The organism is Alteromonas sp. S167 (genome assembly GCF_036864375.1).
In the GTDB taxonomy this organism is placed as follows: Bacteria; Pseudomonadota; Gammaproteobacteria; order Enterobacterales; family Alteromonadaceae; genus Alteromonas.
In genome coordinates this window covers 115343-173013 of record NZ_JAZETR010000004.1, presented here as the reverse complement: position 1 = coordinate 173013, position 57671 = coordinate 115343, and the positions used below count along the sequence as shown (strand labels likewise).

The 57671-nt window shown below is 43.9% G+C and carries 40 protein-coding genes (2 of these 40 running past the window's edge); 32 read left to right on the top strand and 8 right to left on the bottom strand.

All coding sequences use genetic code 11. The features are described 5' to 3' along the window. Window positions 1-560, top strand: the 3' portion of a protein-coding gene (locus V7R35_RS08385) for a hypothetical protein (protein WP_334014292.1). It extends 112 nt beyond the left edge of the window; only the last 560 of its 672 coding nucleotides appear in the window; the start codon falls outside the window, past its left edge; it ends in the stop codon at window positions 558-560. A gap of 122 nt (window positions 561-682) precedes the next feature. Here V7R35_RS08385 and cdd read toward each other — a convergent pair whose 3' ends face one another. After that, complete coding sequence (cdd, locus tag V7R35_RS08380; RefSeq protein WP_334014291.1) at window positions 683-1090, bottom strand: cytidine deaminase; 408 nt, start codon at window positions 1088-1090, stop codon at window positions 683-685. Between the two features lie 135 nt (window positions 1091-1225). On the opposite strand from cdd, the gene nlpI reads away from it, so the two are divergent. Next, window positions 1226-2137 (top strand): lipoprotein NlpI, encoded by a 912-nt coding sequence (nlpI, locus tag V7R35_RS08375; protein ID WP_334014290.1) that lies wholly within the window; start codon window positions 1226-1228, stop codon window positions 2135-2137. A gap of 12 nt (window positions 2138-2149) precedes the next feature. Beyond that, entirely contained in the window at window positions 2150-3676 is a 1527-nt protein-coding gene (locus V7R35_RS08370) for a sel1 repeat family protein (protein ID WP_334014289.1), read from the top strand. Window positions 3677-3683: 7 nt separating this feature from the next. Here the strand turns inward: V7R35_RS08370 and cysZ are convergent, their stop codons facing one another. Then, window positions 3684-4430, bottom strand: a complete 747-nt coding sequence (gene cysZ, locus V7R35_RS08365) for a sulfate transporter CysZ (RefSeq protein WP_334014288.1) — start codon at window positions 4428-4430, stop codon at window positions 3684-3686. Window positions 4431-4682: 252 nt separating this feature from the next. On the opposite strand from cysZ, the gene smc reads away from it, so the two are divergent. From smc to ligA, 3 genes are all read left to right on the top strand, one after another. Further along, the gene (smc, locus tag V7R35_RS08360) at window positions 4683-8183 is read left to right on the top strand and encodes a chromosome segregation protein SMC (RefSeq protein ID WP_334014287.1); all 3501 of its coding nucleotides are present in this window, start codon (window positions 4683-4685) and stop codon (window positions 8181-8183) included. A gap of 20 nt (window positions 8184-8203) precedes the next feature. After that, window positions 8204-9739, top strand: a complete 1536-nt coding sequence (zipA, locus tag V7R35_RS08355) for a cell division protein ZipA (RefSeq protein WP_334014286.1) — start codon at window positions 8204-8206, stop codon at window positions 9737-9739. 158 nt (window positions 9740-9897) lie between these two features. Continuing rightward, window positions 9898-11946 carry an NAD-dependent DNA ligase LigA gene (gene ligA / locus V7R35_RS08350; RefSeq protein WP_334014285.1) on the top strand — a complete coding sequence of 683 codons (2049 nt, stop codon included), beginning with the start codon at window positions 9898-9900 and terminating at the stop codon, window positions 11944-11946. Between the two features lie 86 nt (window positions 11947-12032). On the opposite strand, the gene V7R35_RS08345 is transcribed toward ligA, so the two are convergent. Continuing rightward, window positions 12033-12560, bottom strand: a complete 528-nt coding sequence (locus V7R35_RS08345; RefSeq protein WP_334014284.1) for a DUF2062 domain-containing protein — start codon at window positions 12558-12560, stop codon at window positions 12033-12035. A gap of 114 nt (window positions 12561-12674) precedes the next feature. Between V7R35_RS08345 and V7R35_RS08340 the strand changes: the two genes are divergently transcribed. The 6 genes from V7R35_RS08340 to V7R35_RS08315 all read left to right on the top strand — a co-directional run bounded on the left by V7R35_RS08340 (window position 12675) and on the right by V7R35_RS08315 (window position 20170). Continuing rightward, window positions 12675-15392, top strand: a complete 2718-nt coding sequence (locus tag V7R35_RS08340) for a DNA internalization-related competence protein ComEC/Rec2 (RefSeq protein ID WP_334014283.1) — start codon at window positions 12675-12677, stop codon at window positions 15390-15392. Window positions 15393-15692: 300 nt separating this feature from the next. After that, window positions 15693-17441, top strand: coding sequence for a lipid A export permease/ATP-binding protein MsbA (gene msbA, locus V7R35_RS08335; RefSeq protein WP_334014282.1), 1749 nt, complete (start codon window positions 15693-15695; stop codon window positions 17439-17441). Beyond that, window positions 17438-18478 (top strand): tetraacyldisaccharide 4'-kinase, encoded by a 1041-nt coding sequence (gene lpxK, locus V7R35_RS08330; RefSeq protein ID WP_334014281.1) that lies wholly within the window; start codon window positions 17438-17440, stop codon window positions 18476-18478. The genes msbA and lpxK overlap by 4 nt, the downstream gene beginning before the upstream one ends. A 12-nt stretch (window positions 18479-18490) precedes the next feature. Beyond that, window positions 18491-18685, top strand: coding sequence for a Trm112 family protein (locus tag V7R35_RS08325; RefSeq protein WP_334014280.1), 195 nt, complete (start codon window positions 18491-18493; stop codon window positions 18683-18685). A gap of 8 nt (window positions 18686-18693) precedes the next feature. After that, entirely contained in the window at window positions 18694-19446 is a 753-nt protein-coding gene (kdsB, locus tag V7R35_RS08320; RefSeq protein ID WP_334014278.1) for a 3-deoxy-manno-octulosonate cytidylyltransferase, read from the top strand. Between the two features lie 64 nt (window positions 19447-19510). Further along, complete coding sequence (locus V7R35_RS08315; protein WP_334014276.1) at window positions 19511-20170, top strand: SDR family oxidoreductase; 660 nt, start codon at window positions 19511-19513, stop codon at window positions 20168-20170. Between the two features lie 207 nt (window positions 20171-20377). Here V7R35_RS08315 and rimO read toward each other — a convergent pair whose 3' ends face one another. Next, window positions 20378-21826 (bottom strand): 30S ribosomal protein S12 methylthiotransferase RimO, encoded by a 1449-nt coding sequence (rimO, locus tag V7R35_RS08310; protein ID WP_334014275.1) that lies wholly within the window; start codon window positions 21824-21826, stop codon window positions 20378-20380. A gap of 375 nt (window positions 21827-22201) precedes the next feature. Between rimO and V7R35_RS08305 the strand changes: the two genes are divergently transcribed. Beyond that, entirely contained in the window at window positions 22202-22753 is a 552-nt protein-coding gene (locus V7R35_RS08305) for a DUF2919 family protein (protein WP_334014274.1), read from the top strand. A gap of 84 nt (window positions 22754-22837) precedes the next feature. Here the strand turns inward: V7R35_RS08305 and V7R35_RS08300 are convergent, their stop codons facing one another. Further along, window positions 22838-23245, bottom strand: coding sequence for a hypothetical protein (locus V7R35_RS08300; RefSeq protein ID WP_334014272.1), 408 nt, complete (start codon window positions 23243-23245; stop codon window positions 22838-22840). A 141-nt stretch (window positions 23246-23386) separates the two neighbouring features. Next, a complete protein-coding gene (tcdA, locus tag V7R35_RS08295; RefSeq protein WP_334014271.1) occupies window positions 23387-24181 on the bottom strand; it encodes a tRNA cyclic N6-threonylcarbamoyladenosine(37) synthase TcdA in 795 nt (264 codons plus the stop codon). 248 nt (window positions 24182-24429) lie between these two features. Between tcdA and V7R35_RS08290 the strand changes: the two genes are divergently transcribed. The 3 genes from V7R35_RS08290 to V7R35_RS08280 all read left to right on the top strand — a co-directional run bounded on the left by V7R35_RS08290 (window position 24430) and on the right by V7R35_RS08280 (window position 27979). Then, a complete protein-coding gene (locus V7R35_RS08290; RefSeq protein WP_334014269.1) occupies window positions 24430-25410 on the top strand; it encodes a glutathione S-transferase family protein in 981 nt (326 codons plus the stop codon). Window positions 25411-25421: 11 nt separating this feature from the next. Then, window positions 25422-26300 (top strand): pirin family protein, encoded by an 879-nt coding sequence (locus V7R35_RS08285; protein WP_438823456.1) that lies wholly within the window; start codon window positions 25422-25424, stop codon window positions 26298-26300. A gap of 218 nt (window positions 26301-26518) precedes the next feature. Then, window positions 26519-27979 carry a phosphomannomutase CpsG gene (locus V7R35_RS08280; protein ID WP_334014267.1) on the top strand — a complete coding sequence of 487 codons (1461 nt, stop codon included), beginning with the start codon at window positions 26519-26521 and terminating at the stop codon, window positions 27977-27979. 151 nt (window positions 27980-28130) lie between these two features. Here V7R35_RS08280 and V7R35_RS08275 read toward each other — a convergent pair whose 3' ends face one another. Together V7R35_RS08275 and V7R35_RS08270 are read right to left on the bottom strand one after the other, a co-directional pair. After that, entirely contained in the window at window positions 28131-28553 is a 423-nt protein-coding gene (locus V7R35_RS08275) for a DUF3429 domain-containing protein (protein ID WP_334014265.1), read from the bottom strand. A 96-nt stretch (window positions 28554-28649) separates the two neighbouring features. Continuing rightward, window positions 28650-29927, bottom strand: a complete 1278-nt coding sequence (locus V7R35_RS08270; protein WP_334014264.1) for a citrate synthase — start codon at window positions 29925-29927, stop codon at window positions 28650-28652. Window positions 29928-30628: 701 nt separating this feature from the next. Here V7R35_RS08270 and sdhC point away from each other — a divergent pair. The 16 genes from sdhC to V7R35_RS08190 form a co-directional block, all read left to right on the top strand. Continuing rightward, a complete protein-coding gene (sdhC, locus tag V7R35_RS08265) occupies window positions 30629-31003 on the top strand; it encodes a succinate dehydrogenase, cytochrome b556 subunit (protein WP_071814724.1) in 375 nt (124 codons plus the stop codon). Further along, window positions 30997-31344 (top strand): succinate dehydrogenase, hydrophobic membrane anchor protein, encoded by a 348-nt coding sequence (gene sdhD / locus V7R35_RS08260; RefSeq protein ID WP_071814725.1) that lies wholly within the window; start codon window positions 30997-30999, stop codon window positions 31342-31344. Before sdhC ends, sdhD begins: the two co-directional genes overlap by 7 nt. Before the next feature lies 1 nt (window position 31345). Continuing rightward, window positions 31346-33118 (top strand): succinate dehydrogenase flavoprotein subunit, encoded by a 1773-nt coding sequence (gene sdhA / locus V7R35_RS08255; RefSeq protein ID WP_334014263.1) that lies wholly within the window; start codon window positions 31346-31348, stop codon window positions 33116-33118. 14 nt (window positions 33119-33132) lie between these two features. Then, complete coding sequence (locus V7R35_RS08250; protein ID WP_156078342.1) at window positions 33133-33843, top strand: succinate dehydrogenase iron-sulfur subunit; 711 nt, start codon at window positions 33133-33135, stop codon at window positions 33841-33843. 174 nt (window positions 33844-34017) lie between these two features. Continuing rightward, entirely contained in the window at window positions 34018-36837 is a 2820-nt protein-coding gene (gene sucA / locus V7R35_RS08245) for a 2-oxoglutarate dehydrogenase E1 component (protein WP_334014262.1), read from the top strand. Between the two features lie 9 nt (window positions 36838-36846). Continuing rightward, complete coding sequence (gene odhB, locus V7R35_RS08240) at window positions 36847-38352, top strand: 2-oxoglutarate dehydrogenase complex dihydrolipoyllysine-residue succinyltransferase (protein ID WP_334014261.1); 1506 nt, start codon at window positions 36847-36849, stop codon at window positions 38350-38352. A 152-nt stretch (window positions 38353-38504) separates the two neighbouring features. After that, complete coding sequence (gene sucC / locus V7R35_RS08235; protein WP_025255208.1) at window positions 38505-39671, top strand: ADP-forming succinate--CoA ligase subunit beta; 1167 nt, start codon at window positions 38505-38507, stop codon at window positions 39669-39671. Further along, window positions 39671-40543, top strand: coding sequence for a succinate--CoA ligase subunit alpha (gene sucD, locus V7R35_RS08230; protein WP_014998326.1), 873 nt, complete (start codon window positions 39671-39673; stop codon window positions 40541-40543). The genes sucC and sucD overlap by 1 nt, the downstream gene beginning before the upstream one ends. Before the next feature lie 326 nt (window positions 40544-40869). Beyond that, entirely contained in the window at window positions 40870-43737 is a 2868-nt protein-coding gene (locus tag V7R35_RS08225; protein WP_334014260.1) for a TonB-dependent receptor, read from the top strand. A 170-nt stretch (window positions 43738-43907) separates the two neighbouring features. After that, complete coding sequence (locus tag V7R35_RS08220) at window positions 43908-45395, top strand: tryptophan halogenase family protein (protein WP_334014425.1); 1488 nt, start codon at window positions 43908-43910, stop codon at window positions 45393-45395. A gap of 9 nt (window positions 45396-45404) precedes the next feature. Then, window positions 45405-46904, top strand: coding sequence for a tryptophan halogenase family protein (locus V7R35_RS08215; RefSeq protein WP_334014259.1), 1500 nt, complete (start codon window positions 45405-45407; stop codon window positions 46902-46904). A 304-nt stretch (window positions 46905-47208) separates the two neighbouring features. Continuing rightward, on the top strand, window positions 47209-50259 hold the full coding sequence (locus tag V7R35_RS08210; protein ID WP_334014258.1) for a TonB-dependent receptor: 3051 nt from the start codon (window positions 47209-47211) through the stop codon (window positions 50257-50259). Between the two features lie 71 nt (window positions 50260-50330). Beyond that, the gene (locus V7R35_RS08205; protein ID WP_334014257.1) at window positions 50331-54662 is read left to right on the top strand and encodes an alpha-1,6-glucosidase domain-containing protein; all 4332 of its coding nucleotides are present in this window, start codon (window positions 50331-50333) and stop codon (window positions 54660-54662) included. A gap of 604 nt (window positions 54663-55266) precedes the next feature. Continuing rightward, window positions 55267-55782 (top strand): RNA methyltransferase, encoded by a 516-nt coding sequence (locus tag V7R35_RS08200; RefSeq protein ID WP_334014256.1) that lies wholly within the window; start codon window positions 55267-55269, stop codon window positions 55780-55782. A gap of 59 nt (window positions 55783-55841) precedes the next feature. Next, window positions 55842-56804 carry a PEP-CTERM/exosortase system-associated acyltransferase gene (locus V7R35_RS08195; RefSeq protein ID WP_334014255.1) on the top strand — a complete coding sequence of 321 codons (963 nt, stop codon included), beginning with the start codon at window positions 55842-55844 and terminating at the stop codon, window positions 56802-56804. Window positions 56805-57126: 322 nt separating this feature from the next. Beyond that, window positions 57127-57671, top strand: partial view of an alpha-amylase family protein gene (locus V7R35_RS08190; RefSeq protein WP_438823455.1) — the beginning only. Its footprint extends 1228 nt past the window's final position; the window shows 545 of its 1773 coding nt (coding positions 1-545); its start codon is at window positions 57127-57129; the stop codon falls past the right edge of the window.

The window sequence follows — 57671 nt, the reverse complement described above, 5'->3', positions numbered from 1 at the left end:
CACAGCAACAAAGCGGGGTTTCCCAAACTGTGGAACTGCTGGTTACATGGTTTCATTCGTCATCTGTGAGATTTGCTGCATTAGCTGTTGCTATGGTTGCGTTGTTTGGCGTTTATGGCGCGGGTAAATGGCAGATGGCCAACTTTCCATCGTATGATGCTCGCAACAACCCCGATATAACAACGGTAAGTATTGTTAATTACCACGGTTACGATGCTGAAGCTGAGCGTTTCAAAACCGATTATTTCAATACAGAGCGAGATAACGCTGATAAGCGCAGAGCAAAGTTTAACACCTACACGGATAACTATTTTTCTAGCCAAGCGTTAGCGCAAGCGGTAAGCGTGCAAAATGCTACGCTTTATGCTAATAACGGAAGTTGGACACTGCTTAATTGTAACAAAGAAAGCGTGGTGATTTCTGAAAGTATCGTAGCGAAACTGAGTATTGCAAACCGTATTTCAAGCGATATAGCCGTTGGTACCAGTGTGGCACTGGCGTTTGATTCACAAGGTAGAATAACGTCAATTCGCTCGGCGCCAAGGGCACTAATGTGTTAACAGACGAGTGCTTACATAGCTAGAACGCTTTACAAGGTGCGTACCAATAGCACCTTGTTGGTATTTTTTTAGCTCAATTAAGCTTAGCGTCATTAAGCAGTACTTAACTAAATTGAGTGATGTTATTTTTCTAGGTCGTGAGCTCTAAATGCATTGGGTAGTAATTCACCAATTGTCGTGTTGTGGGTTTGGCCTTGCTTACTCACCATGGTAACCGGCGTATCGTCAGTAGCAAATTCAGCAATTTTCTGTCGGCAACCACCGCATGGAAAACAAAATTCTTCGTTTGGGCTTGCTATAACAATGTGTGAAATGCGCTTATGACCTTGAGAAACCATGTTGCCTATGGCAGTAGCTTCGGCGCATTGTCCTAACGGAAACGCTGCACTTTCAACGTTACATCCTGCAAAGGCCTCGCCAGTAGGTGTGATGACAGCGGCACCAACTTTAAAATTGGAATAAGGGGAGTGGGAGTTTTTCTGTGCGTTGAACGCTAAAGCCGAGAGTTGTTCAATGTTATTTTTGTTCATGGCTACCTTTGTTATCCGCCTAATACGCTTTACTTTTCTTACTAAATGCGAGAAGGTTGGCGGCAATATCGCCGCAACAAATGTATACTTTGTATTTAGACGGTTTTTTCTCTTTTTATAGAATGCTTTTTTACCATGTGCAGAAACGTTAGTCTCATCTTTTTTTCTTTAATTGCTGCTATTTTAAGCGGTTGCGCGCAAACAGTGCCTGTGGCAGAAAGGCCACAGATGGGAAACCTTTTATTAGCCGAACCTGCACCCATTAACCCGCGTTCAGAAATGGCAATTGCGCGCTACAACCAGGTGCTTAGCAGTACGGCATTGTCTGATGAAGATAAAGCGGAACTGCACTTTCAGCGCGGTATGCTTTACGACAGCGTTGGTTTAGGTGGTTTAGCGCAATTCGACTACAGCCAAGCAATTAATTTTAAGCCCGATCTTGCTGAAGCATATAACTCGCTTGGCATTCACTACATACAGCAAAGCGATTTTTTACAAGCGTATGAAGCGTTTGATTCAACGTTGGAAATAAACCCAGAGTATGACTTCGCGTTTTTGAACCGCGGAATTGCTTTGTATTATGGTGGCAGAGCAGAACTTGCTACTACCGACCTAGCCGCGTTTTTAGAAAAAGACGAATCTGACCCGTTTAGGGCTTTGTGGTCGTATTTTGCTCACCACGACGTATCGCCGGAAGAAGGGCAAATATATTTAGCCACTATTCGCCCAAGTTTAGATAACAGCCATTGGGCTACTACACTCACCGATCTGTTTCTTGGGGTTGTAGACGAAAACGACGTACTTAATTCTCTTCTTGTAGGCGTGAGCAGCCAGAAAGAGCTTACTGATAGATTGTGTGAAGCTTATTTCTATTTGGGTAAATATCATACGCAAAAAGGAAATAGTGGCATTGCGTCTAACTACTTTAAGCTTGCACTTAGTACCAATGTGTTTGATTACGTTGAACACCGCTACGCGCGAATGGAACTAAATAGGTTGCGAGAGCGCGCAAATACCGAAAAAACCGCAGACAGTGCAACAGAGTAAGCACTAAGTACCATGCGCGGCCTATTCCTAGCAGTTTTTGCACTGCTTATTGTTGCAGGCGATAGCGGCCGCTTTTCGCCTCAACTTGTTCATAATGCATCCGCTGTTCTAAACCAATCAAAAGCTGAGCGACAGCAAGTAAATGGCGCATTAGTGATGCTGTGGAATGCGTCGATGCAGGGAAGTGAACAAGGACAGTCGTTACTGCTTTCTACTTTTCAAAATGCCTACAACACGAACTTTGACAACAACAGCATAAATCAAGAAGATGCCAGTTACTGGCTTGAAAAGCTTGTAAGGCTTGAAAATGCTGACGCGGCTTGGTTGCTGTATCAAATGTTAGGTGAAGAGGGCGCCTCTAAACGATTTATGCGATTGGCGGCCATAGGCAATGTTGCCGAAGCACAGCTGGCTTTTGCTATGTCTTCTGATTCGCCTGAAAAACGCGAAAAATGGTTAGTACGTGCTGCGTCACAAGGCTATGTACCGGCTCAAGCTGCGCTAGCCGACTGGTATTTACTGCATGGGAAACAGCAGTTAGCAAAACCGCTGCTGGCGGCTACCGCAGAATTAGATATGCAAAGCGCGTTTAAATACGGTCGCTTACTTTGGGACGAAGAAAATGTAGATGAAGCCAAAATACATTTTTCCCGTGCAGCGAAGCTTGGTCACCAGCAAGCCAGTCGTGCCTTATCAGTTATAAACCGTTACAAGCAATACTCGCCTTCGAACATGCCAACAATAAGTTGGGCATCTGTCTCTAGAACTGGCAGTGAGTGCCTGCAACGTATTCAGCCTTTTGCTACCAGCTTAGCAACCATTATTCGAGCAGATAGTTTGTATAATGACTTTGTTAAAGATACCCGATTATCATCGCTACCGATTTGTATCGCTCCGCCAATTTGGCTAAAAAATGACGTGCTTTCCTGCAGTGCTAATTTTAAGAAAAGCGGCGTTCTAGGCTGCGATGTTGCGCCGCTGGCAATTGCAGCAAAACAGCGCGAGTTTAGTCATGCAGTAGTGGTTAGCGAGCAGGGCAAGGCTAACGTTCAAAATGGCGTTATGTATTTGGATATTAGTGACGCTTATTCAGTGTTTGTGCATGAACTTGCTCACTTCTCTGGCTTTGCTGATGAATATCCCATCGGCCGAGGTATGGCAAGAAAGCTGTGCGACGAAGATGGTATTGAAGACTTTGTGCCACCCAATGTTATTGTTGATAGTGAGTATTGGTATTCTCCGCACAGCACGGTTGATAAGTGGTTGAGCATAGATCCTGCTACCATCATTGCACCCGCGAAAACGTGTATGGTACTTGGTAAAAACAGCTATAAGCCAAGTAGGCGCATAACCTTTATGGAGCATCATGACAGCGGCGTTATTCCACCGCTTTATCTGGTGTTATGGCGTGAACAGCTGAAAAAGCAAAATATACAACGCCCTATTTCAATGAACTTTTTTCAGGTGTTTCATCAACAGGGCAACCAAAAAGAAGCTGCCCATTGGTTAGAAGAATATGAGGCGTTTGTCGGTGAGTAGTGTGTTGTTAATGCTTAGGTTTGGCTAAGGTATTTTTTAATTCATTCACCCACATAGACGTAGCGCCACAAATGGCGACGGGCATCACAATAAAGTTCACTACGGGAATCAGTGAAAACACATTCACCATCATTCCAAATGTCATTGCCTTTCCTTTGTGTTCACCTAGGTGCATGCGCATTCGCGTAAAGTCGACTTTATGGTTGTCGTAGGGGTAATCGCAATACTGAATGGCCATCATCCACGCATTAAATAAAAACCACAGCACTTGCCCAATAATTGGCAGCAAGAAAAACAGCAATAAAAAGCCGATAGCACGGGGTAAATACCATGCTAATTTAGACACTTCTCTGCCTATTGTTCGTGGTATGTCTTTAATCAGCGCCATAACGCCTTCATCGCCTAAATCTTGCCCAGTGAGATGACGCTCAACTTTTTCAGACAAAACGCCATTGAATGGGGCTGCAATCCAGTTTGCTAACGTCCCAAACACGAGCGCAAAAATCAACAGCACGCTTATCACCGCTAGCGGCCATAGAATGAAAGATATCCCAGTTTTTATCCAGCCTAGCCAGTCTGGCACCAGATTTATGACATAGGTAATTCCTACTTCGATTTGTCCGAACAAGAAATAAAATGCTACAGAAAATAGCAAAAGGTTGATGGTGAGAGGCACAAAAACAAAGCGTTTGAGGCCCTTTGTTTTAATGAGTGAGAAACCTTCGAAAAAGTAATGTACACCACCTGCGCTCATATAAACTCCTTGCGTCAGATATGTTTAAAAATGTAAAACTTGATTGCTTACTGTACCATTTTAATAGGGAAAGGCGTGACACTGAAATGGCAATTGTTACAAGCTGTTAGATTTGATAGAGTCGAGCAATAATAACAAAAGAAAAATTTTTGTGGCGCTAACGTTTTCTCTCCATTGTCATAACAAACAATACCCTCGTAATATTGCGGTAGTCTTCGCTGTTTGCGCAATTATTGATATGGGAGCGACTACGTGAGACTCAAAAAAATAAAGCTTGCGGGCTTTAAGTCTTTTGTTGAGCCAACCTCTATTCCTTTCCCTGGAGAAATGACCGCCATTGTTGGGCCCAACGGTTGCGGAAAATCAAATGTAATAGACGCCGTTCGTTGGGTGCTAGGTGAAAGCTCAGCTAAAAACCTCCGTGGCGATGCGATGACGGATGTAATTTTCAATGGTTCGTCAAGTCGAAAGCCTGTTGGTCAATGTAGTGTAGAGCTGGTATTTGATAATAGTGCCGGTCGTATTGATGGCGAATATGCTAAATACAATGAGCTGTCGGTAAAGCGTCTGGTAACACGCGATGCTCAATCTAACTACTTTTTAAATGGTACTAAATGTAGACGTCGCGATGTAACCGATCTTTTCTTAGGTACAGGCCTTGGGCCAAGATCTTACGCCATTATCGAACAGGGTATGATTTCACGCTTAATCGAATCGAAACCCCAAGAACTGCGTGTATTCATTGAAGAAGCGGCGGGAATATCCAAGTACAAAGAGCGCCGACGCGAAACTGAAAATCGTATAAGGCACACACACGATAATCTTGACCGTTTAAATGACGTAAGGGATGAGCTAGGCAAACAGCTTGAAAAACTACAACGCCAAGCTGCCGCTGCAACGCGCTATAAAACGTTAAGGGCTCAAGTTCGAGAACTGAAAGGGCAACTTGCTGCAATACGCTTCCTTAAAAACAGCGAGCATATTGAAACGCTTCAAAAGCAGCAACAAGCATTGCAGCTAGAGGTAGATGATTTAGCGGCGCGATTACAAGGTGATGAAGCAGGGCTTGAAACCTACAAAACACGTCAGGTTCAAACTAAACACGACATTGACGACCTGCAGCAGCAAATATTCACTACCGGAAATGCGATAACGCGGCTTGAGCAAAATGCATTACATGCAAAGCAGCGCAAAAGCCAAGTTGAACAAGAGCTTCAACGTATTGATGAGCAGCATACGGTACTAAACGCCACCATTGTAGAAGCTGAAGATGCGCTTTCAGTATCAGAAACCGCGCTCATTTCTATTGAGCCTGAACTAGCCTTGAAAGAAGCTGAACTAGAACATGCTAGAGAGCGTTTTGATGATGCTGAACAAGGGCTACGAGAATTTAACGCCAAAGCGCGTGAGCAAGAGCTAGCCTATAATCAGCTTCGTCAAAATGTGCAGCAATGTCATAGCCAAATTCAGTCGACCATGAGTATGCAGTTTCGTACATCACAGCGTATCAGTGAGCTTCAAGAAGAAATTAAACAGCTTGATGACGATGAACTAGCAATACAAATTGAAGTGTTGAGCGAGCAGATAGCAGAGACTGAGCAGCTTGTTCATGTCAAACAAGCGCTTGTTAATAAAGAAAGTGACACGGTTAACAATAAAAAAGAAAAGCTCAAGTCGTTAGAGAATAGAATCAGAGAAGTACACGGTAAATGGCAGACCGTGAACTCGACCAAGGCGGCGTTAGAAGCATTGCAGCAAGATGCTCTGCAAGTCACTTCACAGCATGCCACTGAAGGCTTTGATGGTATTGCACCTTTGTGGCAGCACCTTAAGTCCTCAGACGAGCTTGCTCCTTGTGTGGAATCAGTACTTCGTTACTTACGAGAGCCATGTGTGGCGATAACGCACCGTGTTTCAGATTTGCTTCAAAGTATCTCATCAATACCGGCTGGTAAGCCGTTATATACCAGCAAAACGTTTATTCAAGAAGCTGACGAGGGTACGTTAGCTAACGCGCTATTAGCCTTTAATGATTCGGTTCCCGCATTATTTAACAGCATTAAGTTATTTGAAAACGACGATGACTTACGCGCAGCAACCAGCGCATTAGAAAAAGACATTACAGGCACTGATGTAAGTTTGCTTTCTAAAACCGGGTTGTGGTCTAGCCCTCATTGGGTGCTGAAGCCGGGAGAGGTGAACGATGGTGCACTGCAACGAGCAAACAAAATTGAAGCGCTAAATGCACAAATTAATGACATTGATGAGGCAAAGTCGGCATTAATTGAGGAACGCGAGCAATGTGAGTTGCAATGCGAGGCGCTGAGTGAGCAGTTGCAAGAAAAGGTGCGTGCACTTAACGAGTTGGAAGCATCACTAACGCAGCTTAAAAACAAGCTGTCTTTGCTTTCTATGCAACAAGAGCAGCAGGCATCACGCAGCACTAAACTGAATGACGAACTTGAAAAGCAAACGTTACTGCTCGCCAAAGAAGAAGAGCAATTAGCGCAGCTTTCCGAGAAGTTAGAGCTTGAAGAGGCGCAAATACTTGAACACGAAGTGCATATCGAGGAGGTAAACACAAAGCGCGAGTCGTTAGAGCGCAGTGTATCGGAGCTTCGAGCATTAAGTGATTCACTTACATCACAAAATCATGAGCTAGCGCTTAAGAAACAGCAGCTAGATAACCATCAGCAAATGTATTCTAAGCAACTTGAACGCAATAAAGCGCAGCGAGAAGAGTACATTCAAAATAAAGAACGCCTTCAGCAAGAGCTTAATCAGTTAACCGCACCACAAGAAATACAAGAGGCAGAGTTACAGAACCTATTGGCTGAAAAAGAAACACTTGAAGCGCTGCGTGTAGAAAAACAAACCGTACTTGAAGACATTGAAGCTTGGTTGAAAAAAGCTGAAAAGGGAAATCACTCGCTTACCAAGGACATTCAAGCACGACAAACCAATATAGATAAGCTCAATATTGATATTGAAGGGTATCGAGTGCGCGCGAACACCATATTAGAGCAGCTAGAAGATACTCAACAGTCGCTTAAAACTATTCTTGAAAGTCTGCCAGAAGAAGCTGAAGAGCAAAAATGGCAAGACGATCTGGAGCGCACGCAAAGTGCACTGCAACGTTTGGGGGCAGTGAACTTAGCTGCCGTTGAGGAGTTTGAAACACAATCTGAAAGAAAAGCGCATTTAGATACCCAACATAACGATTTAACCGAAGCGCTTGAAACACTTCAATCGGCAATAAGAAAGATAGATAAAGAGACTCGCACACGTTTTTCCTCAACCTTTGAACAGGTGAACGAAGATTTAAAAATGCTGTTTCCAAAAGTGTTTGGTGGCGGCTCTGCGTATTTGGCATTAACCGATGATGACTTACTTGAAACCGGTGTAACCATAATGGCGCGACCACCGGGTAAGAAAAATAGCACTATTCACCTTTTAAGCGGTGGAGAAAAAGCATTAACCGCTTTATCATTGGTGTTTGCTATTTTTAGATTAAACCCAGCACCGTTTTGTCTATTGGATGAAGTGGATGCACCACTGGATGATGCAAATGTGGGGCGTTTTTGTAACTTGGTTTCAGAAATGTCGCAAACAGTGCAGTTTATTTATATCACCCATAATAAAATAGCGATGGAAATGGCGAGTCACCTTACTGGGGTAACCATGGCAGAACCGGGCGTGTCGCGTATGGTTGCCGTTGACGTAGATGAAGCTGTTGCCTTCGCAGAAGCATAACAAAGGGCGAAAGAAATTAAATGGAAGATGAATTACGTCTATTTTTACTCCTTGGCGGCACCGTTTTTATCATTGGTGTTCTGGCGCACGGGATTTGGAAGATTCGCAAAAATTCAAAACCAGAAGAAAAAACACGTTTAGAGCCTAGACAATGGGCCGAAGACGACGTTTTTGAAGAAAATGGTGCAGATGTTGACCCAGATGATGGCATTGAAGGCACTGTTAGTGGCAACAAAAATCAAGAGGGCTTTGATGAGCTAGGACTTGGTGCTGTTCGAGTCGTGGGTAAGTCAAATACCCGCGAACAAGAACAAAGCGATTCTGACGATACTTTATCATCACAGCCGCTCCACAGTGGTGGCGGTAGCAATATTGACAACAGCAGTGCTGTTGATAAGGTTGATGAAACTGCATCTGCAAACACGTCTTCCAAAAGAAATGAACTTATAGATAATGAAGAGGGTGTTGAATCCAACTCGCCAACTTCAACTGCTGAGCCTGAAGCGGCCCCAGAACCAAAACTTTATGGTTCAGTAGTAAGCAATCCAAAACCTCATATGTCTCATGTAAAAGGGCCTTCACGTGGGCATGCCGGCACAAATAGTACAAGTGCTGCGCCACCCAGTAATGTTGCCGACTTCCCCGAACCACCGGGTTTCTTATTGAAAGAAGGTGAAGAGGGTGACAGTGAATCAAGTGCAAGTGGGGCGCATGAGGGCGGTAACACAGAAGCACCTGCGAATCAGTCGGTAACACCAGCTTACGAGCCTGTAACGCGCAAGGAGCCAAAGCTGTATGTGGACCCGACGGATGAAGCAAACACTGAAACAGTAGACACCATGTCTGCGCAACAGCGTGAAGTGGCAGATTTCAGTTTAGATGCGCCATCACAGCCAGAGCGAGTGACAACGTCTTCTGAGCGCACACAGCCAAAGCCTGATGAACAGCCCAAACGCTTTAGCAGGAATAAGTCTGCAAAAGCGCATACAAGAAAGCGCGAAGAGCCGAACTTTGGTGATGATCAAATGCGCATAGATTTTGACGACAGCGATACAGAAGGCGCTTTCAGTGCCAACGACACAGATGAAAGTGCATCAGCAAATACAAAAGCGCAGTCGAATATAGAACCAGAGGTGTTAGTACTTAATGTACGTGCACCAGAGGATGCGCCTATCGCCGGTGCGGCGCTATTACCTATGCTGCTTACGTTAGGTTTTAAATTTGGCGATCAGGATATTTTCCACCGCCATGTAAATTCGAACGGCAAAGGCCCGGTGTTATTTAGCCTTGCAAATATGTTCAAACCTGGCGTTTTCGACATAGATAACCTAGAAAACTTTGAGACACAGGGCGTGTCGTTATTTATGATTTTGCCTATAGAGGGCGATCCGCATCAAGTATTTAACATGATGCATAATGCAGCTCGTAAGTTAGCCGACGAATTTGGCGCTCAAGTACTTGATGGACGACGTAGCGTGCTTACTAAACAAGGTTTACAGCAGTACGTTGAAAAAATTCGTGAGTTTGAACGTAAGCGAATGATAGCCCGTAATTAGTGCATAGTAGTTAGTAAGTAGCTTTACTGGGCTTAAACAAAACTTCAAAGGACTTGGTTTCAGCCAAGTCTTTTTCTTTTTAGCTTGTAATTATCAGAACCTGATTTTTATAAGTATTGATTTAGTAATTTCTTTTAGATGGCGTAAAAAGTATCTCTATGTCTGAGACTCTCGAACAAGCACAGCAAGACATTGCGACTCTTCGCAATAAAATAAATGAATACAATTACCAGTACTATGTATTAGACGACCCTTCGGTACCTGATGCGGTGTACGATCGCGATATGCAGGCACTTATTGCGTTAGAAAAAGCGTATCCGTCACTGCAAAGTCCAAACTCGCCAAGCCAAAAAGTAGGTGGCGAAGCACTATCTGCATTCGAACAAGTAACGCACGATGTGCCTATGCTGTCACTAGACAATGCTTTTGACGATGAATCGTTACTGGCTTTTGAAAAGCGCATAAAAGACAGACTTAAATCTAATACACCTGCAGATGGTGTACTAGCATTTAGCTGTGAACCTAAACTAGACGGGTTAGCCGTAAGTATTCTTTACGAGAACGGTGAGCTTGTTCGTGCTGCTACCCGAGGAGACGGTCAGGTAGGCGAGAACATCACAGCGAACGTTCGCACTATATCAAATGTGCCGCTAACGTTACGTGGAACTGATATTCCGGCGCGTGTAGAAGTGCGTGGTGAAGTGTTTATGCCTCGTGATGGCTTTGAAAAGTTGAATGCAACGCAGCGCGAGAAAGGCGGGAAAGTGTTTGCTAACCCGCGAAATGCGGCCGCAGGAAGCTTACGTCAATTAGACTCTAAAATTACAGCCAAGCGTCCACTGATGTTTTATGCGTATTCGTTAGGCGTAGTACAGCCAGATACATTTACGCTGCCAAATAGTCACAGTGAACGGCTTTCACAGTTGGGTAAGTGGGGGCTACCGCTTTGCCCTGAAATAGATACCGCCAGCGGCGGCAAAGGTTGTCTTGATTATTACAATCGCATTCTTAATGTTAGAGATGCTTTGCCCTACGATATTGACGGTGTTGTGTTCAAAGTAAACGCCATTGAATTACAAAATGCGCTGGGTTTTGTTGCACGAGCCCCGCGTTGGGCCATTGCGCAGAAATTCCCTGCTCAAGAAGAAGTTACAACGTTAATTGATGTAGAGTTTCAAGTAGGAAGAACCGGCGCTATCACACCTGTTGCTCGTTTAGAGCCTGTGTTTGTAGGTGGAGTTACAGTATCGAACGCTACGTTACACAATCAGGATGAAATCAGCCGCCTTGGCGTTAAAATTGGCGACACTGTGGTGATCCGCAGGGCGGGTGACGTAATTCCGCAAGTGGTATCTGTCGTTGAGGCAAATAGAACCGGTGACGAACGCGATATCGCGTTTCCATCGCAATGCCCTGTATGCGACTCGCATGTTGAAAAACTTGAAGACGAAGCTGTCGCGCGCTGCACAGGTGGTCTTATTTGCGCAGCACAGCGCAAACAAGCACTAAAACATTTTGCTTCACGTAAGGCGTTCGATATTGATGGCTTGGGTGACAAATTAGTCGACCAACTCGTAGATGCCGATTTAGTACACAGTCCAGCAGACTTCTTTACCTTGTCGCTGGGCAGTCTAATTGGCCTTGAGCGTATGGCAGAAAAGTCGGCCAGTAAATTACTCGATTCATTGGAAGCGTCTAAAACAACCACGTTAGCTAAATTTTTGTATGCTTTAGGTATACGAGAAGTCGGTGAGGCAACAGCGGCAAACCTAGCGTCGCATTTTGAGACATTAGACGCTATTAAAAGTGCTTCACTCGAATCGCTTGTTGAAGTGCCGGATGTTGGCGAGGTAGTTGCTGCACACATATTCAACTTTTTCAATGAAAGCCATAATATAGACGTAATTGATGCGCTATTAAGAGAAGGCATTAACTGGCCTGCTATTGAAAAGCCTGATAGTGATAATTTACCGCTTGAAGGTAAAACATGTGTAATTACAGGCACGCTAAGCGAGATGGGGCGTTCAGATGCTAAAGCCCGTTTACAGTTACTTGGCGCTAAGGTAGCTGGGTCGGTAAGCAAAAACACTGATTTCTTGGTAGCAGGTGAAAAAGCAGGCTCTAAGCTGACTAAAGCGCAAGAATTAGAGGTTGAAGTGTGGGATGAAGCTGCTCTTCTTGCCTTTCTTTCAGAGCATGAGAAGTAGTTGTTAATAGAAGTTCTATTTCATTGCTTTAATTAAAAACGCCGCTTGTTGTTAACTTGCGGCGTTTTTTAAAACTTTCGATGTGTTTACTGTTTAGCTTCTTCGCGCAGAATTCTTCTGCGCTCCCAGGCTTTTCTCACTTGCAAACGCCACAGCCAGTTAAGTGAAAAATAACCCGCAAGGCCAAAAAATACCGAGCAAATGCCACAGCCAACAAGAAATGCGGGGCCAATGGTATTTAGGCTTTCTACCACCCACTGCCAACTAAACTGAAATTCAAAATGCTGAGGAGTGGTCCCCAGTACAGTAGTTCCAACTTTGTAAGCACCGTAGAATATAGGCGGGATAGTAAACGGGTTTGTTATCCAAACGGTAGCAACTGATAAAGGAAGGTTTGCTCTGAACGGTATTGCAACACCTGCTGACAGCCACATCTGAAATGGCACTGGCCAGAATGCAAAAAACAACCCTATGCCAAACGCACCAGACGCAGAGCGACGGTTCAAGTGCCACAAATTAGGCTCGTGAAGCACTTTGCCGAATATCTTTAGGGCTTTATTTTGCTTGATGCTCTGGTGATCAGGCAAAAATCGTCGAATAAATTTCTTTGGCATAAATCTCGATGCGTCTCGAAAACAAATACTAATTACATATATTACTGCGTTCACATGACCGCTTGATGTTAACTATAAACGAACTAGGCCAGTTGCCTTTCATACACAATTAACATGAACAGCAATGAATTCTATCGTCAAAGCCGAACTGCGAAATTTAATGATACCACAATTTGGCTTTACTGCTTTTGTCTAGCTACGTTAAGCAGTGCTTTTTGGCCGTCGCTACCACCAATAGAAACGCTTGGGTGTTGCCTGGTGTTGTTGGTAACTGTAAACGCATTAGTATTATGTCATACAAAGTTAGGCGCTTTATTTGGTAACAGCACTGCTTTTTATGGTGCAATATCCGGCATAACGTTCGGTATAATGTTCGGCGTAATCTGGGCCGCGAGTGTAGGGCATTTACACTACGCTTGGCAACTGCCTGGGGATAAAATTCAACAAGATGTCATGATTGTAGGTAAGGTATTAAATGGCGGGTGCGCTGTTTCGTCAAACTTGCTGAATAATGCTAATAGTTATCAAGGTAAGCACAGAGTTCAAGAAACACAGCGTTATACTGTTGAGCTTGCAACGCTAGACAATATATCTGCTGCATACTACACACCAATGCCTTCTCTCTTTTCACTATGGTATTCAATCAATCCTCCTAAACTGACGTTGAGCTATAAAAGCTCATGGCGTAAGCCGTCCAATTTGAATGAAAACATGAGCGTACCCGATGCCGACGAATGCCTGCACAACGGTGATACTTTTCACGCAACGGTAAAGTTAAAACCCGCATATGGCACAGCTAACCCTATAGGGTTTAACAAACAGCAGCATCTAGTAAGCCAGGGCGTGGTCGCTACGGGGTACATAAAACACATTTACCTCACTAAAACTCTGCATCAACACAAGCAAAGATCAGCTTACAAACAAACGTTGGCCAGCTTACAACTTCAAAATCAAAAATGGTGGCAGGCCTTACTTTTTGGGGATAGAAGCGCGCTAAGTGAGCAAGATTGGCAGTTACTTCAAATAACCGGTACAGGTCATTTGTTTAGCATTTCGGGCATGCACCTTTCAATTGTGGCAAGTACGGTACTTATTGCATCTAGTGGGTTAGTCGTCCTACTAGCATTTTTAAACAAGTTCAGCCACTTTGTTTTAGGCATACACAGCAAAGCAACACTAACTTGGTCGATACATTTAACACCACTGCGTGTATGCGTGTTTGTATTTGTACTGTTGTTGTGTTGGTTTTATGCCTCACTCAGCGGGTTAGCATTGCCTGTTGTTCGTGCATATATATTGTTAGTTATTGCGTGCTTTATTGTTTGTATGCATTTTGTGATGAGACCATTACATATAATTGCGCTAATGTGCGCGGGGTGTTTATTGGTTTTTCCATTGTCACATTTGACGGCTAGCTTTTATTTAAGTGTAGGGGCTGTTGTTGTAATCACGCTTATTTCACTGCGTTTTAAGCTACATCAAAAGCCGTGGTACGTTGCGTTGTTTCAACTTCAGGTTTGTATCAGTGTAGCCATTATTCCTCTTACGCTAGTGTGGTTTGGAAGCGCTAGTATGCTTGGGTTAGTGGCTAACCTTCTGGCACTGCCGCTTATCACCGTTCTACTACCTGTTTCACTGCTGCTGTTATTTTCACTGCATTTTTCTCAATTATATTGGTCACAACCGCATTCGACACAGCAAGTGTTACATCAAGTTGCACCGAATAACGAACTAAATGGGTTTGTTGGTTTGTTGAAGGAAGCTTTCGAACAGGTTGACACAGTACTTACTTGGTTCTTTGAGTTTCTTCATGGTTTAGCGACCTTTGATTTTTATGGACTTTCAGATGCTACTAGCAGTTCAGTGCACAACTTAATAGACATGCCGCTGTCGGCCCCGGCAGCCATAAGTAGCTTAGCGGCGTTGTGTTTATTATTTTTCCCTTATTTTCGTGGTAAATATTTTTTTAGTGCTGTTTTGATTGCGCCCTTTATTTTGGCCTTTTTGCCAAATAGCAAAAACGTATGGCAAGTTCACGTGTTTGATTCGGGTCAAGCCAGTGCTATCGCTGTCACTCAAGGTACGTCCGCTATTATCATTGACTCAGGTTTACGTATAAATGGGCATGCGACAACGGCGAAGCGGGTGATGATTCCGTTTTTACGCAGCCTACACATAGAACGCATTGCCCACGTTATTCACACTCACGGCGACAACGATCATGCCGGTGGCGCTTCAACAATAATTAATTCACCTTTGGCAAGCGGGAGCATTAACTACACGCCGCTAAATGGTTGTGAGCATGGTAAAACCGTAGAATGGGAACAATTACGTATTCTCTTTTTATGGCCTAAAACGGGAAACCAAGAAGACTCTAATGCCCAATCGTGTGTTGTGAAAATAACTGACGGAGAGCAAAGTGTTCTTATTCCTGGAGATATTGAGCGCTCTAGTGAATATGCATTACTTACACTGCTAAAACAAACCAACAAACATAATTCATACAAACACGATTTAGAAGCAGACCTTCTTATTGCGCCCCATCACGGAAGCAAAACCTCATCAACTAATGCTTTTATTCGCGCAGTCAAACCAAAGGCAGTAGTGTTTACACAAGGCTATTTAAACCGCTGGGAATTTCCAGCAAAAGAGGTGCAAGAGCGGTACCGTAATAAACGTGTTTTGCAGCTAAAAACCAGTTACCACGGCTATGTAAAAGCCACGTTTCTTTTTAATAATCACTCCGACGTTACTAATGCAGAACAAGACTCATTTAGGCTTGAAAGTTATCGAAAAGATTTGCACAAACGCTGGTTTATTCCTGCGCGTTAATAAAAAGGTCTTTATAAATAAGCATTAGCCCTTACTTAGCTAGAAATGCTTTTTGTATTTGCTTGTATAAGACGTTGATAGATTGACCAGTTTTATGGGTATATTAGTGATATGTCACAAGAACGAGTACAATAAAGCAATTGCGTAGTATCTTAGCTTTCGTAAAGAAAGTGTCGCAAAGTCGTTGTATCACAGAACGCTTCGCGCTGAATACGTGGTTAAACGCAGTTCATTTACAAGTTTCATACGTTCGCTGTGCAGCAAGACAGCGAAAAATAAATACAAAGGTTTATAAAATCCATGCAGCAAGCCGACAACTCGGATATTCAATTAAAACGCTTTTTAGCTTATTTGAAAGCGTACAAGATGCCATTTGTTTTCGCTGTTATTGGCATGATTGGTTATTCAGCGGTAGATACTTTTGTATTTGCACAGTTGCAGCCCATGATAGATGAGTCTTTGGGTAAAAATGATCACGATTATTTACGCTTAGCGGCATATGCCATTGTTCCACTCTTTTTGTTACGTGGTATTTTCAACTTTTTAGGCAGCTACACGTTAAGTTGGATTGGCGCACAGGTTGTAATGCGTATGCGTCAGCAGCTCTTCGATAAGTACATTCACTTACCCGTTTCATTTCACGATAACCACTCCGTAGGCGGGCTAATTAGTAAAGTGACTTACGACACTGAACAAGTTGCCAATGCCTCTGGTAAAGCGCTGTTGACCTTGGTAAGAGAAGGGGCGCTGGTAATCGGTTTGTTGTGTGTAATGTTTTATTACTCGTGGCAGCTTTCACTCATATTCTTACTGATCGGCCCTCTTGTTGCTGTGATTGTGTCGTTTGTTAGCAAGCGATTTAGAGTGGTAAGTAAGAACATTCAGCAATCGATGGGTAACTTAACATCGTCGGTCGAACAGGCTGTGAAGGGCCACAAAGTGGTCATTATGTTTGGCGGTCAAGAAATTGAGCAGTCGCGTTTTAAAGACAAAAACAATCACAACCGCCAGCAAACCATGAAACTGTCGGTTACCCAAATTCTTAGCGTTTCATCTATTCAGGTTATTGCGTCGATTGCGCTGGCGGTAGTGTTGTTTATTGCAAGTACGCCAGGCATGTTAGAGCAGCTTACCGCGGGTGTGTTCATTAACGTGGTTTTTTGTATGGTGATGTTACTGAAGCCACTAAAACAGCTGACTACTATTAACAATCAGTTTCAAAAAGGTATGGCAGCGTGTGCCAGTATTTTTGAAATCCTAGACGAACAGGATGAAGAAGATACGGGTGGCAAACAGCTTGGCCGTGTGCAAGGTAAAATTGAGTTCGATGATGTTACATTTACTTATCCCGGTAAAAATACTCCTGCGCTTACCAATGTCAGTTTTGTAGCCAAGCCCGGCCAGTCTATTGCCCTTGTTGGCCGCTCTGGAAGCGGTAAATCAACAATCTCATCGTTACTCACGCGCTTCTACATGCCGCAACAAGGTGAAATTCGCCTCGATGATTCACCACTTAACAGTATTGATTTAAAGTCTTTGCGTGCTCAGTTTGCCGTGGTTTCGCAGAATGTCACCCTGTTTAATGACAGTATTGCAAATAACATCGCTTACGGCGCTAAGCAAAATGTGTCGCGTAAAGAGATAGAGAACGCAGCGAAGATGGCACACGTCGAAGAGTTTTTATCAAATCTTCCACAAGGTTTAGACACCGTAATAGGCGAAAATGGTCTTATGCTTTCAGGTGGTCAAAGGCAGCGTATAGCAATAGCACGCGCGATATTAGCGCAAGCGCCCGTACTTATTTTAGATGAAGCAACTTCTGCGCTTGATACAGAGTCGGAAAAGCTTATTCAAGACGCGCTTGAGACATTGCAGAAACGTTGCACGAGTATTGTGGTTGCGCACAGGTTGTCTACTATTGAAAACGCAGACTGCATAATGGTGGTAGAGCAGGGCCGTATTATAGAGCAGGGTAAGCACAATGAGTTACTAGAGAAAGGCGGTCACTATGCCCAACTTCATGCTTTGCAATTTGGTGAGGCTAAGTGAGCAATTCCTTAAAACCAGCTACTGGGCCAACATCGAATCATGATAAATGGTATTTCGGCCATCCTGCCGTGTGGGTTCTAGCGCCGTTTGCATTGCTTTTTTTCTTTATTACAGCGCTACGACGTGTGTTTTACAAAACTGGTATTAAGCGCGCTTACAAACCCAATGCTCCGGTTATCGTTGTAGGTAATATTAGCGTAGGCGGTAATGGAAAAACGCCGGTGGTGCTCGCGTTAGCTGAATACTATTCTGGCATCGGTCTAAAAGTTGGCATTTTAAGCCGAGGTTATGGCGGCAAGTCAGATTTTTATCCAAGGTTGGTTTCACACACCGACAAGGCCTGTGAAGTAGGTGACGAGCCTCGACTTTTGGCGGGGCGAAGCGGTTGTAATGTAGTGATAGACCCAAAGCGTGCTCGTGGTGCTAAGTACTTAGCTGATGAATTGCATTGCGATGTTATTATTTGCGACGATGGGCTTCAGCACTACGCCCTACACAGAGACGTTGAATTAGTCGTTATGGATGACAGGAAAGTGGGAAGCGGCTATTTGCTTCCAATGGGGCCGCTAAGAGAAGGGCAGTGGCGTCTTGGTCTTGTTGATGCGCTTATTCATAACGCACGCAGTATGCCTACCTTCGACAATGCGGTGGCACCGCAATTTTTAATGACACTGGTTGCTAATAAGTTTGTAAATGTGGTGGACCCAACAATTACTCGTGACGCCAGCGAGTTTGCTTTTAGTTCTTGTAGCGCTATCGCAGGAATAGGCTCTCCAGCACGTTTTTTCCAGCAACTAAAGCTCATGGGTTTGAACTTTACTAATACTTTCCCAATGCCAGACCATCATGCTTATGATGCTTCTGACATACCACGCGGAACGGTGTTAATGACTGAGAAAGACGCGGTTAAAGTGAAAGGCTTTGCCCATGAAGACTGTTGGTACTTGCCGGTAGATGCGCATTTGGCGGCGGATTTTTATACCTTAATAAATACAAAGCTTGCACAGGCTGGGCTTGCACAAGTGAAAAATAGATAGGAAGTAAAATAAATGGCTTTTGATAAAAAACTATTAGATGTTTTAGCGTGCCCAGTGTGTAAAGGCAAATTAGTGTTAAGTGAAGACAAGTCTCAACTGATCTGCCGATTCGATCGCCTTGCTTACGACATTAAAGACGGTATTCCGGTATTAATCGAAAGTAAGGCTACCGCTTTGTCTGTTGAAGAAGTAGACGCTACACGTTAGGAATTATTATGTCATTTACTGTTGTTATTCCAGCGCGCTATGGCTCCAGTCGTTTTCCAGGTAAGCCATTAGCGTTAATTGATGGAAAGCCAATGATTCAACATGTCGTTGAGCGCGCTAAAGAAGCTGGCGCTGACACGATTATTGTTGCTACCGATGACGATAGGATAAAAAACGTTGTAGAAGGTTTTGCCAAAGTATGCATGACGTCACCACAGCATCAGTCTGGTACGGAACGCATTGCTGAAGTAATACAAACAGAGAAAATTGCTGCCGATACCATTGTGGTAAACGTGCAGGGGGATGAACCTTTTATTCCCGCTGCGAATATAATGCAGGTGGCCGAAAATCTTGCTGCTGCACCGCAATGTCAAATGGCCACGCTTTCTACGCCAATAAACGATGTAGATGATGTCTTTAATCCCAATGTGGTAAAGGTGTTGGTGAATACACACGGCGAATCAATTTATTTTTCTCGTTCGCCTATTCCATTTGAACGTGATCGCATGATGGTCGATGCGTCATCTGCTGATACAGCTCTTTACAAGCGACATATCGGTATTTATGCCTATCGCGCGGCTTACGTATCGCGCTATGTATCATACGAAGCATCTGCACTAGAACAAATAGAGTCGCTGGAACAGCTTCGCGCTATTTGGTATGGCGATAAAATTCATTGTGACGTGGCTGTGGCACCACCGCCAATAGGCATTGATACACCAGAAGATCTTGAACGTCTTACGGCGACTATAAAAGCATAGCCCATTGCCTTTTAGGCAAGGCAAAGCTTACTTTCAATAATTACGCATAAACAAGGAACGGACTATGAACGTTGTTATAACAGGTGGTAATCGCGGTATTGGTTTGGCCCTCGCAAAACAATATAAAGCGCAGGGCGCAAAAGTCTATGCTACATGCCGTAATAGTTGTGATGAGCTAAATAGCTCTGGAGTAAATGTAGTAAGTGGTGTTGATGTATCTGACGCCAACTCTCTGGTCGAAAAATTAGCGCCGCTGCGTGAAACTAGCATCGATCTATTGATAAATAATGCGGGTGTGTTGGGGCGTGAAAGTATCGAAGATTGGGATCCAAACACTATAGACTATCAATTTCGAGTAAACGCGTTGGGGCCACTATTGGTAACGCAAACCCTGTTACCCGCCATGGCACAAAATAGTAAAGTTGCGTTAATTACAAGCCGCATGGGCTCAATGGCCGACAATGGTTCTGGCGGGTATTACGGCTATAGAATGTCGAAGGCAGCCTTAAATGCCGCAGGCGTTTCTATGGCTAATGACTTAAAACCGAAAGGCATTGCGGTAGGTATTTTTCACCCAGGCTTTGTTCAGACCGAAATGGTAAACGGGGCTGGTGACATTGATGCCGACACCTGTGCGTCACGTCTGGTAGAGCGTATTAGTGAACTTAACGTCGATAATGCAGGACGATTCATCCATTCAAATGGTGAAGTACTACCTTGGTAGGCTTCGGCTTGCAACGAATGCTGTTCGCAGTGGGTTGCGTATTGAGTTAGAGCCTATCCGTAATAGCTACTTGATAGCAATTCTTTTGAAATAGCTCTTTTGAAATAACGCATAGAACTTAATGTTAGTGCCATAGCTGCATAAACTTGTAAAAAAAGCCTAGGTGAAGATAACACTTAGGCCCTTTTTTATTAGAAAGAGAATAGCTTACGCGTTGTCGCTGTCTGCTTCTTCATCTTGCTCTTCTGACAATACCGCCCAAACGTCATGTTCGTTAGCGTGAATAACTTCAGCCCATACACGGTCGCCAGGTTTTACGTCGTATACACCATTTAAGTGAACAACACCGTCAACTTCTGGTGCGTCTGCGTAAGCTCGGCCTACAGCCCCTTCAGCGTCCACACTATCAATAACTACTTGATATTCATTGCCGATACGTGCTTTTAATCGTGCGGCGCTGATTTCGCCTTGCACTTCCATAAAGCGTGCAAGTCTCGCTTGCTTTACATCCTCTGGAACGGGATCTGGTAGATCGTTTGCTCTAGCACCTTCAACAGGTGAGTAAGCAAATGCACCGACGCGGTCAAGTTGGGCTTCGCGAAGAAAATCAAGAAGCTCTTCAAACTCTTCTTCGGTTTCGCCTGGGAAACCAACGATAAACGTAGAGCGAATAACCAAAGAAGGGCACTGTTCGCGCCATTTTTTAACACGTTCAAGGGTTCGCTCAGCGCTTCCAGGGCGCTTCATGAGTCTAAGAATACGCTTGTTGGCATGTTGGAATGGAATATCTAGGTAAGGGAGTATTTTACCTTCGTTCATTAATGGAATAAGGTCATTCACGTGTGGGTACGGGTAAACGTAATGAAGGCGAACCCAAATTCCCATTTCACCCAGTTTTTCACACAATTGCTGCATGTGTGTTTTTACCGGCATACCATTCCAGAAACCGGTGCGGTGTTTTACGTCTACGCCGTAAGCGCTGGTATCTTGAGAAATAACAAGTAGCTCTTTCACGCCCGCTTCTTTTAAGCGTTTTGCTTCATCAAGCACATTGCCCACTGGTCGGCTAACTAAGTCGCCACGCATTGAAGGAATAATACAGAAAGTACAACGATGGTTGCAGCCTTCAGAAATTTTAAGGTAGGCGTAGTGACGCGGCGTTAATTTAACACCGTGATCAGGAATAAGATCTTCAAACGGATTGTGTTGAGGTTTTGGCAAGTGCTCATGCACTTGTTCAACTACTGTTTCATAGGCATGAGGGCCAGTAATAGCAAGTACGTTTGGATGTAACTCGCGTATCTCGTCTTCTTTCACACCTAAGCAACCAGTAACAATCACCTTGCCGTTTTCTTTTAGTGCTTCGCCGATGGTATCTAGCGACTCTTCAACCGCTGCGTCAATAAAGCCACAGGTATTTACAATAACTAAGTCGGCATCGTTGTAAGTTGGAACAACGTCATAACCTTCAGTGCGCAGCTGTGTAAGTATGCGTTCTGAATCAACGAGGTTTTTTGGACAGCCGAGGCTCACAAACCCTATACGGCTGCCGCTGCTGGCTGCATTGGATTTGTTATCGCTTAATACCTTAACAGGAGTTTCAAGCGTTGTGGTTTTGTTGACCACGTTTTTTGGATTGTAGGTCTCTACTGTCATCTAAAAATTACCCGACAAATGACTGTGTTTAAAATGGGCGCGGATTATACAGTAAAAGCAAAAATAACTCAGTAACAAACACGCTTTTTATTGGTCAGTTTTTTAATTTACAGTACCCATCTGCCCAGAATCGACCAATCAAACTTGTTTAATTAATAGTTTTTAATGTTTGGTTAAAATAACTGAACGTTTGTCTTCTTCACCCTCTATGTCAGAAAGTACTTGGAAGCGCGATGAAAACGCTATCGCAGTTTATGCCTAGCACTAACTCATCTGCTATTCGAAGAGCTGCAAGTTAACATCACATAATAGGATTAAAGGGTTTTAATTTAAGCGTTGCACCCCATAGTAAGCTAATCAGGAAAATATTAGTCATTGGCACAGCACGACTCATACGAGGCGTATCCAGTGATACTTGGTGCAACAATGCTCAAACTCCCCTTACAATTTTACGACGAGTCGGGCCGTATTTTACCGCCTAAATGGCTGTATGCGTTATGCATGCTGCTGTGTATTGACTGGATAGCTTTCGTGTTTTCTTTGGCTTCTCGCGCTCAAACCAATGAACTGCTGAGCTTTTTCTATCCAAATAAAGCGAGCTTGGGCATTGCGCTTATTGCAAGCCTACCAATTCTAACGGGTCTATTATTGGTTAGCCAGCGGGACCGTTTATGGAAAAAAGGGTACATAAAGTGGTGTACCGCTATCAAGCCAACGATTTTATTCGGCTGTTTTTCACTATTCGCAGTTCAATTGACGTACTTAATGGATCACGAATGGGGTTTCGAGTTCGTTGTAGCGCTCAGAATGGCGTTTTGTCTTTTTGCATTGTACGCATTTTGGAAAAGTCGTCATTTGCGTTGGATGATTGAAGACTGGTTGATTGTTGGACATGAAGATAACGAAAAACAAGCCAATAACCTATAGTTGCTGGTGTTTTTCAGTATGTAACTGTGAGAGTAAAAGTTTATTAGTTGGGCGACATGTGGGGATTGCCGCCCAATAATAGTCTTAGTGTTTGTGGTTCGACAATGCCTGCTGGTAATAAGCGTTTACGCTAATTTGGCTATCGTTTACCAAGCGTTCGTAACAAATTCCGGCAAATGCGTAAGTGTTATCACCCACTTTCAGAAACACAGTAGGCGCATTAGGATTTGTTTGGTCATATACCCATTCTCCATCGAGTTGTGTTTTAACTATTTCTCCCACGTACGCACCGAAGATATTACAAATCGTAAATACGGCTTGGTCTTCTAATGCCTGATCATGGTATTTATCGATAAAACTCAAAAGAATATCATCCACCAAGGCTACGCTTTCTGGCGTGTTGTTAAGCACGATATCAAATTCTTGCTGTGCGGCTACCACTGCGTCTTTTGCACAATCTTGCATCAGTGTATTTAGTTCTTCGGGTGACATGGTGTTCTCCTGTACGCCAGACATTATTTTAGTGCTTGTTACATTAATTAGTCTTTATTAGTTAAACAAGCAACGTATTGAGTTTTCATTATTTTTCGTCAATACGTTTTCCGCTATTGTGCTTAGGTTATCGGCGAAAGTCTATTTTTGTGCAGTTAATCTATTAATCACGCTGGCTGCTGCAAACATTCCAAACGTTGCTGTTACTGTTACTACCGCGCCAAACCCTCCTGCGCAATCTAGACGCGTACCGCCTTCCATAGCCGATTTATTATGGCAGACCGAGCCATCTGGCTGTGGGTAGCGCAACTGTTCTGTGGAATAGATACACTCAATGCCAAAACGTCTTTTCGGGTTTTTACTAAAGTTATAATTACGACGAAGCTCACTGCGTAATTTGGCCGCGAGAGGATCCTGCGTTGTTTTCGATAAATCGCCTTTGGTAACTTGAGTTGGATCTATTTGTCCTCCAGCGCCACCCACTGTAACAATAGGTATTTTTGCGCGTTTGCAGTGCGCAATCATAGCGGCTTTTGCACGAATGCTATCTGTAGCATCCACCACTGCATCCATCTCTTTGGTAAGTAATGTTGCGGTATTTTCTGGTGTAACAAAATCCTCAATGCATACAACTTGGCAATTGGGGTTGATTAGCGCTATCCGTGCAGCAATTGCGTCAACCTTCGCTTCACCAATGGTGTTGGAGAGTGCGTGAATTTGCCTGTTAGTGTTAGTAACACAAACGTCATCTAAATCTATAAGCGTGATTTTGCCAATGCCTGAACGGGCAAATGCTTCGGCAGTCCAACTACCAACACCGCCAATACCAACTACCGCAACGTGGCTAGCAGCTAATTCTTTGGTTTGTTCAGCACCGTACAAACGCACAATGCCACCTAATCGTTGATCGTCAGACATCTTTATCACTTTCTTCATTTAATAACAGTTCATGCTTCAGCACGATGCAAATCGAATGCACTGTTTCTCACAGGTACACCCTTGCAAGTTCTTAGCTGTAGCGCTTGGCGCGCATGATCGCAGAAAGCATTAAAATTGCAAATATGAAATTTACTGTTGTTTACACAACGTGTGAATTTTTCGAATAGTAAATCCGTTTTATACCGACATACGTTCCAGTTTATGTATGTTTAAATGCATCCATCAATACAGATCAGGAGGCAATCATGGGCCTATTAGTAGACGGACAGTGGCAAGATAAATGGTATGACACCAAAAAGAGTGGTGGGAAATTTGAACGTCAGGCATCACAATTTCGTGATTCCATATCTAATGAAGCCGGCGCAAAATTCAAAGCAGAGTCTGGTCGCTATCATCTTTACGTTTCATTGGCGTGTCCATGGGCTCACAGAACTCTTATCTTTCGAGTGCTAAAGGGGCTTGAAGAACATATTGATGTTTCTGTGGTGCATCCTGAGATGTTGGACAAAGGATGGGAGTTTGGTGAATATCCAGGGGCAACAGGCGACAAGTTGTTTGGTAAAAACTACGCCCATGAACTTTACACGAAAGTAAAACCAGATATTACATCGCGAGTTACGGTTCCCATTTTGTGGGATACTCACACCAACAGCATTGTAAACAATGAGTCGGCTGAAATTATTCGTATATTCAATAGTGCGTTTAATGAGTTAACCGGAAACACAGACGATTATTACCCTGAGGCGCTTCGTAAAGATATCGACGATATAAACGATTTGGTTTATCACGGTATCAACAATGGCGTGTATAAATCTGGCTTTGCCACTACACAAGAAGCGTACGATGAAGCGGTAGCTGCGTTGTTCAATGCGTTAGACACAGTAGAAGCGCGTTTAGCGAAACAACGTTATTTGGTAGGTGATGGTTCAAGCAGCCAAATTACAGAAGCAGATTGGCGGTTGTTCACAACGCTAATTCGCTTCGATGCCGTTTATCATGGGCATTTTAAATGTAACGTAAAGCAAATAGCGGATTACCCGAATATTTATGGCTACATGAAAGAGTTGTATCAAATGCCTGGGATAGCTGAAACGGTTAACTTTGACCATATAAAACGTCACTATTACTACAGTCATACTATGATTAACCCAACACAGGTTATTCCAGTTGGTCCATCACAAGACTTGCTTGCACCGCATGGTCGCAACAAGCAGTATTCAAAATGAGTACTTCTATGTTGGCTTCAAACCAAGATTCAAACAAACGCGTTGAAAAAGTAGTTAGCGGAGTCGCAACTAGCGATGGCGCAGGCGTATCGCTAACCCGCATTATTGGTCAACCTGATTTACCGCGGTTAGATCCATTTTTAATGTTGGATTTCTTTGGCTCCGATAACCCAGGTGAGTATATCGCTGGTTTTCCTGCGCACCCTCACCGAGGTTTTCAAACGGTTACCTATATGCTTGCTGGTAAAATGCGACATAAGGATTCAGTAGGTAATGAAGGCGTTATCGAGGCAGGCGGGATACAGTGGATGAATGCCGGAAAAGGCATTATTCATGAAGAAATGCCCGAACAAGAAAAAGGCCTATTACAAGGTTTTCAGTTATGGGTAAATTTACCCGCGTCTGAGAAAATGTCCTCGCCTAATTATCAAGATATAAAGCCCGATGAGGTTCCCGAGGTTAGTTTGCCTAATGCTACTGTGAAGGTGTTAGCGGGGAGCCTGCAAGCAACAAGAGGCCCAGTAAAAACAGCCGCAGTATCACCTTCTTTCTATGACGTAACGCTAAAGCAGGGAGAGACGGAAATTCGGCTCGAAGAGGGCAGTAGTGGATTTGTTTATGTTTACGAAGGGCAATGCAGCACTGTTGCTAATAGTGACGCAAATGGGAGTAGAAGCAGTTCGAATACAGCGCTTAAAAGCTGTGAGCTAGGCGTGCTTTCGAATGCCGGTAATAGAATTGTTTTAAGCACAGACTCGCAATGTAAGTGTATTGTTGTTACTGGGCAGCCTATTAATGAGCCTGTTGTACAATATGGCCCTTTCGTGATGAATACACAGCAAGAGATTATTAAAGCCTTTAATGACTACCAAAGTGGAACTTTAGCGTAACAACTCACCATTCTGAGGATTTTTTGGCAAGTCGAAGTTTGTAATTTGGTTATAAGATTTATCATCATAAGAAAACGCTTGGGAACAAGCGTTTTTTTACCTTTCTATTAGTAATTCACTTCTCCAAATGATTTAATACTTCGCCAAAAGTGGCGTGCAGCCCAAGAATTCAGATTTCCAAACTCAAATAAGAGCAATGTTAGGGATTAAAAATAGACATGGCGATTGAAATTACGTGCTTTAAAGCGTACGACATACGTGGTGAATTAAACAAACAACTTACTGAAACCGTGGCATACCGCATTGGCTTTGCTTTCGCCAAAGAGTTAAATGCAAAAACGGTAGTCGTTGGTAGTGATGTGCGATTAACATCAACACCATTGAAGCTGGCACTAAGCGCGGGTTTAGTTGACGCCGGTGCACGCGTATTTGATATTGGCTCAGCGGGCACAGAAGAAATTTATTTCGCCACCAAACACCTAGAGGTTGATGGGGGCATTGAGGTTACAGCAAGCCATAACCCAATAAACTACAACGGAATGAAGCTAGTTAAAGCCGGGTCTGTGCCTATCAGCGGTGATACTGGTCTAAATGCGATTAAAGCGACGGCAGAACAGCTTGACGATGCAGCTATAAATGAGCGTATTGCTTTTTACACGAATAATTGTGAAATAAGCGACGATGCATTCTTCAATGGGAAAGCTCATGTGAGCGCTGACAAGCTCGCAGAAAGCGGTCAGTTTGAAGTTATTTCATGTATGGATGCTTATGTTGAACACATGCTTTCTTACGTTAACTTAGACAATTTTACACCGCTAAAAGTTGTTGTTAACGCTGGTAACGGTGCCGCTGGTCCGGCACTTGATGCAATTGAAAAGGCTATGCTTGATAAAGATGTGCCCATTGAGTTTATAAAAGTACACCATGAAGCGGATGGTACGTTTCCTAACGGTATTCCAAACCCTTTACTTCCTGAGAATCGCGACGATACTGCAAATGCGGTAAAACAGTCCAATGCCGACTTTGGTATTGCGTGGGACGGCGATTTCGATCGCTGTTTCCTGTTCGACGCAGATGGACAATTTATTGAAGGCTATTACATTGTAGGCCTCTTAGCTTCAGCGTTTATTGAGAAAAATACTGACAGCAAGATAATTTACGACCCTCGTGTTTATTGGAATACGGAAGATATTGTAGCTAATGCGGGTGGTACACCAATCAAATCAAAAACAGGGCACGCTTTCATCAAAGAGCGCATGCGAAAAGAAGATGCGGTTTATGGCGGTGAGATGAGTGCGCATCACTATTTCCGCGATTTTGCATACTGTGATTCAGGCATGATTCCGTGGTTACTCGTGGCTGAACTGCTTTGTGTGAAAAAGCAAAGCCTTGCCAGCATGGTGAAAGAGCGCATTGAGGCGTTTCCTTCTTCAGGTGAAATAAACAGTAAGCTAAAAGATGCTGATGAAGCACTAACGCGTGTAACAAATAAATACAAACCAGAAGCTGATGTTGTTGATACCACTGATGGCTTAGGCCTAGAGTTTGGAACATGGCGCTTTAATTTACGTAAATCGAACACCGAGCCGGTAATTCGTTTGAACGTGGAGAGCAAGGGTGACATTGCGCTAATGGAAGAAAAAACCGCTGAGCTACTTGCGCTGATTCGTGCAGAGTAGAAGGTTTTTAATACGTTCAAAAAAAGGCGGGCATTTGATGCTCGCCTTTTATGTTTAAGCCAAGTAATTAAGGGGCTCTAGGCTGGTTAATTAAGTTGTCAATTATGCTACGCGTAACTCGTTGGTGAAGGGTTACGAGCACTGATACACGCTAAGCTAGCAAGTAAATCATCCATGCATGACAAAGGACCACTACGGTCGTTAACCCCATTCTCATACTGATATAGCTGACCACTTGGTCTTTTGGCAGACTTAGCGTGAACTTGTCGTACACTAATAACGCAACATAACTTAGTGACAAAACGCCGAGTACTTTTACATCGTTTGCAAAAACTAAACACAACCACCCCACAATGGTGGGCAACATGGCGATGTACATTTGTTTGTCATATCGTTGATTGCTCACTGAGTCCCACCAGTGAATACCGCCAAAAAAAGACATTAATACAGCAGAATACTGTACAAAATAAGCGGTGCTCTGCGTTATAGAAAACAGATTCAATTGATAAGCAAGCGGCATTGCTATGAAGGGAATTAAACCAGCAATACCTAAAAACAATGCAGAATAGGGCATTCACGTTCCTTTTTTAAATATTTTCTGTGTACATAAAACAAAAATAGCGCCGTTAGGCGCTATTTTTTACAATTAAAGTAAAAACTAAGTTCAGTATTACTTAATTGGGTTGTACTTACGCTGGCTGTGACCAGTGTATAGCTGACGAGGACGGCCAATCTTTTGCTTAGGGTCGCTCATCATTTCATGCCAGTGTGAAATCCAGCCTACTGTACGAGACAGTGCGAAGATACACGTGAACATGTTGGTAGGAATACCAATTGCCTTAAGTACGATACCTGAATAGAAGTCTACGTTCGGGAATAGTTTCTTCTCAGCGAAGTATGGGTCGCTTAATGCAATTTTTTCAAGTTCCATAGCTACTTCTAGCAGAGGATCTTTAACATTTAGCTCGCTTAGTACTTCGTGACAGCTTTCGCGCATAACTGTAGCACGTGGGTCGTGGTTCTTATAAACACGGTGACCGAAGCCCATTAGACGAAATGGGTCGCTCTTGTCTTTTGCACGTGCAATGAACTCTGGAATACGGTCAACCGTACCGATTTCTTCAAGCATGTTTAGACACGCTTCGTTTGCACCGCCGTGAGCAGGGCCCCATAGTGATGCTACACCCGCAGAAATACATGCATAAGGGTTAGCACCTGAAGAACCAGCAAGACGTACAGTAGACGTTGATGCGTTCTGCTCGTGGTCTGCGTGAAGCGTAAAGATACGGTCCATCGCACGTTCAACAGCAGGGCTGATTTGATATTCTTCTGCAGGAACAGAGAACATCATGTTCAAGAAGTTAGCAGCGTAGCTTAGGTCGTTACGTGGATACACAAACGGCTGGCCGATGTTGTATTTGTAGCACATTGCAACAAGCGTAGGCATCTTCGCAATTAGTCGATGTGCGCTACGTATACGTTGCTCTTCATTCGATACGTCTAGGTCGCTGTGGTAGAACGAAGACATCGCGCCAACTGTACCGCATAGCATTGCCATAGGGTGCGCGTCGTTACGGAAACCATGGAAGAACATGTTAATTTGTTCGTGAACCATAGTATGACGAGTAATCGTCGCTTTAAATTCCTCGTACTGTTCTTTTGTCGGTGCATCACCGTGAAGAAGCATGTGACATACTTCTAAATAGTCAGCATCGCGTGCTAGTTCTTCGATAGGGAAGCCACGGTGTAAGAGTACACCTTGAGCGCCGTCGATATAGGTGATTGCTGACTCGCAAGATCCTGTCGCCATAAAACCTGGGTCGTACGTGAAATAGCCGCTTTGGCCAAGCGTACGGACATCGATTACATCTTGTCCTTCGGTGCCAGACAAGATAGGAAGCTCGATTTCCTTACCGCCGGCTTTAAGAATGGCTTTCTGATCTGCCATATAATGCTCTCCTCAGAATGGTTCTGTTTGCGACGAAAACGGATGAAAATATCCGCTTCGTTGGGAAAAGTGGGCGTATTTGTACTTTATTATGCACTAACAAGTCAATTTAATTGCATATATGCACAATAAATATTCCGAATTGCTTAAAAAAATAATTAGCAATCAGATAACGAATGATTAACGCGTTGGAATTTCACTTTGCCCGATACCGTGCAATTATCAATGGCTTTTATCGAAAGGTAAACCACCGATCGTTAAATATTAGCAACTGAGATTAAAAAGTGACCTTTAGATGTGGAATAAATACTCACTCAGATTAAAAGTCATTAATTTCTCTGTTGCTTACGTAGTTATTCCCCGTTGCTGCTGATAAGCTTTAACTACTGTTGTTGCACTCGTTTAAACGCGTTGCATCCAATTTTGATCTCTTTTTACACGAAATAATTACAAGGTAGGACAATAAGCGACTAAAGTCTTACTACGGCACAAAAAATTGTAATTATATACTACGCTGGATATACTCAGCGGTGCTTTTGGAATGGAATAATTATTCTGTTACAGGCATTAAAGAATAATTCACAAATTGTTAACAACTCAATGGATGAGGCAATTAACAGGTTAAAAAGCGAATTCACTTATTCAGGACATAATAAAGATAAGTAATTCATTATCCCCTACGGATTAAACAGGCATACATTGTGAAAAAGCAAAGACCAGTAAATTTAGAACTCAATACTATTAAATTTCCGCCCTCTGCTATTTCGTCAATTCTCCACCGTGTAACCGGTGTTGCAATGTTCTTCGCGCTACTATTTGTAATTTGGGCATGGGCAGTTTCTGTACATTCACCTGAAGGTTTCGCGAACGTTCAAGCAATCATGGACGGTTTCCTTGGAAAATTTGTCGCAATTGGCACAGCTTCAGCGCTGACTTATCACATTCTAGGCGGCCTAAGACATGTTGTTATGGATTTAGGTCACTGGGAAGAATTAGAGTCGGGCAACACAAGTGCGAAAGCAGTAATCGCTCTTTGGGTTGTACTGACCGTAGTATTGGGAGTTGCACTATGGTAACCAACCAAGCAAGCATTAAGCGTGACGGCGTACAAGACTACGTTTCACTTCGCGCAACAGCAGCAATTATTTTCGCGTACTCGGTTTTCATGGCGTGGTTTTTTATTACCACCGATAACATTACGTTTATCGAATGGCGAGGTTTGTTCTCTGGCCTAGCTATGAAAGTTTTCACATTGGCAGCTCTAGTAGCAGTGATGATCCACGTGCGTATCGGCCTATGGCAGGTACTTACAGACTACGTTAAAGCAACAGGTCTGCGCGCAGGACTACAATACATATTAAATATCATCGCTTTTGGCTACGTTGCAGTTGGCCTATTCGTTTTGTGGGGAGTGTAATATGAGTTTACCCGTTCACGAGTTTGATGCAGTAGTAATTGGAGCCGGCGGTGCAGGTATGCGCGCGGCACTTCAGATTTCACAGTCTGGTAAATCATGTGCACTGTTATCAAAAGTATTTCCAACCCGTTCTCACACCGTGTCTGCACAGGGTGGTATTACCGTAGCTCTAGGTAATTCACACGAAGACAACTGGGAATGGCACATGTACGATACCGTTAAAGGTTCTGATTACATCGGTGACCAAGACGCTATTGAATACATGTGTAAGACTGGTCCAGAAGCGATTATCGAAATGGAAAACATGGGTTTACCATTCTCGCGCTTCGAAAATGGTAAAATCTACCAGCGTCCATTTGGTGGTCAGTCTAAAAACTTCGGTGGCGAGCAGGGCGCTCGTACGGCAGCAGCGGCTGACCGTACAGGTCACGCGCTTCTTCACCTCCTTTATCAACAAAACGTTAAGAACAAAACGAAAGTTTTCTCTGAGTGGTACGCACTAGATCTAGTGAAAAACCAAGACGGCGACGTTGTAGGTTGTACGGCAATCGACATCGAAACTGGTGAAGTTGTTTACTTCAAGTCGCGTGCTGTTGTTCTTGCAACAGGTGGTGCAGGTCGAATTTATGCGTCTACTACGAATGCACACATCAATACTGGTGACGGTGTTGGTATGGCACTTCGTGCAGGCGTTGCGGTTCAAGATATGGAAATGTGGCAGTTCCACCCAACGGGTATTGCTGGCGCAGGTACATTGGTAACCGAAGGTTGTCGTGGTGAAGGCGGTTACCTTCTAAATAAAGACGGCGAACGTTTCATGGAACGTTATGCACCTAACGCAAAAGACCTTGCTGGTCGTGACGTTGTTGCACGTTCAATGATGACCGAAATCCGTGAAGGTCGAGGTTGTGAAGGCCCATGGGGTACTCACATCAAACTTAAGCTTGACCACCTTGGTAAAGACGTTCTTGAGTCTCGTTTACCTGGTATTCTTGAGCTGTCACGCACGTTTGCACACGTTGACCCTGTTAAAGAGCCAATTCCAGTAATTCCTACTTGTCACTATATGATGGGTGGTATTCCAACAAATGTAGACGGCCAGTGTTTAACGGTTGATGAAAATGGTAATGACAAAGTAGTTAACGGCCTATTTGCATGTGGTGAAATTGCTTGTGTATCTGTACACGGCGCTAACCGTCTTGGCGGTAACTCATTACTTGACCTTGTTGTATTCGGTCGTGCGACTGGCTTACACCTTGGTAAAACGCTATCTGAAATGGCACCAACACGCGACGCATCTGAATCTGACATTGAAGCTTCAATGACGCGTTTCAACCGTTGGGAAAATTCAGAGAAAGGCAAGGGCGAAGACCCAGTACAAATTAAGAAAGACTTGCAGAAATGCATGCAGCTTAACTTCTCAGTATTCCGTGAAGGTGAAGCAATGGCGGAAGGTCTTAAAGAGCTTAGCGAAATTCGCGAGCGTCTTAAGCATGCACGCCTTGATGACAAGAGCGCAGACTTCAATACCCAGCGTATCGAATGTTTGGAGCTTGATAACCTTATGGAAACCGCGTACAGCACAGCAGTAGCAGCGAACTTCAGAACGGAAAGCCGTGGCGCACACAGCCGCTTCGACTTCCCTGACCGTGATGATGATAACTGGTTATGTCACAGTATCTACGATCCGAACACTGATAAAATGCTTAAACGTGAAGTAAATATGGCGCCTAAGCTTAGGGAAGCATTCCCGCCTAAAGTGCGTTCATATTAAGAGAGGCAACGATCATGCAATTAACTTTTTCGATTTATCGTTACAACCCAGAAGTAGACGCGAAGCCTCGCATGCAAGACTACACTCTAGAAGTAGAGGAAGGTCAGGACATGATGGTGCTAGACGCGCTATTGGCACTTAAAGAGCAAGACCCGTCGCTATCTTTCCGTCGCTCTTGCCGTGAAGGTGTTTGTGGGTCAGACGGTGTGAACATGAACGGCAAAAACGGCCTAGCATGTATTACGCCGCTGTCTGCTTTGGGCAAAGGTAAAATAGTTGTACGTCCTCTTCCAGGTTTGCCTGTAGTGCGTGACCTGGTAGTAGACATGACACAGTTCTACACACAGTATGAGAAGATTAAGCCGTTCTTAATCAATGACAGCAAACAGCCGCCAGCGCGTGAGCACCTTCAGTCGCCTGAAGAAAGAGCTAAGCTTGACGGTTTGTATGAGTGTATCCTTTGTGCTTGTTGTTCTACGTCTTGTCCATCGTTCTGGTGGAACCCAGACAAGTTCATCGGCCCAGCAGGTCTATTACACGCATACCGTTTCTTGATTGATTCTCGTGACACTGCAACAGAAGAGCGTCTTAACGACCTTGATGATGCATTCAGCGTATTCCGCTGTCACGGAATCATGAACTGTGTAAGCGTATGCCCTAAAGGATTGAACCCGACTAAAGCAATTGGACAAATTAAGTCTATGCTTTTACAACGGGCTGTTTAGTACTATAGTCTGATAACTTTCTGAGTTATAGATGCGATACGCTAGATAGCCATCCCAAAAGGATGGCTATTTTTTTATATATTCGCTGTTATAACACTTGGTTATGCTGAGAATAACCTTATAATACATCTTGATTGTTAACTAGATTTTATAAAACGTAGCAAGGCAAATTAAATGCAAGAAAGCGTGATGAAAGCGTGGTGGGATTCCTCGCACATGGCAGGTGCCAACGCTGCCTATGTTGAAGAGTTGTATGAAACTTATTTAGAAGACCCGCAAAGTGTCTCTGAAAACTGGCGACAAATCTTCGATAACCTCCCCAAAGTCGATGGCGTAGAGTTAGAAACCAATCATACAGAAATTAAAAATCAGTTTAGGCAACTTGCTGCGTTAGGGCCTACAGCCCGCATGTCTAGTCCGTCTGTGCCTTCTGCAAATATTTCAGACGACAGGCAAGTCAAAGTTCTTCAATTAATCAACGCTTTCCGCTTTCGCGGTCATCAAAATGCTAACCTAGACCCATTAGGTTTGTGGAAGCAAGAGCGTGTGCGCGATATTGAATTGTCTCACCACTCTCTGTCAGAGCAAGACTTCGACAGCGTATTCAATGTGGGTTCTTATGCCATAGGCAAAGAAACAATGTCGCTAGGCGAACTATTTAAGTCGCTAAACCGCACATACTGTGGCTCTATCGGTGCTGAATATATGCACATCACCGATACCGACCAAAAACGTTGGTTACAACAAAAAATCGAATCAGTACAAGCAAAGCCTGAAATTTCTCGTGATGAGAAGTTAAGCATCTTAAAAGGTTTAACTGCTGCTGATGGTATGGAAAAATATTTGGGTTCTAAATTCCCAGGTGCAAAACGTTTCTCACTAGAGGGTGGTGATGCGTTAATTCCAATGCTTAAAGGTTTGATTACCAAAGCCGGAACCGCGGGCACGAAAGAAGTTGTTATCGGTATGGCACACCGTGGTCGCTTGAATGTGTTAGTTAACGTTCTTGGTAAAAACCCATCAGTACTGTTCGATGAGTTCTCTGGTAAACACGACGACTCGCTAGGCGCGGGTGACGTGAAATACCACGCAGGTTTCTCTTCAGATTTTGCGACTCCGGGCGGCAATGTTCACTTGGCGCTTGCGTTCAACCCATCTCACCTTGAAATCGTAAATCCAGTGGTGATGGGCTCAGTTCGTGCGCGTCTGGCACGACGCAATAACGACACTAATACTGTTCTACCAATTACTATTCACGGTGACTCTGCAATCGCAGGTCAAGGTGTAGTACAAGAAACGTTCAATATGTCACAGACTCGCGGCTTTGCCGTAGGTGGTACTGTACGTATTGTGGTTAACAACCAAGTTGGTTTTACAACGTCTAAGACAGAAGATACGCGTTCGACGCAATACTGTACTGACATTGCAAAAATGGTTCAGGCGCCTATTTTCCACGTAAACTCAGACGATCCAGAAGCTGTTGCTTTCGTAACGCAGCTTGCGCTTGAGTATCGCAATAAGTTTAAGCGTGACGTGGTTATCGACCTTGTTTGTTACCGTCGTCACGGTCATAACGAAGCTGATGAGCCAAATGCAACTCAGCCGTTGATGTATCAAAAAATTAAAAAGCATCCAGTGCCACGCGCTATCTATGCTGATCAGCTTATCGCTGAAGGTGTAATCGAACAGCGCGATGCAGACCGCTATATTGAAGAATATCGTGCAGCACTAGACCACGGCGCGTGCGTTGTGGAAGAGTGGCGTCCAATGACAGAGCACAGCGTTGATTGGTCTCCATACCTTGGTCATGACTGGGATACGCCATACGATGGTTCACTATCAGTTGAAAAACTGAAAGAGCTTGGCGAAGCAATTACGACAATTCCAGAAGAGCACAAACTTCAATCGCGCGTTAATAAGCTTTATCAAGATCGTAAGGCAATGGTTGCTGGTGAAAAGCTACTCGATTGGGGTATGGCTGAGAACTTAGCCTATGCCACTATCGTTGATGCTGGCGAAGATATCCGTATTACAGGTCAGGATTCTGGTCGTGGTACGTTCTTCCACCGCCACGCTGTATTGCACAATCAAAGCGATGCTTCTACTTACATGCCGCTTCAGCACATCCGCGAAGGGCAAGGCGAGATTGAAATTTACGACTCTGTACTTTCAGAAGAAGCGGTTATGGCGTTTGAGTATGGTTTCGCTACCGCTGAGCCAACTTGCTTAACCATTTGGGAAGCTCAATTTGGTGACTTTGCAAATGGTGCACAAGTTGTATTCGACCAGTTCCTAAGCTCAGGTGAAGCAAAATGGGGCCGTCTATGTGGTCTAACTGTTTTACTTCCGCACGGTTACGAAGGTCAGGGTCCAGAGCATAGTTCTGCACGCCTTGAACGTTTCTTACAGTCATGTGCCGACCACAATTGGCAAGTGTGTGTACCTTCTACACCTGCACAGGTTTACAACATGCTTCGTCGCCAAGTTGTGCGTCCAATGCGTAAACCGCTTATCGTGATGTCACCCAAGTCATTATTACGTCATCCACTGGCTGTATCTTCAATGGAAGAACTGGCTGAGGGTAAATTCCACAACGTAATCGGCGAGATTGACGATATCGATCCGAAGAACGTTAAACGTGTGGTGATGTGTTCAGGTAAGGTTTACTACGATTTGTTAGACCAGCGCCGTAAAAATGAGCAAACAGACGTTGCGATTATTCGTTTAGAGCAACTTTATCCATTCCCACAAGAAGAATGCGCTAAAGTTGTGGCACAATATAGCCACGTAAAAGATTGGGTTTGGTGCCAGGAAGAGCCTCAAAACCAAGGCGCGTGGTACTGTAGCCAACACCATTTCTGGCAAGCAATTCCAGATGGTGCAAAATTAACATATGCGGGCCGTGATGCATCCTCGTCGCCTGCAGTAGGTTATGTTTCCGTTCACAACCAGCAACAGAAAGCCCTGGTTGAAGACGCACTCACAATTAAATAAGGAACAGTAATGACAATTGAGATAAAAGTTCCGGTTCTACCTGAGTCAGTTGCCGATGCCACCATTGCAACCTGGCACGTTAAAGCCGGTGACGCAGTTAAACGAGACCAGAACCTGGTTGATATCGAAACTGATAAAGTGGTTTTAGAAGTTGTGGCGCCAGCGGACGGTACAATGGGTGAAATCCTAAATGAAGAGGGTGCAACGGTTTTAGGCGAGCAAGTCATTGCTAAGTTAGAAGAGGGCGGCGCGGCTGCTCCTGCTGCGTCTAAATCAGACGAGCCAAAAGAGGAATCAAAAGCTTCTGCACCGGCAGCATCTGGCAAAGCGTCAGACGTGAAAGTACCTGTACTTCCAGAGTCGGTAGCTGACGCTACTATCGCTACGTGGCACGTTGCTGTTGGTGAAGCAGTATCTCGTGACCAGAACCTAGTAGACATTGAAACTGACAAAGTCGTTCTTGAAGTGGTTGCACCTGCAGATGGTTCACTAAGTGAAATCATTGCGGAAGAAGGCGCTACGGTTACTGCTGAAGAAGTTATTGCTAAGTTTGTTGAAGGTGCAGCGAGCGGTGCTTCTGCACCAGCAGCATCTGCAGAATCAGACGATAGTGAAGACAGCAGCGATGCACTAAGCCCGTCTGTTCGTCGTCTACTTGCTGAGAAAGGCGTAGATGCAGCAAAAGTGAAAGGCACAGGTAAAAATGGCCGCATCACTAAAGAAGATGTAGAGAAGTATCTTAAAGGCGGCGACAGTTCATCAAAAGCGGCGCCTGCTGCAGCTGAAGCACCAGTTGCCGATTTACCTACAGGTAATCGCACAGAAAAACGCGTTCCTATGACGCGTCTTCGTAAGACAATTGCGAACCGTCTTCTTGAAGCTAAAAACTCTACAGCAATGCTAACTACGTTCAACGAAGTAAACATGAAGCCAATCATGGACCTTCGTAAGCAGTATCAAGAGAGCTTCGAAAAACGTCACGGCATTCGTTTAGGCTTTATGTCGTTCTATGTTAAAGCGGTTACCGAAGCGCTGAAACGCTTCCCAGAAGTTAACGCGTCAATCGACGGTGATGACATTGTTTATCACAACTATTTCGACGTATCGATTGCCGTTTCTACACCTCGAGGCCTAGTAACGCCAGTACTTAAAGATACTGACACACTAGGTATGGCAGGCGTAGAAAAAGGAATTAAGGAACTAGCACTTAAAGGTCGTGACGGTAAGCTGTCATTGGCTGAACTACAAGGTGGTAACTTCACTATCACCAACGGTGGTGTGTTTGGTTCACTAATGTCTACACCAATCATTAACCCGCCACAAAGCGCTATCTTGGGTATGCACAAAATCCAAGATCGCCCAATGGCTGTTAATGGAAAAGTAGAAATTCTACCAATGATGTACCTAGCGCTTTCTTATGACCATCGTATTATCGATGGTAAAGAATCAGTAGGGTTCTTGGTAACAGTTAAAGAGATGCTTGAAGATCCAACACGTCTACTACTAGACGTATAAGACTTTCGTCTCACTTAATTGTGGTTGGGCGCTTTGCTCGTGTTATCTTGCCAAGCGCCTAACGCAACGCTGATATTTACCCTATAATATCAGTCTAAATAATCAAGTCGCATTTGCGGCTTTTGTCTTACTAAAAATCGGATAGAAACACCATGAATTTGCATGAATACCAAGGTAAGCAGCTATTCAAAGAATACGGTTTGCCTGTTTCTGAAGGATACGCAGCAGACACTGCTCAAGGTGCTGTAGAAGCCGCTGACCGAATTGGCGGAGAAGAGTGGGTAGTTAAGTGTCAGGTACACGCGGGCGGTCGCGGTAAAGCTGGCGGTGTAAAGCTAGTTAAAAACAAAGACGACATTCGCGCTTTCGCTGAAAACTGGCTTGGCAAAAATTTGGTGACTTTCCAGACTGACGAAAATGGTCAGCCTGTGAGCAAAATCCTTGTTGAATCTTGCACAGATATCGCTAACGAGCTTTACCTTGGTGCAGTAGTTGACCGTACAACCCGTCGCGTTGTATTCATGGCATCTACTGAAGGTGGCGTTGAGATTGAAACTGTTGCAGAAGAAACTCCAGAAAAAATTCTTAAAGCTGAAATCGACCCAATTGTAGGTCCTCAGCCTTACCAAGCACGCGAAATGGCGTTTGCTCTAGGTCTTTCTGGTGTTCAAATTAAGCAATTCACTCAAATTTTCCTTGGCCTAGCTAAGATGTTTGAAGAGCTTGACGTAGCGCTTATCGAAATTAACCCGCTAGTAATCAAAACTGACGGAAACCTACATTGCCTTGACGCAAAAGTAGGTATCGACGGTAACGCACTATATCGTCAGCCTAAGCTGAAAGATATGCAAGACCCTTCACAAGAAGACGCGCGTGAAGCACACGCGGCTCAGTGGGAGCTTAACTATGTTGCGCTAGACGGTAACGTAGGTTGTATGGTTAACGGTGCAGGCCTTGCAATGGGTACGATGGACATCGTAAACCTACATGGTGGCAAGCCAGCTAACTTCCTTGATGTTGGTGGCGGCGCGACTAAAGAGCGTGTAGCTGAAGCATTCAAAATCATCCTTTCTGATGACAATGTTAAAGCGGTATTGGTTAACATCTTCGGTGGTATCGTTCGCTGTGACATGATTGCAGAAGGTATTATCGGTGCGGTTAAAGAAGTAGGCGTAGAAGTACCAGTAGTTGTACGTCTAGAAGGTACTAATGCAGAGCTTGGCCGTGACGTTCTAGCGAACTCTGGTCTAGATATCATCGCTGCTGAATCGCTAACTGATGCAGCACAGAAAGTTGTTGCTGCAGCGGAGGGCAAATAATGTCTGTATTAATTAATAAAGATACTAAAGTAATTTGTCAGGGTTTCACTGGCGGTCAGGGTACATTCCACTCTGAACAAGCAATTGCTTACGGTACGCAAATGGTTGGTGGTGTTACACCAGGCAAAGGCGGTACTGAGCACCTAGGTCTTCCAGTATTCAATACTGTACGTGAAGCGGTAGAAGCAACTGGCGCAACTGCAACAGTTATCTACGTACCAGCACCTTTCTGTAAAGATTCAATTGTTGAAGCTGCAGATGCGGGTATCGAGCTAATCGTATGTATTACTGAAGGTATTCCAACGCTAGACATGCTTTACGTTAAAGAATACGTAGAAGCGAAAGGCGTTCGCATGATTGGTCCAAACTGCCCAGGTGTTATCACTCCTGGAGAGTGTAAAATTGGTATCATGCCTGGTCATATTCACAAGCCTGGTAAAGTAGGTATTGTTTCTCGCTCTGGTACGCTTACGTACGAAGCAGTTAAGCAAACTACTGACGAGGGTTTCGGCCAGTCTACTTGTGTTGGTATCGGTGGTGATCCAATTCCTGGTTCAAACTTCATCGACATCCTTCAGATGTTCCAAGACGACCCTCAAACTGAAGCTATCGTAATGATCGGTGAGATCGGCGGTACTGCAGAAGAAGAAGCAGCGGCGTTCATTAAAGCGAACGTAACTAAGCCTGTTGTTTCTTACATTGCAGGTGTTACTGCTCCTCCAGGTAAGCGTATGGGTCACGCTGGTGCAATCATCGCAGGCGGTAAAGGTACTGCTGATGAGAAATTTAAAGCACTAGAAGACGCAGGTGTTAAAACTGTACGTTCACTAGCTGACATCGGTAAAGCACTACGCGAAACTACTGGTTGGTAATTAGCGTTAGCAAGCAAGATGTTAAAAGCCCGCTTTAAGCGGGCTTTTTTATTGATTTTTGTTAACAATTGAAATTATTTCAATGTAACAATATTACAACTTTTTCTCTCTTAAGCCCCATTTATACGCTTTTTATGTTGTTAAATTACATGATTCCATAAAAATGCTTTGTTAACGCAGTGTTGCATATTTTTATTGAATACGTATGCAGGCAATTGTGCATTCCCTAGGTCCTCTATAGCATTATGCCGACGAGATGTATTGTCATTTAATTGTCATAAGAACAACAAAAGACAAAAACTATAACCGTATGGGACACCCGTTTTATGAAACAATTTAAACCCAACCTAATAAAAGCTGCGCTTATTTCAGGCGGTGTAGCATTTGCAAGTTCTCCTGCATTTGCACAAGAAGCAAACACTGATGCTGTTGATGAAGCAAACCTTGAAGTAATTCAAGTTAGCGGTATTCGCGGTAGTCTACAGCGTGCACAAGCCATCAAGATGGACAACACGTCAATTGTTGAAGCCCTATCTGCTGAAGATATCGGTAAACTTCCAGACACCAGTATTGCAGAATCAATTGCACGTCTTCCTGGCTTAGCGGGTGAACGCCGCAACGGTCGTACAAGTGGTCTATCTGTTCGTGGTTTCAACGAAAACTACGTAGGTACAACGCTTAACGGTCGTGAGCTTCTAGGTATGGGCGACAACCGTGGCGTAGAGTTTGACCTTTACCCAACTGAGATTGTTTCAAATATCCTTGTTTATAAGACTCCAGAAGCAGGCCTTATGACACAAGGTATTGGTGGTACAGTTGATATTCAAACTGTAAGCCCGCTACATGCAAAAGAAACGTTTGCTATTAACGGCACGTATGAGGCGAACCAAAAAGACGCTGGTAACCCAGATTTCGACAACAAAGGTCACCGTTTGTCGGTTAACTTTGTTGATCAATTTGCAGATGACAAGCTAGGTGTAGCACTAGTAATTGCTGACATGGAATCTCCACGTCAGGCACAACATTTCCGTGGTTGGGGTTATGCGAATGCAAACCCAGACAATGCTGCCGAAGGTGTTGAAGTACCAGAAGGTACAGTTATTCTTGGTGGTCACGACTCATTTACACGTTCTGCAATGCTTGAGCGTACGTCAATTGCAGGTGTTATCGAGTATGCACCTACTGAAGACCTAACTATTCAATTCGACGCACTATATATCGACTTCGAAGAAAATGATGCGCGTCGTGGTGTTGAAGAAGGTGGCGCAGAATGGGGTACGGGCGCTTACACAATTACAGGTGTTGAAAATGGCCTTGTAACCTCTGGTTACTACGACGGTTTCCTATCAGTAATCCGTAACGATTCAAGACAACAAAAAGCAGAACTTACGACTTTCGGTCTAAACGCTGAATACATCATTAACGATAACTGGACGGCAACGTTCGACGTATCAACTGGTGAAGTAGACAAGCGCATCACTGATGTAGAAAGCTACTCTGGTGTAGGCCGTGCAGGTATTGACGGTCGCCCACTAACGCCACGTGCTTGGTCAATGACGTCTACTGGCGCTGTTTATAGCGATCACCCAACGTTAGATAGCGTAGACCTTGGGGATCCTAATGCGATATTCCTTGCAGGTCCTCAAGCGTGGGGTGGTGCATTAGCACCAGTTGAAGCATTCCAAGGTGTTGATGGCTTTGGTCCAGAAACAGCTCAGGATGGTTTCGTAAACGATCCGGTATTTAATGAAACGCTAGATGCAGTTCGTTTAGACGTAGAAGGTTTTGTTGAATGGGGTATTTTCTCTCGCCTAACTACTGGTGTTAACTACCAAATGCGTGAGAAGAGCAAAGATAATAACGGCTTCTTCTTGACTGCACCTTCTTGGCCTAATCAAGAGCTAGTACCTAACCCTATTGGAACAGCTGATTTAGGTTTCTTAGGTATTGATGGTGTAATTGCCTATGACGGTCTTGGTCTATACAGAAGCGGCTACTACACGCTAACTGATGCAGAGCTTTTTGAGAACGGTCGTCGTGGTGATACTTATACCATCGAAGAAGACATTCTTACCGCTTACGCGAAACTTGACATCGAAACTGAAATCGGTGACGTATTAGTCGTTGGTAACCTAGGTCTTCAAGTTATCAATGTTGACCAAACAGGAACTGGTTTCAATACAACATCGGGTCCTTCAGGTTTCACATCATCGGTGCCGGTTTCTGATGGTGATTCATACACTGATGTGCTTCCAACCCTTAACCTTAGCTTTGAAATTGCGGAAAACCAGTTTATTCGTACCGCACTTGGTAAAGTAATCAGCCGCCCACGTATGGATGACATGCGTCCAAATAATCAGGTTAACTTTACTTTCAACGATCAGCAAATCGCTTCTGATCAGCTTGGTAATAGCCCTTGGTCTGCAAGCGCTGGTAACTCACGTTTAAGACCACTTGAAGCCAATCAGTTTGATATTGCTTATGAAAACTACTTTGCCGATACCGGCTATGTTGCGGTTAGCTTTTTCTACAAAGACTTAACTAACTGGCACGTTGCAGGTCAGACAATAGGTGATTTCAGTTCTTCTTTCATTGAAGGTTATCACGAAACGTCGGGTCTATCAGATGTTACTGGAGACTTATTAATTGATGAAAGAGATGTTATACCGCCACAAACGTTTCAAGGTTTCGTAAGCTTCCGTGAAGACGGTCTTGAAGGTTTTGTTCGCGGCTGGGAGGTTCAAGGTAGTCTTCCGTTTGACTTAATCCACGAGTCACTAGAAGGCTTCGGTATGTTTGCAAGTGCAACATTCCTAGACGGTCAGCTAGATAACGGTGATGCAGTACCTGGTTTATCAGAAGAAACATACTCACTAACCGCTTTCTACGAAAGCAATGGTTTCGAGTTCCGTGTATCAGCAACTAAACGTGACGCATTTGCCACAGAAGAGCGTGCTATCAGCCTATCGCTTGCGCAAATTCAAGACCAAGGTGTTAAACAAGTTGATGCGCAAATTGGCTATGACTTTGACGAGTCTGGCATTGAAGCGCTTAAGGGCTTACGTGTAACGCTTCAAGGTCAAAACCTTACTGACGAGCCAACAGTTCAGGCTAACCCTGGTGACAGCCGTCAAATTACTAAGTATGAAACATACGGCCGTAACTTCCTTCTTGGTTTCAACTACACGTTCTAAGTGGTTGTTGAAAAAGCGCTTGTTACATGCAAGCGCTTAAACAAGTAACATTAAAAAAGCCCCAATTTACGTAATGTGTTGGGGCTTTTTGTTGTATAGCAGTACATGTCATGATATTTAATGATGATAGTAGTGTAGCCACATAAAAAATGGTGACGGCAAAAAATATGATGAATAAAGCGGTAAAAAATGTAGTTATTGTAGGTGGTGGTACAGCCGGTTGGATTTCAGCCGCTGTTATCAAACGTCTTATCGGTGCGGGCGTAAATGTAACGCTTATTGAATCTGAAGAAATCGGTACCGTTGGTGTAGGGGAAGCCACTATTCCGCCTATCATCACCCTTAACAACGTAATGGGGATAGACGAAAAAGAGTTCTTACGCGAAACAAACGCTACCATGAAGTTGGCGATCAAGTTTGAAAACTGGCGTGTAGAAGGAGAAAGCTATTTCCATACTTTTGGCGCCCCGGGTAAAAGCTACGCTTTTTGTCATTTTCATCATTATTTTAAACGCGCTCAAGAGTTAGGACTATCTGACTCGATATGGGAATACGATTTAAACTACCTTGCCTGTAAAGCGGGTAAGTTTGCCCATATCAAATCTCCCGACCCAATTATAGAAATGCCGTATGCCTATCATTTCGATGCGTCGCTGTATGCTCGATTTCTTCGTAAAAAATGTGAAGCAATGGGCGTTACTCGTAAAGAAGGCATTATTACCGATGTTAAACAAGACGCAGACAGCGGCTTTATTACCGGGGTAACGCTTAAAGACGGTGCTCATATTGAAGGCGATTTGTTTATTGACTGTTCAGGGTTTAAAGGGCTACTTACCCAACAAACATTGAATACGGGTTATGAAGATTGGTCGCATTGGTTACCTTGCGACCGCGCAGTGGCTATGCCTTCAGAGCGTCACGAACATACGCGCCCTTACACACGTTCAATAGCACATTCTGCTGGTTGGCAGTGGCGTATTCCGCTTCAGCACCGCAATGGTAATGGTTTAGTGTATAGCAGTAATTATTATTCTGATGAACAAGCACTCGATATTCTGTCTAATAACCTTGATACCAAACCGCTTGCCGACCCTAACTTTATTCGCTTTAAAACAGGACGAAGACGCAAGCAGTGGAATAAAAATGTAGTGGCTGTTGGGCTTTCTAGTGGGTTTTTGGAGCCCTTAGAGTCGACCAGTATACATTTGATTCAGTCTGCGGTGGTTAGACTCATTCACTTATTCCCGCACGAAGGGTTTAAGCAATATCAGATAGATGAGTACAACAAACAGTCTCAGCTTGAATATGAACAAATACGTGATTTCATTATTTTGCATTATCACGTAAATGAAAGAACAGACTCCCACTTCTGGAAAGATCTTCGTGAGATGGACGTACCAGATAGCTTGACGCATAAAATCGAGCTTTTTAGAGAATCTGGAAACCTGTTCAGAGAGCAAAATGATTTGTTCTTAGAAAGCTCTTGGCTGCAAGTATTGATGGGACAGGGCGTTCATCAGAAAGACTACCATCCGCTGGCGAATGCACTGTCGGAACAAAAACTTCAAGAATTGATGCAAAACATCAAGCGCATCAAAAATGAGCCAATCGGTAAAATTGCAAGCCACGATGATTTCTTGAAACAGTTCTGTGGTTAAAAACAGATCATGAATAAACCAAAACATATTGTTATTGCTGGCGGTGGTACTGCGGGTTGGATGGCCGCTAATTATTTTGCGCATAAGTGGCCATCAGACAAGGTTAAAGTTACGCTGATTGAATCTCCTGACATTGGCATTATAGGTGTGGGCGAGGGCTCTACACCTACGCTTAAGCGTTTCTTTGAAGAGCTGGGTATTAAAGAAAGTGACTGGATGCCCAAATGCAACGCCACTTACAAAGTAAGCATTCAGTTCAATGATTGGAGCCCTGCCTCAGGGGTCAAGCAGTATCGTCACCCGTTTATCTCTCAAACCGATACCTTCACTCAGCGAGCATTTGAGGTTAACTGCCGCACTAGAAGGCTAGGGCTTGATACCCACGTTGCACCGGAAGATTTCCTTATCAACGGTGTGTTGGCAAAACAAAATAAAGCGCCGCTAACGCCTGAAAACTTTCCGTTTAGAATGGAGTATGGTTACCATTTTGACAGTGCACTGTTGGGTAACTATTTACGAGATGTCGCAGTGGGAAGAGGCGTAACTCATGTTAGTGCTGTTATTAGCGATGTCGCTTTACATGCTAGTGGTGATATTGCGTATCTTGTTACCGATACAGGCAACATAGAGGGCGATTTCTTTGTAGATTGTACAGGGTTTTCTTCTGCGTTGTTACAGCAAGCTCTGGGTGTTAAGTTCAACGCTTATTCCGATAACCTATTTAATGATTCAGCGGTTGTTTTGCCCACACAGGTGCAAGAAAACATTCAGGTGGAAACCCAGTCAACTGCGCTATCAAACGGGTGGTGCTGGTCAATACCTTTACAAAACCGCACCGGTAACGGTTATGTTTATAGTGCCTCTCACTTATCCAGTGATAAAGCTGAAGCTGAATTAAGAAGACACCTCAATCTTGAAAACAGTGATGTGGAAGCCAGACACCTCAAGATGAAGGTAGGGCAAGTTGAGCAGCACTGGCAGAGAAATTGTTTGGCACTAGGGTTGTCTCAGGGATTTATAGAGCCTCTCGAAGCAACGGCACTTCATCTTGTTCAAATTTGCATTGAATATTTCTCAGATATGTTTGAAAAAGGTGGTTTTTCAAACAGTGAGAAAAACACCTATAACGCATTTGCCAAAGAACGATTCGACAGGGTACGGGACTACATTGTTGGACATTATAAACTGAATACCCGTGATGACAGCGATTATTGGCGAGATAACAGAAATAACATGGTGCTGTCAGACTCATTGAAGTCGATTATTAACACATGGTTTCAACGTGAAGATCTCGCTAATGAGATAAAGCGTCAGAATATTGGAATGCATTGGGACTCGGTTTCATGGCATTGCTTATTTGCTGGATATGGCGCATTTCCAGCGCTGGCTCAAAATCAACCTGGTAGAGGAGATTTATACAAGGAGCAGGCAATTGAACAGTTTATTGGTGGCTGTGCACTAAATTTTGAAATGCACCAAGAGGTATTACAAAAGCAATCTAGCTTGTGATGACTTTTTGTTGTAGCGCATAAACCACACCCTTCCAATTACCCCAAATATGGCATAAATAAGCACTTTTATTCATAGCATTTCCGCGCCGTTTTTTCATTGCGGCGCATTGTCTCTGTAACTCATTGAAAATTAATTTGTGAAACCATGTTTCACAAATGTTTAATTATTGTTAATGAATACGTATGCATAGCGTTGCTCCCTTTTTGTACAACCCAGTAATATTCTTTGTTGAACCATAAGAGGCATTTTTGGGTGTGGTAGTCCTAAAAGTGCTGATAATAAAACAAGGAATGGGACACCAATGAAAACATTCAAACCCAGCACTATCACGGCGGCTCTGATAAGCAGTGGTATGGCGTTTTGCGCTACACCTTTGTTTGCCCAAGAGTCACCGGATACGTCTATTAACGAGGTTGAACGAGAAGATGTTGAAGCAGTAGAACGCATAGAAGTTCGCGGTTTTAGCAGTAGCCTTATTCAATCACTCAATCAAAAGCGTTTCTCTGATACAGTATCTGAGCAAATTTCAGCCGATGATCTAGGCGGCTTACCAGATGTTTCTATGGCAGACGCGCTCACGCGTTTACCTGGTATATCAGCTGTAAGAACCGGTGGGCAAGCGGCGCAGATTAACATTCGTGGCTTATCGGGAGACTTTGTTTTCTCAACCTTGAACGGAAGAGAGCAGGTATCAACAAGCGGCAGCCGTGCAATAGAGTTTGACCAATATCCATCTGAGCTTATCAGCGAAGCCGCGGTTTATAAATCACCCAAAGCGTCGTTAATTGAAGGGGGTATTGCTGGTACTGTTGAATTAAAAACAGCATCGCCTCTTGCGATGGACGAACAACATAAGTTCAGTGCCAATATGCGAGGCATGTACAACGATAGAGCTTCAGAAATCAGTGACGCGTCCGAATACGGTCACCGATTAAGCTTCTCTTATCAAGGTAAGTTTTTAGACGACACATTAGGGGTTTCACTCGGCTATGCAAGATTATTCCAACCCAGTGTTTCAACACAGTTTATTGGCTTAGCATACAACGGGCTTGTTGATGTCGATGGGCTTGAAGGAGACACACAAGGGCCTGAATCTTGCCCTGAGTGTGAGTACATCTCAGAAGGTTTTGAGATGCAGCATAAGGGCGGTGAAGAAACGCGTGACGGCTATGTAGCTGCGTTTGAATGGGCGCCAATAGATACGTTTACGCTAAAAGCGGATGCGTTTATATCTGAATTTGACTCCGAGGCCTTCGCACGAGGGTTCCGCGTCAAATTGGGCGGTATTAACGCTGGTATCACCAACCCTGTTATTGTAAACAACAACGTAATTGGGGGCACGTTCTCGCGCACCGATAACAGTTTTACGCGGGTAGAGCTTGTAAACGATGACAACCAAGACTTCGACAGTGTAACGAATTTAGGCATTAATGCAGATTGGGAAATAACACCTAATTTTGCTGTTCAGTTAGACGTATCGCGTTCAAGCGCCGAAAGTGATTTCAGAAATGGTTTACTGTGGTCACTGGTTGGTGAAGACGCAAATGCTGCTAACCCAGTGTTCGATGAAAATGTTCAAATAAGTTATTTGCTTAATGGCAGTAATTTACCGGATCTTGGATTTAACCAAACCGATGCTTTTACCGATTTAGATCGCGTTATGGTAAGTAAATATGGTATCTATCCATTTAAGAACAAAGACGAGTTAGATGCTTACCGCGTCGATTTTCAATATTACGTAGACACGCCAATCGTGTCTGGTTTCGAATTTGGATATCGCTATTCCGATAGAGAATACAACAACGACCGTTCGGTATTTGAATATGGCAACGACAGCGCTTTCTCTGTAAGCGAACCACCGCTGCGACTCACATCAGACATGACTGAGGTGGTTAATTGGAGTGGCGATTTCGGCTATTTTCCTAGCTATCTGTCAATTGATTTAGACACTGCATTGAATGCGTGGTTTCCAAACGGTCGCCCTCAACCTGTGCAAACGTGGGGACCCGGTGCCGCCGGTGTAATAAATGGTCCAGGTACTGGGCCTGCCACGGCATGGACACTTCAAGAAAGTGGCGATGTATTTGAAACGGTAAATTCCGCCTACTTTATGGCTAACATCGATACTGAAATTGGTAGCCTGCCAGTAACAGGAAACATAGGTGTGCGCTATGTTAAAAGTAAGCAAAGTTCCACAACGTTGCAGCGTGCAACACAGTTAATCTCAGATCCTGAATCTGGTGCAACGGTAGAGGTGAGCGATCCAACTGCTGGCGCACAAAATATTGTTGATGAAGTGGGCTTAATTAATAATTTTTATCGCCCTGCGTTAATTACCCATGAGTACAGTGATGTGCTGCCCTCAATCAACCTAAACTTCCAGCTAACCGACGACACCCAGTTACGTGTTGCCGCGGCTAAAGTTATGGGCCGAGCGCCTATTAATCGTTTTGCTGCCAATGCTTCTACCACCATTGAAACAGTAACAGCGTTTCAAGATAGAGACTCAGGTGAGATAACCCTTTCAACACCCACGGCACGTGTAAATGGTAATGCGCGCAACAGTCCTTATCTTGAACCTTTCTACGCCACCCAGTACGACGTTTCATGGGAGTATTATTTCAGTGAAACCGAGGGTGCACTTATAGTGGCAGGTTTCTATAAAGACATTGAATCTTTTGTGGAAGATATAGAAATAGACCCTTATGACTTTTCAGCCAATGGCATTGTAGTGCCAGACTCAGTACAAGTACCTGTATTTTTAACGCCTGAATTTACAGGGCAAGAAACAGAGCTTGCTCGCGATGAAAATGGTGACCCAATTTTCATCACAGTTCCAACCGAAAACGGTAGCTACAGCACTGCTGTGAACAACGCTGAAGGTGGCTACATTCGCGGTCTCGAAATTGCTTACACGCAAATTTACAGCATGTTACCGGGCATGTGGTCTGGGTTAGGGGTAAGTGCAAGTTACTCGTACACCGAAAGTGAAATTCAGCGAACTTTGGGTAACGGTGTCTACGCAGCAAATCTTCCCGGACTATCTGAGAATGTAGCAACGCTCACTGTCTTTTGGGAATACGAGGGTTTTGAAACTCGTGTCTCTAGCCGTTACAGAGACGCATTTGTTTCTCAGCAGGTTGCGGTAAACGATCAGGTGGTTAACTTCGATTCAGAACTGGTTATCGATTATCAAGCCTCTTATGAGGTCGATGAAAATTGGAGCGTTCTATTCCAAATTAACAACCTTACTGATGAGCCTACTAAGAGCTATTTCTCCTCGCAGGAACAAACAGGAACCATTCAGTATTTCGGAACGCAATACTTCCTAGGGATGACATACCAACTATGAAAAAGCTAATCCTCAGGTCAATTAAAGAAAACGCGGTGAAACCTTCACAAAACCGTTTTTGGGAGAATTCTATGTTTACTAAAACCACAGCATGGCGCGCAGCGCTATTGCTTGTAGGGGCAGTTACATTAGTGGGTTGCGGTGGCTCTGATATAGAGTCGGGCACCAATGATTTACTTACTTGTGACGTACCCAATGTGCCTAATTCAACTGGCACTGAATGTGTGCCACCACCGCCTATTCAGTGTGATGCGCCCACTGTGCCAAATGAAACCAACGATGCGTGTGTTGTCGGTGCCGATCCAACTCTACCTGCGCCAGTATTCACGCCATCGTCTAATCAGGCTGTGCTGTACTACAACAGAGCGTCAGTTGATGCAGACAATTCTGCAAACGACCCTATGTATGAAGGCTGGCGTCTTCACACGTGGAATAACGATACATGCGACGCCTATGCTGATGCGGACACAGACTGGGCAAACGGCCGAGTACACAACGGTATCGACCCTAACTACGGAGCATATTGGGTATTTGAGTTAAAAGAAGGCTATGGTGATTGTCATAACTTTATTATTCACAAAGGTACTGACGATGCAGGCAAAGAAATGGGTGGAGGCGACTTCCAAGGTTCGCTAATCCAAGACGACGAAACCTTTGTCCGTATGAATTTCACTTTGTCAGGCGAGCCTACAATTTTCGAATATCCTATTTTATCACTTGGGCCGCAAGCAGCAGATATCGAAGGCTTTGGCGCACATTGGCTAGATGCCAATACCATCTTGTGGAATGTGCCAGAGGCGGTCTCTGAGGTAAAACTGCACTATTCAGCAGATGCCGACCTTGAGAGCACGCTAGAAGAAGGGATAAACGGCACATCGGTTTCGCTAATGCCTACGACATTGACTGAAGATCAGCAAGCGCGAGCGCCACATCTTTCTTCAATGCAAGCGTGGGAAGGAGATTGGAATGAAGACGATGCTAAAGCTGTATTGAGAACGCAAGCCGTTTTAGGTGGTTACGATGCAGAAGGTACATTGCTTGTAGCAACTGGCATTCAGCTAGCGAATGCCATTGATGCACTCTACACATCTGGTGAAGATGATGCTAATGAAGCTATGCTCGGCGGTATTTACACTGACTCGGGAATAACAGCAGCGGTATGGGCACCAACGGCTAGTAACGTTGACTTGATGCTATACAACGATAACAAAACACTGAATCAGCGTATCGCAATGACACGTGATGACACGTCAGGCGTATGGCGTTATGAAGGTGATATGTCGCTTGATAGGGCGCTTTATCGTTATGAGATAACAGTTTACCACCCGAATACAGGTAATATTGAAACATTACTTGTGACTGATCCGTACTCGGTGTCACTTTCAACTAACGGACGTTTTTCTCGTTTTGTTAACTTAACGGATGATGACCTTAAGCCAGAAGGTTGGGATACTCATACTATACCTACCGTTGAAAACCCTGAAGATGCGGTAATTTACGAAGGGCATATTCGCGATTTTAGCGTACGTGATATGTCTACATCTGAAGCTAACCGTGGTAAATACTTAGCGTTTACCGAAACGAATAGTGCACCTGTTGAACATCTTAAAAAGCTCGTTGATGCAGGTCTTAATTATTTCCACGTTTTGCCTGCTAACGACATCGCTACTATTGATGAAGACCCGTCTAAAACTATTGACCTCTACGATACTGTAGGAGCGCTATGTCGATTAAATGAAGAGGCTGCTGTTTGTAATGAAGAAGACAGTAACACGCTTCTTATCGATGTATATAACGCTTATGACCCATTAGCTGAAGCGGCCAAGGCACAGCAATTAACTAACGATTTGCGTAATGTTGATACGTTCAACTGGGGTTACGACCCACACCATTTCAATGCACCAGAGGGCAGTTATGCATCAAGCGCTGAAGGGGTTGAGCGAATTGTAGAAATGCGCGCAATGATACAAGCGCTTCATGAGATGGGTTTAAGAGTGGCTTTAGACGTGGTGTATAACCATACAAACGCGTCTGGTGTTTTTACCAAGTCTGTACTCGATAAAGTGGTGCCGGGCTACTACCATCGCTATGAAGTTGATTCTGGTGCCATTGTGCGTGAAACCTGCTGCGACGACACAGAGCCTCGCAATATCATGATGGAAAAGTTCATGGAAGACTCGTTATTGATGTGGGCAGAGCACTACAAGTACGATTCATTCCGTTTTGACATCATGAGCCAAGCAACTAAAGACACTATGGTACGTTTGCGTGAGGTGGTTCAAACCGTTGACGAAGACAATTACTTCTACGGTGAAGGCTGGACGAAGATTGACCGTGGTTATGAACAGGCCAGCCAGCTAAACATGGCGGGTACGGAGATTGGTACGTTTAACGATCGTATTCGTGAAGCCATTCGTCAGGGAAATATATTCCGACCAGATTCTGACGCGCTACTGAGCGATCAAGACCGCGTAAAAATGGGAATGATTGGTACGCTTAAAGACTACATCTTGGAAACCTCGGCGGGCAGTGCAGGGGCAACGAGCAATTTAGGTGGTTATGCTGAAGACCCAGCTGACATTATAAACTACGTATCTAAACACGATAACGAAACCCTGTGGGATCAGCTTAATTACGTACTTCCTCACGATATTAGTCTGCAAGAGCGTGTTCGCGCGCAAAATGTCGCAATGGGTATCAACCTTGTTTCTCAGGGCATTCCATTTCTACAAATGGGCGGCGACATGTTGCGCTCTAAATCAATGGACAGAAATACCTATGATTCAGGTGATTGGTTTAACTACATAGATTTCACTTATCAAACAAATAACTGGAATGTAGGTTTGCCAATAGCGCAAGACAATGAGGGGCGTTGGGAAGAGATGGGCGAGTTTATCTACGACCCAGAGCGCGCAGCCTCGTCGGCAGATATTCTTTTTGCTTCGGATGTTTTTACTGAACTGCTGTCGATAAGAATGACAAGCCCGTTATTTAGGTTAACGACATCACAAGACATCATTGACCGCATTGGTTTCCATAATATTGGTTCACGCCAACAGCGTGGCCTGATAGCGATGAGCCTGGACGATGGCGTATCATCAGATAGTGAGATGCCTAGAAGCGATCTAGACCCAATGAATGATGCATTGATGGTTCTGGTAAACACAGGCTACGAAGAAAAGTCGATTACTGTGAATACGGCAACGGGCTTTTCACTTCACCCTACGTTGATGAACTCTGTTGATGAAGTGGTGCGTGGCGCTTATTTTACGGAAGGAGATGATGGCAACGGTACGTTTACGGTTCCAGCGATGTCTATTGCGGTATTTGTTAAACCGCAATCAGGTGCACAAGGTGTTGGATTGTCTGCTTTTGCTACGGCAGGGGCCCCTGATGTAGTACCTTATGGCGACACTGTTGCTTACCTTCGCGGTGACATGAATGGCTGGTCAACAAACGACGCATTTAGTTATCAAGGAGATGGTATTTATACGGTTGCAGTAGCTCTTGAAGGCGGTACTACCTATGGCTTTAAGTTTGCTTCTGAAGACTGGAGTACAGTGAACTTTGGTGCACCAGATGGTGATGATGGTGCAGTCACAGCAGGCGAAGAAAAACTTCTAGCTCGCACAAATACTAACCTTTCGTTTACGCCATCTGCAGATGCCACTTATTTGTTTACCATTGATGCAACAGACAGTGAAGCGCCAGTAATCACGGTAGAAAACGAAGAGCCTTACGTGGGTACACCTGTTTTCCTTCGTGGTGCCATGAATGGTTGGGGTACTGTCGAAGAGTTTGTATATCAAGGTGGGCGAGTTTACACCTTTGCGAGAGACCTAGAGCCAGGTACTTACGAGTTCAAAGTTGCATCGGAAGACTGGAATACGGTGAACTTTGGTGCGGTGTCGTCTGATGATGCAGACCGAAATGTGTCGCCAGGACAAACAGTGGGACTGGCTAGAACCAACGATAATTTGGTACTGACGATAGAAGAAACCGACCGCTATGTGTTTGTTTTCGATGTTACCTCACTGGACGCTCCAACGGTTGGCGTGTTCAAAGAAGCCTACTGGGGCGACACAGAAGTGTTTGTTCGTGGTGGCATGAACGGTTGGGGGGCAGTTGATATCTTTAGTTACCAAGGCGCTGGTGTTTATACAGCAGAAGTAGAGTTAAGTGCTGGCACGGTAGAGTTTAAAGTTGCTTCAGAAGATTGGGCAACAGTTAACTTAGGTAACCCCAACGATGCTGCGTCAAATGTGGTTGAAGAGGGAACGCCAAAAACACTAGGTGGTAGTAACAATAACCTAGTGATGGATGTACCTGAAACAGGCACCTATTTATTTAGTGTTAATGGTCCTGATGGCAATGCCCCATGGCTAGTTGTTACTAAGATATAACGCGCTCAATACAGAGTATTATGTTGTTTAAAGCCGTGCTTTTTCAGCGCGGCTTTTTTATTTCTATGACAGCTTTTTAAGCATTGGTGGAGTTTGAGCGAGTACCTTTAATGGTCGAACTATTACGACTTAGCATCACTGAATGTTACTTATTCGGAACACATTGTTGTTTTTAACTCAATATTCGTCTGCGAAATAATCTGCTGTATAAAAATGATCTTAATATCAGAAGCTTGCGATGTATGTGTTTAGCGACAGTTCGAAAGCGTTTTTATCGTATTCTGAGTATTAGAAAATTTAAGTGGTTATGTGTAACCTTTTGAAGTTTGTTCTTTATAAATATAAATTTTCGTAAGTTGTTGTATTTTAATTATTAAATAAATTTTTAAAAGTGATAGATAAATAAAAGTAAGGAAATATTCAAACTGGTGCACATGTTGCTGTTGACGTACCTGACGTTACACGTTGTAATGCATTGAGAATAAGATTGCCAATTAGCTGAGCATCACACACGATAAGCAATGGCAGCGAAACGCATTACATGGCACTATTCGCGACTTAATTAAAGCGTGCAATAAAAGCAGCAGATAAAGAGCGAATAAAAGTGCAATTAGCAAATCAGAAAGTGTCGTTGGGATTAATAAACCCCAAAAATCCTGTGAATGTGGCCTCAATACTGCGAGCGGCAGGATGTTATGGGGTTGCCAGCGTATTTTACACGGGTCAACGCTTTCGCTTTGCAAAAGATTTCAATGCCGATACAAAAGCGTTTCATAAAACAATACCAACGATAGGTGTAGATGACCTGCGAGAGGTGGTTCCTGAGGGAGCGAGTGTCGTAGCTATTGAGTTGGTAGAAGGAGCGAGTCCGCTACCTAATTTTGAGCACCCTGATAATGCGTTTTACATTTTAGGGCCAGAGGACGGAAGCATCAGCGAAGACGTTTTGTCATGGTGTGACCATGTGGTTTATGTACCCACGTATTCGTGTATGAATGTGGCTGCAACTGCAAACGTCTTACTCTACGACAGAATGGCAAAATCGGAATTTGAACGCGGTAATGAATTAATAAGAAACAGCCGTGATAAAAATAATAAAACAAAATTAAAACAACAGTGAATGGTGTAGTTGCAACTAGGAAGTTCCCCACACACCTGTAAAAATCTTTTGGGAGCTTAATGTTGAATTGTTTATCAGAGAATATCCAGTTGCAGGCGAGGCACGAGAATAAAGTGCTCACAAATGATGCTAAAAACACGCCGAACACGGATGGGAAGAAACACCAGAGCCTAGATAAGCTAATAGCCTCTTTTTTCTTTAGCCGCTATAAGCTTGTCGTTGCGTCAAACAGTAAAGAAAAGAAGGTAGGTTATGAAACCCGCCATCAAGTGTATTGTGAAGAAATGCGTTACGAAGCCGAGAACGAACGTGCACTTGAGCAAGACGCCTATGACAAACGTGCAATAAGCTGTCATATTCAGCATCTTCCAACGGGAAAATGTGCTGGCACTATTCGGTTGGTGCTGCCAAAGCTAAACGGCGAAGGTTTACCGGTTGAAGATAAGTTTTCAGATATTTTTGAAGACCCTTCGCTTTTGCCGTCGAGAGAAGCTGACCAAGGCGTTTGTGAAATATCACGTCTTGCTATTCCTAAAGACTTCAGAGTAAGGCAGTTTAGATCAAAAATTTTGTCGTCTGGCTTGGGGAGCGCGACTGTCAAAAGTAAAGTCAATATCGACCAACTACCGTATCTGTCTATTGCGCTATACCTTATGGCAACAAGCATTTGCATAAAGCACGATTTACGTTTTGCCTATGTACTTATGGAACCAAAGCTTGCCAGACGAATGAAGGCGTTTGGCATTGATTTTAAAGACATAGGCAGTAGCGTAGAATTTAATGGAAAGCGCGTGCCTTACCGTATAGACCCGAAGGTATTAGTCAGTGAGTTGGCAAAGCCGCTGCGAGGGTTTTATCAATCAATTGATAAGGCGCTTGAAAATGAGACGCAAGCTGCTTTCGATCAAATACAGCCTAATCAATTGGAAGTCGATGATATTCAGCATAATGAATACATGGCGCAAAATTCTACAAAGAACAATTCGGCTAATGCATCTTTAGGGATTATAAAAGCGGCTTAGTAAATGTTAGGTTTACCCCAAAAGACCACTCAAATGTTTGTTCTTTAGTCTAATAACAACAAAGCTACTCGTAATTGGTAGCTTTTTTGTTTTTGAATACGTATGCATGTTTTTTAACATACGGTTAACGCGTATCCTTACTGCATGTTAATTTAACGACCTAACTGTCATGCAAACAAACTCTTCTTTTCGACTAAAATCATTAACTACTGCTATGCTTTGTGCGGGTTTAATGGCGTGTAGCGAATCCCCTCAAACATCGAACAATACAGCCGCTCAAGAGGTCACTGTGCAAGATGTTAAAGATAGCAACAATGATGCAATGACAAGTGAAAAGAGAGAAGGGAAGCCTGTTGTTTATCAAGTGTTTACCCGTTTATTTGGTAACACAAACAGCACAAATAAACCTTGGGGAACTATTAAAGATAACGGTGTAGGAAAGTTTAAAGACTTTACTCCAGAAGCGCTTGAATCTATCAAGGCCTTAGGTACCAGTCATATATGGTTCACTGGCGTCCCGCATCATGCATTAGTTAACGATTACAGCGAATACGGTATTTCAAACGATGATCCTGATGTAATTAAAGGTCGTGCGGGCTCACCCTATGCTGTTAAAGACTATTACAATGTAAATCCAGATCTTGCTACAGACCCAGCAAAGCGTTTAGAAGAGTTTGAGGCATTGATTGCGCGCACACACGCGGCCGGCATGAAAGTTATTATTGATATAGTGCCAAACCATGTTGCACGTGATTACACGTCATTGTCGGCACCTGAAGGTGTGTCAGATTTTGGTGAAAATGATGATACGTCAGTAGAATATGCGAAAAACAACAACTTTTACTATGTTGTTGGCGAAGCATTTAA

Excerpts from the sequence above, each read along its gene's own strand:
- cdd (WP_334014291.1), bottom strand. The coding sequence starts at position 1,090 with ATGAACAAAAATAACATTGAACAACTCTCGGCTTTAGCGTTCAACGCA.
- nlpI (WP_334014290.1), top strand. The coding sequence starts at position 1,226 with ATGTGCAGAAACGTTAGTCTCATCTTTTTTTCTTTAATTGCTGCTATT.
- V7R35_RS08370 (WP_334014289.1), top strand. The coding sequence starts at position 2,150 with ATGCGCGGCCTATTCCTAGCAGTTTTTGCACTGCTTATTGTTGCAGGC.
- cysZ (WP_334014288.1), bottom strand. The coding sequence starts at position 4,430 with ATGAGCGCAGGTGGTGTACATTACTTTTTCGAAGGTTTCTCACTCATT.
- zipA (WP_334014286.1), top strand. The coding sequence starts at position 8,204 with ATGGAAGATGAATTACGTCTATTTTTACTCCTTGGCGGCACCGTTTTT.
- ligA (WP_334014285.1), top strand. The coding sequence starts at position 9,898 with ATGTCTGAGACTCTCGAACAAGCACAGCAAGACATTGCGACTCTTCGC.
- V7R35_RS08345 (WP_334014284.1), bottom strand. The coding sequence starts at position 12,560 with ATGCCAAAGAAATTTATTCGACGATTTTTGCCTGATCACCAGAGCATC.
- V7R35_RS08340 (WP_334014283.1), top strand. The coding sequence starts at position 12,675 with ATGAACAGCAATGAATTCTATCGTCAAAGCCGAACTGCGAAATTTAAT.
- msbA (WP_334014282.1), top strand. The coding sequence starts at position 15,693 with ATGCAGCAAGCCGACAACTCGGATATTCAATTAAAACGCTTTTTAGCT.
- V7R35_RS08325 (WP_334014280.1), top strand. The coding sequence starts at position 18,491 with ATGGCTTTTGATAAAAAACTATTAGATGTTTTAGCGTGCCCAGTGTGT.
- kdsB (WP_334014278.1), top strand. The coding sequence starts at position 18,694 with ATGTCATTTACTGTTGTTATTCCAGCGCGCTATGGCTCCAGTCGTTTT.
- V7R35_RS08315 (WP_334014276.1), top strand. The coding sequence starts at position 19,511 with ATGAACGTTGTTATAACAGGTGGTAATCGCGGTATTGGTTTGGCCCTC.
- rimO (WP_334014275.1), bottom strand. The coding sequence starts at position 21,826 with ATGACAGTAGAGACCTACAATCCAAAAAACGTGGTCAACAAAACCACA.
- V7R35_RS08300 (WP_334014272.1), bottom strand. The coding sequence starts at position 23,245 with ATGTCACCCGAAGAACTAAATACACTGATGCAAGATTGTGCAAAAGAC.
- tcdA (WP_334014271.1), bottom strand. The coding sequence starts at position 24,181 with ATGAAGAAAGTGATAAAGATGTCTGACGATCAACGATTAGGTGGCATT.
- V7R35_RS08290 (WP_334014269.1), top strand. The coding sequence starts at position 24,430 with ATGGGCCTATTAGTAGACGGACAGTGGCAAGATAAATGGTATGACACC.
- V7R35_RS08280 (WP_334014267.1), top strand. The coding sequence starts at position 26,519 with ATGGCGATTGAAATTACGTGCTTTAAAGCGTACGACATACGTGGTGAA.
- V7R35_RS08275 (WP_334014265.1), bottom strand. The coding sequence starts at position 28,553 with ATGCCCTATTCTGCATTGTTTTTAGGTATTGCTGGTTTAATTCCCTTC.
- V7R35_RS08270 (WP_334014264.1), bottom strand. The coding sequence starts at position 29,927 with ATGGCAGATCAGAAAGCCATTCTTAAAGCCGGCGGTAAGGAAATCGAG.
- sdhD (WP_071814725.1), top strand. The coding sequence starts at position 30,997 with ATGGTAACCAACCAAGCAAGCATTAAGCGTGACGGCGTACAAGACTAC.
- sdhA (WP_334014263.1), top strand. The coding sequence starts at position 31,346 with ATGAGTTTACCCGTTCACGAGTTTGATGCAGTAGTAATTGGAGCCGGC.
- V7R35_RS08250 (WP_156078342.1), top strand. The coding sequence starts at position 33,133 with ATGCAATTAACTTTTTCGATTTATCGTTACAACCCAGAAGTAGACGCG.
- sucA (WP_334014262.1), top strand. The coding sequence starts at position 34,018 with ATGCAAGAAAGCGTGATGAAAGCGTGGTGGGATTCCTCGCACATGGCA.
- odhB (WP_334014261.1), top strand. The coding sequence starts at position 36,847 with ATGACAATTGAGATAAAAGTTCCGGTTCTACCTGAGTCAGTTGCCGAT.
- sucC (WP_025255208.1), top strand. The coding sequence starts at position 38,505 with ATGAATTTGCATGAATACCAAGGTAAGCAGCTATTCAAAGAATACGGT.
- sucD (WP_014998326.1), top strand. The coding sequence starts at position 39,671 with ATGTCTGTATTAATTAATAAAGATACTAAAGTAATTTGTCAGGGTTTC.
- V7R35_RS08225 (WP_334014260.1), top strand. The coding sequence starts at position 40,870 with ATGAAACAATTTAAACCCAACCTAATAAAAGCTGCGCTTATTTCAGGC.
- V7R35_RS08220 (WP_334014425.1), top strand. The coding sequence starts at position 43,908 with ATGAATAAAGCGGTAAAAAATGTAGTTATTGTAGGTGGTGGTACAGCC.
- V7R35_RS08215 (WP_334014259.1), top strand. The coding sequence starts at position 45,405 with ATGAATAAACCAAAACATATTGTTATTGCTGGCGGTGGTACTGCGGGT.
- V7R35_RS08210 (WP_334014258.1), top strand. The coding sequence starts at position 47,209 with ATGAAAACATTCAAACCCAGCACTATCACGGCGGCTCTGATAAGCAGT.
- V7R35_RS08205 (WP_334014257.1), top strand. The coding sequence starts at position 50,331 with ATGTTTACTAAAACCACAGCATGGCGCGCAGCGCTATTGCTTGTAGGG.
- V7R35_RS08195 (WP_334014255.1), top strand. The coding sequence starts at position 55,842 with ATGTTGAATTGTTTATCAGAGAATATCCAGTTGCAGGCGAGGCACGAG.